Source organism: Niveibacterium sp. (assembly GCF_041909475.1).
Lineage (GTDB): Bacteria > Pseudomonadota > Gammaproteobacteria > Burkholderiales > Rhodocyclaceae > Niveibacterium.
In genome coordinates this window covers 43,466-100,869 of record NZ_JAYRDJ010000012.1, presented here as the reverse complement: position 1 = coordinate 100,869, position 57,404 = coordinate 43,466, and the positions used below count along the sequence as shown (strand labels likewise).

General features: G+C 62.8%; 53 protein-coding genes (1 of these 53 cut by a window edge). 33 read left to right on the top strand and 20 right to left on the bottom strand.

The window, feature by feature from the left end:
• The 15 genes from tssE to ACE3P0_RS10190 form a co-directional block, all read left to right on the top strand.
• On the top strand, positions 1-474 hold the 3' portion of the coding sequence (tssE, locus tag ACE3P0_RS10260; protein WP_374402492.1) for a type VI secretion system baseplate subunit TssE. Its footprint begins 33 nt before the window's first position; only the last 474 of its 507 coding nucleotides appear in the window; its start codon lies off the left edge, out of view; its stop codon occupies positions 472-474.
• Positions 475-482: 8 nt separating this feature from the next.
• Positions 483-2,357 carry a type VI secretion system baseplate subunit TssF gene (tssF, locus tag ACE3P0_RS10255; RefSeq protein WP_374402489.1) on the top strand — a complete coding sequence of 625 codons (1,875 nt, stop codon included), beginning with the start codon at positions 483-485 and terminating at the stop codon, positions 2,355-2,357.
• Positions 2,333-3,394, top strand: coding sequence for a type VI secretion system baseplate subunit TssG (gene tssG / locus ACE3P0_RS10250; RefSeq protein ID WP_374402487.1), 1,062 nt, complete (start codon positions 2,333-2,335; stop codon positions 3,392-3,394). Before tssF ends, tssG begins: the two co-directional genes overlap by 25 nt.
• A 34-nt stretch (positions 3,395-3,428) precedes the next feature.
• Positions 3,429-6,164 carry a type VI secretion system ATPase TssH gene (gene tssH / locus ACE3P0_RS10245; protein ID WP_374402485.1) on the top strand — a complete coding sequence of 912 codons (2,736 nt, stop codon included), beginning with the start codon at positions 3,429-3,431 and terminating at the stop codon, positions 6,162-6,164.
• Between the two features lie 121 nt (positions 6,165-6,285).
• Complete coding sequence (locus ACE3P0_RS10240) at positions 6,286-6,807, top strand: putative adhesin (RefSeq protein WP_374402483.1); 522 nt, start codon at positions 6,286-6,288, stop codon at positions 6,805-6,807.
• Between the two features lie 145 nt (positions 6,808-6,952).
• Positions 6,953-8,317, top strand: coding sequence for a tetratricopeptide repeat protein (locus ACE3P0_RS10235; RefSeq protein WP_374402481.1), 1,365 nt, complete (start codon positions 6,953-6,955; stop codon positions 8,315-8,317).
• A gap of 75 nt (positions 8,318-8,392) precedes the next feature.
• Positions 8,393-10,516: a type VI secretion system Vgr family protein gene (locus ACE3P0_RS10230; protein ID WP_374402479.1), complete on the top strand. Its 2,124-nt coding sequence runs from the start codon at positions 8,393-8,395 to the stop codon at positions 10,514-10,516.
• Positions 10,517-10,638: 122 nt separating this feature from the next.
• Entirely contained in the window at positions 10,639-11,652 is a 1,014-nt protein-coding gene (locus ACE3P0_RS10225; RefSeq protein WP_374402477.1) for a DUF2169 domain-containing protein, read from the top strand.
• The gene (locus ACE3P0_RS10220) at positions 11,649-12,704 is read left to right on the top strand and encodes a beta-ketoacyl synthase N-terminal-like domain-containing protein (RefSeq protein ID WP_374402475.1); all 1,056 of its coding nucleotides are present in this window, start codon (positions 11,649-11,651) and stop codon (positions 12,702-12,704) included. Before ACE3P0_RS10225 ends, ACE3P0_RS10220 begins: the two co-directional genes overlap by 4 nt.
• 73 nt (positions 12,705-12,777) lie before the next feature.
• Positions 12,778-13,104, top strand: a complete 327-nt coding sequence (locus tag ACE3P0_RS10215; RefSeq protein WP_374402473.1) for a DUF4150 domain-containing protein — start codon at positions 12,778-12,780, stop codon at positions 13,102-13,104.
• Between the two features lie 88 nt (positions 13,105-13,192).
• Entirely contained in the window at positions 13,193-13,633 is a 441-nt protein-coding gene (locus ACE3P0_RS10210) for a hypothetical protein (protein ID WP_374402470.1), read from the top strand.
• A gap of 3 nt (positions 13,634-13,636) precedes the next feature.
• Positions 13,637-14,848, top strand: a complete 1,212-nt coding sequence (locus ACE3P0_RS10205) for a hypothetical protein (RefSeq protein ID WP_374402469.1) — start codon at positions 13,637-13,639, stop codon at positions 14,846-14,848.
• Positions 14,849-14,888: 40 nt separating this feature from the next.
• Positions 14,889-16,613 carry a type VI secretion system-associated FHA domain protein TagH gene (gene tagH / locus ACE3P0_RS10200; protein ID WP_374402467.1) on the top strand — a complete coding sequence of 575 codons (1,725 nt, stop codon included), beginning with the start codon at positions 14,889-14,891 and terminating at the stop codon, positions 16,611-16,613.
• Positions 16,614-16,632: 19 nt separating this feature from the next.
• Positions 16,633-17,421, top strand: a complete 789-nt coding sequence (locus ACE3P0_RS10195) for a PP2C family serine/threonine-protein phosphatase (protein ID WP_374402465.1) — start codon at positions 16,633-16,635, stop codon at positions 17,419-17,421.
• Between the two features lie 102 nt (positions 17,422-17,523).
• Positions 17,524-18,108 carry a glycine zipper domain-containing protein gene (locus tag ACE3P0_RS10190; RefSeq protein ID WP_374402463.1) on the top strand — a complete coding sequence of 195 codons (585 nt, stop codon included), beginning with the start codon at positions 17,524-17,526 and terminating at the stop codon, positions 18,106-18,108.
• Positions 18,109-18,215: 107 nt separating this feature from the next.
• On the opposite strand, the gene ACE3P0_RS10185 is transcribed toward ACE3P0_RS10190, so the two are convergent.
• The 6 genes from ACE3P0_RS10185 to tssJ form a co-directional block, all read right to left on the bottom strand.
• A complete protein-coding gene (locus tag ACE3P0_RS10185) occupies positions 18,216-20,132 on the bottom strand; it encodes a protein kinase (protein WP_374402461.1) in 1,917 nt (638 codons plus the stop codon).
• Between the two features lie 131 nt (positions 20,133-20,263).
• Positions 20,264-20,920: a type VI secretion system-associated protein TagF gene (tagF, locus tag ACE3P0_RS10180; protein ID WP_374402459.1), complete on the bottom strand. Its 657-nt coding sequence runs from the start codon at positions 20,918-20,920 to the stop codon at positions 20,264-20,266.
• A gap of 2 nt (positions 20,921-20,922) precedes the next feature.
• Complete coding sequence (tssM, locus tag ACE3P0_RS10175) at positions 20,923-24,474, bottom strand: type VI secretion system membrane subunit TssM (protein ID WP_374402457.1); 3,552 nt, start codon at positions 24,472-24,474, stop codon at positions 20,923-20,925.
• Between the two features lie 19 nt (positions 24,475-24,493).
• The gene (locus ACE3P0_RS10170; RefSeq protein WP_374402455.1) at positions 24,494-25,786 is read right to left on the bottom strand and encodes a DotU family type VI secretion system protein; all 1,293 of its coding nucleotides are present in this window, start codon (positions 25,784-25,786) and stop codon (positions 24,494-24,496) included.
• Between the two features lie 134 nt (positions 25,787-25,920).
• Complete coding sequence (gene tssK, locus ACE3P0_RS10165) at positions 25,921-27,258, bottom strand: type VI secretion system baseplate subunit TssK (RefSeq protein ID WP_374402452.1); 1,338 nt, start codon at positions 27,256-27,258, stop codon at positions 25,921-25,923.
• 21 nt (positions 27,259-27,279) lie between these two features.
• Positions 27,280-27,750 (bottom strand): type VI secretion system lipoprotein TssJ, encoded by a 471-nt coding sequence (gene tssJ, locus ACE3P0_RS10160; protein ID WP_374402450.1) that lies wholly within the window; start codon positions 27,748-27,750, stop codon positions 27,280-27,282.
• 233 nt (positions 27,751-27,983) lie between these two features.
• On the opposite strand from tssJ, the gene ACE3P0_RS10155 reads away from it, so the two are divergent.
• The 12 genes from ACE3P0_RS10155 (at position 27,984) to ACE3P0_RS10100 (ending at position 37,880) form a co-directional block, all read left to right on the top strand.
• Positions 27,984-29,264, top strand: a complete 1,281-nt coding sequence (locus ACE3P0_RS10155) for an OmpA family protein (RefSeq protein ID WP_374402448.1) — start codon at positions 27,984-27,986, stop codon at positions 29,262-29,264.
• A gap of 165 nt (positions 29,265-29,429) precedes the next feature.
• A complete protein-coding gene (locus tag ACE3P0_RS10150) occupies positions 29,430-29,735 on the top strand; it encodes a DUF2282 domain-containing protein (RefSeq protein ID WP_374402446.1) in 306 nt (101 codons plus the stop codon).
• 7 nt (positions 29,736-29,742) lie between these two features.
• Positions 29,743-30,627, top strand: coding sequence for a DUF692 domain-containing protein (locus tag ACE3P0_RS10145; RefSeq protein WP_374402444.1), 885 nt, complete (start codon positions 29,743-29,745; stop codon positions 30,625-30,627).
• Positions 30,624-31,400 (top strand): putative DNA-binding domain-containing protein, encoded by a 777-nt coding sequence (locus ACE3P0_RS10140; RefSeq protein ID WP_374402442.1) that lies wholly within the window; start codon positions 30,624-30,626, stop codon positions 31,398-31,400. The genes ACE3P0_RS10145 and ACE3P0_RS10140 overlap by 4 nt, the downstream gene beginning before the upstream one ends.
• Positions 31,397-31,954, top strand: a complete 558-nt coding sequence (locus ACE3P0_RS10135) for a DoxX family protein (protein WP_374402440.1) — start codon at positions 31,397-31,399, stop codon at positions 31,952-31,954. Before ACE3P0_RS10140 ends, ACE3P0_RS10135 begins: the two co-directional genes overlap by 4 nt.
• 80 nt (positions 31,955-32,034) lie before the next feature.
• Positions 32,035-32,295 (top strand): hypothetical protein, encoded by a 261-nt coding sequence (locus ACE3P0_RS10130; protein ID WP_374402438.1) that lies wholly within the window; start codon positions 32,035-32,037, stop codon positions 32,293-32,295.
• A gap of 72 nt (positions 32,296-32,367) precedes the next feature.
• Complete coding sequence (locus ACE3P0_RS10125) at positions 32,368-33,204, top strand: DUF692 domain-containing protein (RefSeq protein ID WP_374402436.1); 837 nt, start codon at positions 32,368-32,370, stop codon at positions 33,202-33,204.
• A complete protein-coding gene (locus ACE3P0_RS10120) occupies positions 33,201-33,983 on the top strand; it encodes a putative DNA-binding domain-containing protein (RefSeq protein WP_374402435.1) in 783 nt (260 codons plus the stop codon). Before ACE3P0_RS10125 ends, ACE3P0_RS10120 begins: the two co-directional genes overlap by 4 nt.
• A 66-nt stretch (positions 33,984-34,049) precedes the next feature.
• Positions 34,050-34,637, top strand: coding sequence for a TIGR00730 family Rossman fold protein (locus ACE3P0_RS10115; RefSeq protein ID WP_374402433.1), 588 nt, complete (start codon positions 34,050-34,052; stop codon positions 34,635-34,637).
• Positions 34,638-34,711: 74 nt separating this feature from the next.
• Positions 34,712-35,407, top strand: coding sequence for an HAD family hydrolase (locus tag ACE3P0_RS10110; protein WP_374402431.1), 696 nt, complete (start codon positions 34,712-34,714; stop codon positions 35,405-35,407).
• A 79-nt stretch (positions 35,408-35,486) separates the two neighbouring features.
• Positions 35,487-36,299, top strand: coding sequence for an esterase/lipase family protein (locus ACE3P0_RS10105; protein ID WP_374402429.1), 813 nt, complete (start codon positions 35,487-35,489; stop codon positions 36,297-36,299).
• Positions 36,300-36,314: 15 nt separating this feature from the next.
• Entirely contained in the window at positions 36,315-37,880 is a 1,566-nt protein-coding gene (locus ACE3P0_RS10100; protein ID WP_374402427.1) for a wax ester/triacylglycerol synthase family O-acyltransferase, read from the top strand.
• Here ACE3P0_RS10100 and ACE3P0_RS10095 read toward each other — a convergent pair whose 3' ends face one another.
• The 5 genes from ACE3P0_RS10095 to ACE3P0_RS10075 all read right to left on the bottom strand — a co-directional run bounded on the left by ACE3P0_RS10095 (position 37,881) and on the right by ACE3P0_RS10075 (position 41,854).
• Complete coding sequence (locus ACE3P0_RS10095) at positions 37,881-39,086, bottom strand: sodium ion-translocating decarboxylase subunit beta (protein WP_374402425.1); 1,206 nt, start codon at positions 39,084-39,086, stop codon at positions 37,881-37,883.
• A gap of 10 nt (positions 39,087-39,096) precedes the next feature.
• Positions 39,097-39,480 (bottom strand): biotin/lipoyl-containing protein, encoded by a 384-nt coding sequence (locus ACE3P0_RS10090; RefSeq protein WP_374402422.1) that lies wholly within the window; start codon positions 39,478-39,480, stop codon positions 39,097-39,099.
• 8 nt (positions 39,481-39,488) lie between these two features.
• Positions 39,489-39,830, bottom strand: coding sequence for a hypothetical protein (locus tag ACE3P0_RS10085; RefSeq protein WP_374402420.1), 342 nt, complete (start codon positions 39,828-39,830; stop codon positions 39,489-39,491).
• 7 nt (positions 39,831-39,837) lie between these two features.
• Entirely contained in the window at positions 39,838-41,391 is a 1,554-nt protein-coding gene (locus tag ACE3P0_RS10080; RefSeq protein ID WP_374402417.1) for an acyl-CoA carboxylase subunit beta, read from the bottom strand.
• Between the two features lie 115 nt (positions 41,392-41,506).
• Entirely contained in the window at positions 41,507-41,854 is a 348-nt protein-coding gene (locus tag ACE3P0_RS10075) for a hypothetical protein (RefSeq protein ID WP_374402415.1), read from the bottom strand.
• Between the two features lie 186 nt (positions 41,855-42,040).
• Here ACE3P0_RS10075 and ompR point away from each other — a divergent pair, with 186 nt between their 5' ends.
• Genes ompR through ACE3P0_RS10045 form a run of 6 tightly spaced genes read left to right on the top strand, consistent with a single transcriptional unit; the run spans position 42,041 to position 46,130 of the window.
• Positions 42,041-42,769 carry a two-component system response regulator OmpR gene (ompR, locus tag ACE3P0_RS10070; RefSeq protein ID WP_172199667.1) on the top strand — a complete coding sequence of 243 codons (729 nt, stop codon included), beginning with the start codon at positions 42,041-42,043 and terminating at the stop codon, positions 42,767-42,769.
• 13 nt (positions 42,770-42,782) lie between these two features.
• The gene (locus ACE3P0_RS10065; protein WP_374402412.1) at positions 42,783-44,135 is read left to right on the top strand and encodes an ATP-binding protein; all 1,353 of its coding nucleotides are present in this window, start codon (positions 42,783-42,785) and stop codon (positions 44,133-44,135) included.
• 29 nt (positions 44,136-44,164) lie between these two features.
• Positions 44,165-44,701: a septation protein A gene (locus ACE3P0_RS10060; protein ID WP_374402410.1), complete on the top strand. Its 537-nt coding sequence runs from the start codon at positions 44,165-44,167 to the stop codon at positions 44,699-44,701.
• Positions 44,701-45,000 (top strand): YciI family protein, encoded by a 300-nt coding sequence (locus ACE3P0_RS10055; RefSeq protein ID WP_374402409.1) that lies wholly within the window; start codon positions 44,701-44,703, stop codon positions 44,998-45,000. The genes ACE3P0_RS10060 and ACE3P0_RS10055 overlap by 1 nt, the downstream gene beginning before the upstream one ends.
• Complete coding sequence (locus ACE3P0_RS10050; protein WP_374402406.1) at positions 45,000-45,281, top strand: BolA family protein; 282 nt, start codon at positions 45,000-45,002, stop codon at positions 45,279-45,281. Before ACE3P0_RS10055 ends, ACE3P0_RS10050 begins: the two co-directional genes overlap by 1 nt.
• Before the next feature lie 18 nt (positions 45,282-45,299).
• On the top strand, positions 45,300-46,130 hold the full coding sequence (locus tag ACE3P0_RS10045) for a peptidylprolyl isomerase (protein WP_172199636.1): 831 nt from the start codon (positions 45,300-45,302) through the stop codon (positions 46,128-46,130).
• Positions 46,131-46,186: 56 nt separating this feature from the next.
• Here the strand turns inward: ACE3P0_RS10045 and ACE3P0_RS10040 are convergent, their stop codons facing one another.
• From ACE3P0_RS10040 to ACE3P0_RS10000, 9 genes are all read right to left on the bottom strand, one after another.
• Positions 46,187-48,145 (bottom strand): ATP-dependent DNA helicase, encoded by a 1,959-nt coding sequence (locus ACE3P0_RS10040; RefSeq protein WP_374402404.1) that lies wholly within the window; start codon positions 48,143-48,145, stop codon positions 46,187-46,189.
• Positions 48,146-48,211: 66 nt separating this feature from the next.
• Positions 48,212-49,324 (bottom strand): cell division protein ZapE, encoded by a 1,113-nt coding sequence (zapE, locus tag ACE3P0_RS10035; RefSeq protein ID WP_374402402.1) that lies wholly within the window; start codon positions 49,322-49,324, stop codon positions 48,212-48,214.
• Positions 49,325-49,399: 75 nt separating this feature from the next.
• The gene (lpdA, locus tag ACE3P0_RS10030; RefSeq protein ID WP_172199627.1) at positions 49,400-50,824 is read right to left on the bottom strand and encodes a dihydrolipoyl dehydrogenase; all 1,425 of its coding nucleotides are present in this window, start codon (positions 50,822-50,824) and stop codon (positions 49,400-49,402) included.
• Positions 50,825-50,842: 18 nt separating this feature from the next.
• Positions 50,843-51,169, bottom strand: coding sequence for a PspC domain-containing protein (locus ACE3P0_RS10025; protein WP_374402398.1), 327 nt, complete (start codon positions 51,167-51,169; stop codon positions 50,843-50,845).
• Between the two features lie 13 nt (positions 51,170-51,182).
• Positions 51,183-52,436: a 2-oxoglutarate dehydrogenase complex dihydrolipoyllysine-residue succinyltransferase gene (gene odhB, locus ACE3P0_RS10020; protein WP_374402397.1), complete on the bottom strand. Its 1,254-nt coding sequence runs from the start codon at positions 52,434-52,436 to the stop codon at positions 51,183-51,185.
• 36 nt (positions 52,437-52,472) lie between these two features.
• Positions 52,473-55,319 carry a 2-oxoglutarate dehydrogenase E1 component gene (locus ACE3P0_RS10015; protein ID WP_374402395.1) on the bottom strand — a complete coding sequence of 949 codons (2,847 nt, stop codon included), beginning with the start codon at positions 55,317-55,319 and terminating at the stop codon, positions 52,473-52,475.
• Between the two features lie 155 nt (positions 55,320-55,474).
• Positions 55,475-56,767 carry a citrate synthase gene (gltA, locus tag ACE3P0_RS10010; RefSeq protein WP_172199615.1) on the bottom strand — a complete coding sequence of 431 codons (1,293 nt, stop codon included), beginning with the start codon at positions 56,765-56,767 and terminating at the stop codon, positions 55,475-55,477.
• 53 nt (positions 56,768-56,820) lie between these two features.
• Positions 56,821-57,057 (bottom strand): succinate dehydrogenase assembly factor 2, encoded by a 237-nt coding sequence (locus ACE3P0_RS10005; RefSeq protein WP_172199612.1) that lies wholly within the window; start codon positions 57,055-57,057, stop codon positions 56,821-56,823.
• 7 nt (positions 57,058-57,064) lie between these two features.
• A partial coding sequence (locus tag ACE3P0_RS10000; protein WP_374402392.1) for a 4Fe-4S dicluster domain-containing protein occupies positions 57,065-57,404 on the bottom strand: 340 nt, incomplete at its 5' end.

Genomic DNA, 57,404 nt, shown 5'->3' with positions numbered 1-57,404 from the left:
CCTGCGCTGCTGGACCGGCTTACCGACGACGAACCGGGGCAGCAGACAGAAGCGCGGGAGCGGCGCGTTTTAACGAAGAACCAGCTCCGCGCGGCGGTTTTGCGTGACCTCGCTTGGCTGATGAATGCAACCCGCCTGTCAGCCACTGAAGATTTGTCGCTCTATCCGGAAGTCGACGCATCGGTGGTCAATTTCGGGTTACCCGCCTTTTCTGGCGAAACAGCGTCAACGCTGGAGGTCGGTGATCTGGAGCGCGCGATTCGCGAAGCAATTGTGCGCTTCGAGCCCCGTATTCTCCCGGAAACACTTCAAGTGGAAGCCGTTACGCAAGACAGCGTACTCAACTGGCACAACATCGTCAGCGTGCGTATTTCCGCGCAACTGTGGGCACAACCTGTGCCGCTTGAATTGTTGTTGCGCACCGAAGTGGATCTTGAAACGGGCCAAGTCGAGTTGGCCGATACGAACGCCTAAATAGCCTAATGGATCCCCGCCTGCTCCGGTATTACAACGACGAGTTGCGCCACCTGCGCGAGATGGGGGCGGAGTTCGCCAAGCAATTCCCTAAGATCGCCGGGCGGCTTGGCATCGACGGCATTGAGGTCACCGACCCGTATGTAGAACGAATGATGGAAGGTTTCGCCTTTCTCACGTCCCGGATCCAGCTTAAGCTCGACGCCGAATTCCCGCGATTTACGCAACGCCTGCTCGAGATGTTGTACCCACACTATCTCGCGCCAACTCCGGCGATGCTGGTTGCTCAGCTACAGCCTGAGCTCGGCGACCCGAACCTCGCGACGGGGATCGTGATCCCACGGGGTACAGCCTTGCAGGGCGTGATCCCAAAGAACGAGATCACGCCGTGTGAATTCACCACTGCGCAGAACGTGACGCTCTGGCCGCTTGAGGTCGTCAACGCACGGTATTTCTCATTCGCGCCGGACATCCCGCTTCCACGACTGCCTGCAGGAACGCGCGTGAAAGGCGGCGTTCGGCTGCACCTGCGCGCCACCGCCGGCCTGAATATTTCGGATATTCAGGCGAGCCAACTCCGATTCTTCCTTGCTGGCGCTGACGAGGTCGCCTACCGGCTTCATGAGTTCATTGGCGCCAGCTGCCTCGGCGCCGTTGTTGCGCCCCCTTCCGGCGCACAGGCATGGAGCGAATATCTCGAAGCAGACAAGGTTCAACTCGCGGGCTTTGACGATACCGACGCCCTGCTGCCGATATCGACACGTTCTTTTGGCGGATACCGCTTGCTGCAGGAGTACTTCTCGTTTCCGCAGCGCTACCTGTTCTTCGATGTGAGTGGCCTCGCGCGAGCATTCTCGCGATGTGTAGCAAACGAGATCGAGATCGTCTTGCTGTTCGGTCGTGGTGACGCAGCACTGGAGGGTGTGGTTGAGGCGAATAACTTCGCCTTGAACTGCACGCCGGCGATCAATCTGTTTTCGCGTCGCACCGACCGCATTCATCTTGATGACAGCAACCACGAATTCCAGGTGGTGGTTGATCGAACGCGGCCGATGGACTTTGAAGTCTATGACCTGGAAGAAGTCACGGGTCATGGCTCGGGGCCGGATAGCGAGCAACGATTCGAGCCCTTCTACGCGGACATCAGCGCCACCGATACGGCGTCACATGGTTTCTACACGCTGCGCCGGGAGCCTCGGCTTTACTCCGAAAAGCAGAAACGGGTTGGCGCGCGCTCAAGTTATATCGGCAGTGAAGTCTTCATCTCGCTCGTAGATCCGAACGAGGCACCCTATCGACCCGATCTGCGGCAGTTGTCGCTGAGGGCCTTTTGTACTAACCGCGATCTACCGATCCTGATGCCCTTCGGGCTGACTCGCAGCGACTTCACGCTCGACATCTCGGCACCGGTATCGGCGATCCGGGTTATCAAAGGGCCGTCGAAACCCTATGCCGCCATAGCCGACGGCGTGACTGCATGGAAGCTCATCAGCCATCTTTCGCTCAACTACCTGTCGCTACTCGACACCGATAAGCAGTCTGGCGCCGCGGCCTTGCGCGAACTTCTAGAGCTTTACGCCAGCACCAACGACGCCGGCATGCGGCGGCAGATCGAGGGCGTGCGTTCGGTTGAAAGCGCCCCGGTCGTCACCCGCCTGCCGATGGCTGGCCCGCTCTGCTTTGGCCGTGGCATTCAGATAGCGCTCACCGTCGATGAGTTGGCCTTCGAAGGTGGAAGTGCGTTCCTGCTTGGCGCCGTTCTGGAAAGGTTCTTCTCCCGCCACGTCAGCCTGAATAGCTTTACCGAGACCGTGTTGCATTCCATGACACGCGGCCAACTGATGCACTGGAGGGCGCGATGCGGCTTGCGACCGACGCTCTGACCCACGCTGGCCGCGAAGCGCTGCTGGGCTCCATTGCGGAGGCCCCGTGGAAACACGACTTCTTTCAGTCCCTACGCCGACTGGAGTGCCTTTACTCGGAACGGCCACGTTGGGGCACCGCGCTCAAGCCGGGCGACGAGCCGATTCGGCTTGGCCAAGAGCCGGCCATGTCGTTTGCGCCGGCCAGCCTGTCGTCCTTAGTGCGCCCGGCCAATTCGCCGACCCCGCGGTTGGAGGTACGGTTTTTCGGGCTCTTCGGTCCGAACGGCCCCCTGCCCCTGCACCTCACGGAGTACGCGCGCGGACGCCTGATGAATGCGGGCGACCCCACCTTCGCGCGTTTCGCCGACATTTTTCATCACCGTTTGCTCACGCTGTTCTATCGGGCGTGGGCGCAGGCTCAGCCAACCGTGAGCCTGGATCGGCCCAGCGAGGATCGCTTCGGTTACCAGCTCGGGGCGCTTTTGGGTATCGGTTTACCAAGCCTGCGCAATCGCGATGCACTGCCCGACTTTGCCAAGCTCCACCATGCAGGGCTTTTGAGCCGGCAGGTGCGAAACGCGGAAGGGCTGGCCCAACTGGTTTCCGGCACTTTTCGGATACCCGCGCAGGTTGAGCAGTTCGTCGGCCACTGGATGCAGATGGAAATGCGCGACCGCAGCCGCTTGGGCGGCCGTGCAGCCAGCCTCGGGCGTAACGCGCTGGCCGGGCAACGGATCTGGGATCGTCAGCACAAATTCCGCCTGCATCTCGGCCCGCTGTCTTTCGCCGATTACGCCGCCCTGTTGCCTGGAACGGCCGGCATCGAGCGACTTTCGGCTTGCGTACGCAACTGCGCCGGTGACGAATATGCGTGGGATGCGAGGCTTACGCTCAAACGACAGGATGTTCCCGATCTGTCGCTAGGCCGCACCGGGCGGCTTGGCCTCAGCGGTTGGCTTGGATGCCGAAGAAGAACGCGCGACGCAAATGACTTGATTCTGGACGTAGAACGACTCATGCGGCGAAAACCATCGCCGAGCAGCGCCCCGACCTGACCCCTAAAACCCTACAGCCAACAGCGAGACAGTCATGAGTGAAATCAGCCGAGTCGCACTCTTTGGAAAACTCAACAGCCTGGGTTACAAAGCCATTGAAGGTGCTACGGTTTTCTGCAAGCTGCGTGGTAATCCGTATGTAGAGCTGGTCCACTGGATTGCACAGATCCTGCAGAACCCGGATTCAGACGTGCATCGCATCGTGCGCCACTTCGAACTCGATAGCGGCAAGCTCGCCGGCGACATCACCGCCGCGCTGGATCGCCTGCCACGTGGCTCAACGGCGATATCCGATCTATCCGAGCATGTCGAGAATGCGGTTGAGCGTGGATGGGTCTATGGCTCGCTGATGTTCAAGGATAACCAGGTGCGGACCGGCCACCTGATCCTCGGCGCAATCAAGACGCCCAGCCTTCGCAACGCACTATCGAGCATTTCAAAGCAGTTCGACCGCATCAAGCCAGACACGCTAAGCGACGATTTTGGCCGCATCGTGGCCGGATCACCTGAAGACGGTGGCGTGCCCAGCGATGGCAGTGGCGCCCCGGGTGAGGCGAGCGGCGCGATCGCCCCAGCCGCACTCGGAAAACAGGAGGCACTGAAGAAGTTCACGGTCGACCTGACCGAACAGGCGCGGGGCGGTAAGATGGACCCGATCGTTGGCCGCGACGACGAGATCCGCCAGGTCGTCGACATCCTGATGCGCCGCCGACAGAACAACCCGATCCTTGTTGGCGAAGCCGGTGTTGGCAAGACCGCTGTGGTCGAAGGCTTTGCACAACGCATCGCGCGTGGTGACGTACCGCCCAGCCTCAAGGACGTTGAACTGCGTTCGCTCGATGTGGGCCTGCTGCAAGCGGGCGCCAGCATGAAAGGCGAGTTTGAACAGCGCCTCCGCTCCGTCATTGAAGAGGTGCAATCGAGCCCCAAACCCATCATCCTGTTCATTGATGAGACGCACACCCTTGTCGGCGCGGGCGGCGCAGCCGGAACCGGGGACGCGGCGAATCTGCTCAAACCTGCACTTGCTCGCGGCACCCTGCGCACGATCGGCGCAACGACTTTTGCGGAGTACAAGAAACACATAGAGAAAGACCCAGCGCTGACACGGCGCTTCCAGACCGTGCAAGTCGATGAACCCGATGAACCGAAAGCCATCTTGATGATGCGCGGCGTCGCTTCGACGATGGAGCAGCATCACAAAGTCCAGATTCTCGATGAGGCGCTTGAAGCCGCCGTCAAACTCTCGCATCGCTACATTCCCGCGCGCCAGTTGCCCGACAAGTCCGTGAGTCTGCTCGACACCGCAAGTGCCCGCGTGGCGGTCAGCCTGCATGCAGTCCCTGCCGAGGTCGATGACAGCCGAAAGCGTATCGAAGGCCTCGAGACCGAACTCGCAATCATCGGGCGTGAGAAGGCGATCGGGATCGACATCGGAAAGCGCGAAGTCGAAGCGAGCGAGTTGCTCGCCCATGAGCGCGAGCGGCTCGCCTCACTTGAAGCGCGCTGGAGTGCTGAACGCGAACTGGTGACGCAACTGCTGGACCTGCGGGCAAAGCTGCGCGCCGGCATCAAACCGGTCGAAGGCACCGGCAGCAAACTTGAAGCAGCGGCAGAGGCCGTTGCCGCCGAAACCGATGCAGGCACCCCACCTGCCGACGAGGCGGCCGCCGAAACCGAACGGCTCGCCCAGCTTGAGACGCTCAAATCCGTCCAGCAAAAACTCGCCGAGCTGCAGGGCGAAAACCCATTGATTCTGCCTACTGTCGACTATCAGGCCGTTGCCAGCGTCGTGGGGGACTGGACCGGCATTCCGGTCGGCCGCATGGCGCGCAACGAAGTGGAGACGATTCTCAACCTCGCAAAGACGCTCGGCGAGCGGGTCATCGGGCAGGATCACGCGATGGAGATGATCGCCAAGCGCATCCAGACGTCGCGCGCCGGTCTGGACAACCCGCAAAAGCCGATCGGCGTATTCATGCTCGCAGGCACCTCGGGTGTCGGCAAGACAGAGACCGCTCTGGCATTGGCCGAGGCGCTCTACGGCGGAGAGCAGAACCTCATCATCATCAACATGAGCGAATACCAGGAGGCGCACACGGTCTCCACGCTCAAAGGCGCGCCACCCGGATATGTCGGCTACGGCGAGGGTGGCGTGCTGACCGAAGCTGTCCGCCGCAAGCCCTACTCCGTCGTGCTGCTCGATGAAGTGGAAAAGGCCCACCCCGACGTACACGAGATCTTCTTCCAGGTGTTCGACAAGGGCTTCATGGAGGACGGCGAAGGCCGTTTCATCGACTTCAAGAACACGCTGATCCTGCTGACCACCAATGCCGGCACCGAAATGATTGCAGGCATGTGCCGCGATCCGGAATTGCTGCCCGATCCGGAAGGGCTCGCCAAGGCGTTGCGAGAACCGCTCCTGAAGATCTTCCCGCCAGCCCTGCTCGGCCGCCTGGTGACGATTCCGTATTACCCGCTTTCGGACGAAATGCTCGGCAAGATCGTCAAACTGCAACTCAACCGGATCAAGAAGCGGGTCGAGGCACGCTACAAGATCCCGTTCGAGTACTCGGACGACGTCATCAAGCTCGTCGTATCGCGCTGCACCGAGAGCGAATCGGGTGGCCGGATGATCGATGCAATTCTGACCAACACGATGCTGCCGGACATTTCGCGCGAGTTCCTGACGCGAATGATGGAGGGGCATCCGATCGAGCGCGTCGCTGTAAACGTCGATGCAGGAGATTTCCGATACACGTTCCAGTGAGTGGTTGGCGCCGGCACACAAAGAAGCTGGCTACCGCACTGAAACACTTGTATTCCTTCGGGCGTCGGGGTCTTCGACGGGTACGCCCACCTTATTGCGATCGCACAGGAGGAGCACAGCCATGGCAAGAACCTTGTATCTCTGCGGACACGGCGGCTGGAAGATGTCGGATGGATTCGTGTCAGTACCTCAAGGCTGCGAATTCACCTTCTACAGTCATGCGCACAAAACGATCTATCAAAGCGCCGTGGAAAAGATCGTCGCTGGCGAATACTCCGGCTGGTCGGACGGCTTCTCGGCAGGGCAGTCGATCCAGAACATGACGCTGTACGCAGACGATCCCGAGAACATCAAGCCGACTGAAGTCGCAGCCAAGAAGAACCCGGACCCCAACGCCTTGGTCTTCTTCCTCAACTACTTTGGACTGAAGGAAATCACGCTCAAGGATTTCTTCGACCTTTACAACGTCAAGGCGTGCGCACCAGTGCATTTCATCTGGACCTGCTGCCGGTACACCAACTTCAAGAGCACTCAGGCAGTTGGCGGCGCAAAGATCGGCATGAACGCCTCGGAAGACCTGATCAACCGGGAATACGACCTGCGCGACTTCAATCGCAACCTAATCCAGACAATCAAGATCTGATTCGATCGCGGGATTGGCTGTGCTGTCGTGGGGTTGGCAAGCAAGGCCTGCCCCACCAGACCCGTGTAGCACGCCGCACGGCCCTTGATCTGGCGAACGTAGTCCGCACGTTGCGGTACCAAACATGGCTGGGTGCCCTCAGTAAATGATGCGTGAAACCGAAAACGGTCAAACAGTGGCTGAAGCCGAAGCGCCATCCGAGCTTACGCTCGACGACGCTGTCGCATTGGCGGTCAAGCTTCATCGGAACCGCAAGCTGGATGCTGCCGAAGCGCTTTACCAAAGAATTCTGGAGGTGGCTCCCGGCCACCCGGACGTCCTGCACTTTCTCGGCGTGCTCGCCAACCAGAAGGGCCGGCCGGATGATGCAATTGCATTGATTGAACAGGCGATATCGACGGTTCCCGACTTCCCCGATTTTCACAACAATCTGGGCAACATCCTGGCGCTGGCCGGGCGGCTCGACGAAGCAGAACGTCACTACCGGCGCGTGCTCGCGTTGCGGCCCGAAAGCCCCGACACACTGTCCAACCTCGGCACGTTGTGCCGCGCACAGAACCGCTTTGAAGAAGCGGAAGCGCTTCTGAATAATGCGCTCGGCATCCAACCCGATCATCTGAAGTCGCTCAACAACTTTGGCCTGCTGTGTGACCAACTTGAGCGACACGACGAGGCAATCGACTACTACTCGCGAGCCATCTCGCTGATGCCTCAGAACGCCGACGGCTACCACCTGCTTGGCGCGCTGTATTTCACGCAAGGCCGTCTCAAAGAAGCGTCGGATGTCTATCGCCGGTGGATGGACGTCATGCCGGATCACCCCACGCCACGCCACATGTATGCCGCGTGCAGCGGGGTCGATGTACCTCAACGTGCGGCGGATGATTACGTCGAGCGGACCTTTGATCTGTTTGCCGAGAGCTTCGAGCAACAACTGCAGCAGAAGCTTTCGTATCGTGCCCCAGAACTCGTTACGGACGCCGTTGCACGCGCCCTGCCGACGCCTGCCGAGGCGCTGGACGTTCTGGATGCGGGATGCGGCACGGGGCTCTGCGGCCCGCTCGTCAGGCCTTGGGCTCGCCGTCTGGTTGGCGTGGATCTGTCGTCTGGAATGCTTCAGAAGGCAAGCGGCAAAGCATGCTACGACCAGTTGATAAAGGCCGAACTCACCTCGTGGATCGATGCCCACCCGGGTCAGTTTGACCTGATCATCTCCGCGGATACGCTGTGCTATTTCGGTTCGCTGGCGGCCCCAATTCACGCAGCCGCAAGCGCGCTGCGCAATGGTGGCGTACTGGCCTTCAGCGTCGAGGCGGCGGACGAGTCAAGCGCAGGCGAAGGGCATAGAATCAATCCGCATGGCCGATACAGCCACACCATAAGCCATGTCGACGCGTGCCTTGCCGTGGCTGGGCTAGAGCGGCGTTCGATTGACACCGCCGTGCTGCGTACCGAGAACGGCAAGCCGGTTGATGGATTGGTCGTCGTGGCCAGCAAACCTCAGGTGTGACCATTCGATGCGTGAACGCCAGATAATCGACTCCGCAAAAAGACCGATGTGCGCGACGCACGCCGGGAGGAATCAATGCAGCTAGACAGCTTTGTCGAAATCACCTCACCACTCAGAGGGGATCTGCTCTTCCGGTCGATGCAGGGGCATGAAGAGCTCAGTCGGCTTTTCCAGTACCAGGTCGTTGCGCTCTCGCAGAAAGACCAGATTGAACTCAACGATCTGATCGGCAAGACCGTCACCATCAAAGTCCAGGTCGCCGAGCGCAGATTCCGGGAGTTCAGCGGTTTTGTCACCGCCATGGCGCAAACCGGCATTGAAGGCCGTTTTCATCGCTATCAGCTGACGGTGCGCCCCTGGGCCTGGCTGTTGTCACGCACGGCTGACTGCAGGATCTTTCAGCAGAAAAGCGTACCCGACATCATCAAAGCGGTATTTGCCGACCACGCCGTAGCGGATGTCGAGTATTCGCTCTCGGAGTCGTATCCAACACGCGAATACTGCGTGCAGTACCGCGAGACGGACCTCGGATTCGTATGCAGGCTGATGGAACAGGAAGGGATCTACTTCTACTTCAAGCATGCGAACGGCCGGCACACGATGGTGGTGACTGACTCGTACGCCGGTCACCGTGCGCAACCCGGTTTCGAAACGGTCGAGTTCGTTCCGCACTCCGATCGCGGCGTGGAGGCGCGCGCCGGCTTGCGTGGCTGGCGTCTGCAACGCGAGATTCAGCCGTCAAAATACGCTGTTACGGATTTCGATTTCACAAAACCCGGAGCGAATCTGCTGGCGAGCAAGGCCGGTTCGATTCCGGGCAAACACGCACAGGCAGATCACGAGGTTTTCGACTACCCGGGCGAATACGTCGCCCGCTCCGAGGGCGAGCGACTGGCTCGCGTGCGGATCGAAGAACTACGTCACCAATACGAAGTCTGCAGCGGAAACGGCAATGTCCGTGGGCTCACCACTGGCGCGCTGTTCAAATTCGCGGAGTATCCGCGCGAAGATCAGAACCGTGAGTACCTGATCATCGGCGCGAGCTACGCAATCGAGCATGCAGGCCACGAGTCGACGGAAGACGAAGGCGATCGTTTCGAAGTATCGATCACCGCGATTCCGAGTCGCCAGCCTTACCATCCGCCGCGCACAACGCCAAAGCCGTTCGTACAAGGCCCGCAAACCGCAATTGTGGTTGGTCCATCCGGCGACGAGATCTATACCGACCAGTACGGCCGCGTCAAAGTGAAGTTCCACTGGGATCGCTACGCAGCCGGAGACGAAAACAGCTCATGCTGGATTCGCGTATCACACCCCTGGGCCGGCAAAAACTGGGGCATGGTTGCGATACCGCGAATTGGCCAGGAAGTGATCGTCGAATTTCTCGAAGGTGACCCGGATCGCCCGATCATCACCGGGCGGGTCTATAACGCCGAACAGATGCCCCCCTACGAGCTGCCCGCCAACATGACGCAGACGGGCATCAAGACGCGGTCCACTAAACAAGGCGGCCCCGCGAACTTCAACGAGATCCGGTTCGAAGACAAGAAGGGCGAAGAACAGGTCTACATCCACGCGGAGAAGAACCAGGATATCGTTGTCGAGAACGACGAGACCCATCAGGTTGGCCACGATCGTTCGAAGACGATCGGGAACGACGAGACCACACACGTCAAACACGATCGCACTGAAACGGTCGATAACAATGAGACCATCACGATTGGCGTGAATCGCAGCGAATCGGTCGGCAAGAACGAATCCATCACCATCGCCGCCGAACGTAGCCTCGACGTGGGCGCCAACGCCACCACCACCATCGCCAAGAACCGCAGCATCACTGTCGGCGCAGACGAGTCTCACGACGTAGGTGCTAATCGTCAGCGTAATGTCGGCAAGAATGAAACCGTCAACATTGGTGCCGACCTCAGCGAAACGGTCAGCAAAAACGTCACCGTCAGCATTGGCGAAAACCAGTCTGTTTCGATCGGCAAGGATTCCCAGACGCAGGTCGGCAAGAAGTACTACCTTGAGGCGGGTGACGAGATCACGCTGAAAACGGGCGATGCCAGCATCACGCTGAAGAAGGATGGCACGATCACGATCAAGGGCAAGGACATCACGATTCAGGGTAGCGGCAAGATCGGCGTCAAGGCGTCGGGCGACCTTGTGATGAAGGGCTCCAAGATTGCGAACAATTAGCCGTATGACGTGCGGCGATGGGGCACGGCGATCGGTCGGCATCGAGCGAGGTCGCAGCATTGCACTGTTCTGGCTGAACTCCTGTAACAAGCCTGCGCTTCCGCAAGAGCACACGGATCGTCATGCTTCAGGTCGATAATCGCACCCCGTTTGCTGCGCTGCTGTCGGTGTTCCCCGCCCCGTCCGGGGTGGAGACGGCGTATGGCGCGGTGAAGATCACCTACGACTTGTCGAGCGGACGGCCGATCCCCTCGCCGCGTCAGGCCGGTTTCCTCGCCGCTGACGTGTATTGGGCCGATCCCGCAGTCAGTTCGTTGCGCGCCGCAGGCGACGTCACCCTGCTCAAACCATCGACTGATGTGATGCTGATCGGGCGCGCCATTTCTTCCTCTGGTCCCGTTCAAAGCATGGAAGTGAGCATGCGGGTCGGCAGTGTCCAGCAGACCTTGCGTGTGACCGGCGACCGCGTCTGGACCCGCGACGGAAAAACGTGGCGCGCAACCGCCCCGGGTGCCTTCGATCGCATGCCTCTGCGCTGGGAGCTCGCCTTTGGCGGCAGCAGTCCGTCCGATGACGCGCACCCTGTTGAAAACGAGCCGCGCAATCCGGTGGGCCGTGGCTTTGTCGCAAGCTGGGAAACGGACCTCGAAGGTCGCCCGCTGCCGAATATCGAAGACTCGGGCTGCCTGATGACGGCACCGTACGATCGACCAACTCCCGCGGGCTTCGCGCCGCTGGCGCCTGCATGGCTCGGACGTCGCCAGTATGCGGGCACCTACGATGCCGCCTGGCAAAAAGGACGCGCCCCACATCTGCCACTGGATTTTGATCCCAGATTCCTACACGCGGCGCCATCGAGCCTGGTACCGGCCCAGCGATTCATCGGCGGTGAGCCCGTATGTCTGAGAGGCGTTGCAGCAGGCGCACTGCAATTTGATCTGCCCTCGCCTGATGTCGAACTGGCATTCGACTTTGCTGGCGCCGAGATTGCCGCCGAAGCGCAGCTCGACACGATCTTGTTTGAACCAGACCTCGCCCGCATGCAGATGGTGTGGCGGGCGCCGCTGGCAGTCGACAAGCGGCTGCTCAAGCTCAAGCGCTTCCAGGTCAGCACCGCCCGCGGAGGCCGCCAATGAGTTGCGCAGTCCTCGCTGCGGGTTGCATCACCCCTGGCGGCCTGACGCTGGCTGAGACTGCAGCCAGCGCGCGCGCGCGTTTGGCTCGCCTGCAAGCAATCGAATGGCTGGATCGGCGCTTCGAACCCTTCGTGGTGGGCCGCGTTCCAAATGACGGTCTGCCCGACGTCAACCCGGCGCTGGGCGCTCAGCTTCGCCCCAGTCGCGAATCAAGGATGCTACAACTGGCCCATGCGGCGCTCGCCGATGTATTGGGCGGACTACCTCCGCAAGTCGAGCCCCCGCCGCTTCTACTGGCACTACCCGAACATCACACAACAATCGCGATAGAACCCGCGCGTTTTCTGCAACGGCTCGCGCTTCAAGCCGGCCCCTGCTTTGACCTAGGCAGCAGTATCGCTGCACCGCGCGGCCGGGCAGCCGGTCTGATGGCGTTCAAACAAGCACTGCAGCGCATCGAGGCGGGTCAATCGCGGTTCGTACTGGTCGGTGGTGTCGATAGCCTTGTCGACCTCCACCTTCTCGGCAGTTTTGATCGCGAGGATCGGATTCGCGGAGAAACCATCAGCGATGGTTTCTCGCCATCCGAAGGAGCTGCCTTCGTGCTGCTGGGTGATGCCGAAACTGCACGGACCTACGGGATGCCACCTCTCGCAACCGTGATCTCCGCTGCGATCGGGCAGGAACCCGGTCATTTGTATTCCGACGAGCCCTACCTCGGCAATGGGCTCGCGAGCGCGGTGACGGGTGCCATCGAGAGCGCCCAATTGCCGACGCCAATCACCAGCGTTTTTTGTTCGTTTAATGGTGAGCGCTACTGGGCCCGTGAGTTCGGCGTTGCACGCATCCGCAATTCGGCGGCCTTTGCTGACGATGCCGCGATGGAGCACCCGGCGGAGTGCTTCGGTGACCTCGGCGCAGCTCATGGTGTGGCACTTGCGGCACTTGCCGCACACGACATCTCGCGGGGCTACCGACGTGCACCGGCGCTGGTCTATGCTTCATCCGACTACGCGGACCGCGCAGCCGCCATCCTCGATCGCGCGGCGTAACAAGTCGGAGACTTCCTCTATGCCATGCACTGTTCATAACATTCAGGGGTTTGCGCACAAGGGGAGCGGCGGCATGAGCATGGTGTTCCCGGACGTCTGCCAGACGCCCGCGCCGCCTGCGCCGCCGATCCCGATCCCCTACCCCAACATCGGCAAATCGTCCGACACCACGTCAGGCACCTCCACCGTAAAAGCCGACGGCAATATGGTGATGGTGAAGGGCGCCAAGTACATGATGAGCGCCGGTGACGAACCCGGCACCGTCGGCGGCGTCATGAGCGGCACGTTCAAGCAGGAATGCGAATTTCTCATGTACTCGTTCAATGTCATGCTGGACGGCAAGAACGTATGCCGAATGGGCGATCCGCTATGGCACAACAAGAAGAACATTTGCGGATGACGCCATCCCGAGCCAACGCAGTGCGCGCGACACCTTGCGCGGGAACAGTTTCACTAATTCAATGCCTGATGAGCGAAGTGGAGCAACCATGACAAAACAGCGCAGCAGCGTGGTCGCCCTGCCCCGCAACGTGCAGCGGCCTGCGCCAGGGGTACGGCGCTGCAGCCTGAGCCAGATTGCCGACGACGGCACCCTGTGGGTCAGCGATGCAGGAAGGGCGGACTACCCTTGCGATTGGCTCGAGACGCAATCGTTGAGGGTTGATACCCTGAAGGTTGGCGATATCGTACTGGTTCAGTTTCTCGATGACGACGCGCGTGGCGTCGTGCTCGGTCGGGTTGGTCCGTATCGAGCCCCTACGCCCTCGGCAAAGTTCACGCTCGAAGCCACCGAGGTGCTCACCCTGCGTTGCGGCAATGCCACGCTCGATCTGCGCGCGGACGGCAAAGCTGTGCTGAGGGGCGACGATGTGCTGATCCGCGCGCGAGGTTTACAACGCATCAAGGCTGGCAGCGTTTCAATCAACTGAACCATGCGCACAACGCCGCTACAGCGTCGACGAGATTTCATTCCTGAGCTTGCGCAGGCACACGCAGAGGAGCTTGCGTATCTGTGGCATCGGCGGCGTGCCGCCATTCGCTCACCGGCGCTGACGATCCGCGATTTTGGTGATCTGAACGAGCGCATAGAAGCGCACCTCGAAGGGCTGCTGGTGTGCGGTCGGTCGCTCCACAGTATTGTGGGCGAACGACTCACGCTCGACGATCGCGACGAAGTTTTTGCTGGCGCGCTGCCCCTGCTCCGAAGCGGCAATATCGATGCAGCACGAAGCGTGCTGTCTTCCTTCGCGGCAGCAACTGGCGGACGGTTGGAAGGGCTGCGCGATGCTCTCGGCGTGGCCCCCTTGGCGCACACCGAAGCCACACTGCGGGCAGCCTTGTCACACGGCAGCCCTGCCCATGCGGCCGCTGCGGCGCTTGCTCTCGCGTCGCATCGCCGACTCGATCCCGCTGACCCGCGACTGGCACGCTTGCTTGACGATCCGATCCCTGCCGTTGCGACGCAAGCATGGCGTGCCGCGCTCCACGTCGACGCTGCGGTCAACCCGATTCCCCGCCCATACGCCGCAGCCATCAGCCATGATGACCCTGCGCTGCGAGCCGCGGCGCTGGAAGCAGGCGTGTGGCGTAGCGAACCTTGGGCCCCGAACGTCATTCGAAAACTTGCTGAACGCGGCGAGTTGCTCGGCCTTACCTGGATGAGTGCGGTCGGCGAGGCCGCTGCAATGCAGGGCATGCTGCCAATGATGCAGGCCTTGCCAGGGCCAACACGCTGCGCAATAGCGGCACGCAGCGGCCAGCCTGCAGCGATGCAGGCCTTGCTGGACTGGATGTCGGACGCTGATCCGGCAACCGCCGCAGGTGCAGGCGAAGCTTGGACCCGGCTTACGGGGCTCGACGTAGAGGGTGAGCGCGCCAGCCTGCCGGTAGATGCGGAAGCGGACGAAATCGAGCGCGAATTCGCGCCAGAGGTTCGTTTGCCCGACGCACCGAAAGCACATCAGCAATGGGCGGCGAATGGCTCACGATGGCTTGCGGGGACGCGTTGGTCCCGCGGCCACGACATCGGCGTCAGTCTTACCTCAGTGGCGCAGCGGACAATCGATCTTGAAGCGCGTTGGGATTTCGGCGCACGCGCCGCACTCGCCGGCGCACCAGTGTTCCCTCCGCCACCCGCGATCTAATCCATCACCCAATTTACCCAGCGGATAACACGTTCACGCCATGCGTCTCACGGTACTGACTTTCAAAGGCGCGCCGCCACCAAGCCCGATTCAGGTGGAGTTCGGCCCTCAAGGCGGATCGATTGGCAGAGAGCCCGGCAATCATCTCGTACTGCCCGACCCCGAGCGGCATATCTCGCGCCTGCACGCGCAGGTGCTATTCGACGGCAGTGCTTTTGTCATCGAAGATCACGGCGGCAATCCAACGCTGATCAATGGGCGTCCGGTCGGACGTGGTAACCGCCAAGCCATCAACGACGGCGACGCACTCTCGATTGGCGGCTATGAGTTACGCGCGGAGGTGAGCCGTTCACCGGCGCCTTTCGTTACGCCCGTGAACACGCCTACCGTTGCAAGTGATCCGTTGGGCCTGTTTGGCGGTGCGCCAAGCTCGGACCCGTTCGCAACGCCGACGCCCGCAGTACCGCAAGCCCAAGCGGCGGCGCCAGCAGCTCCGGCGGATGACCCGTTTGCAGTGTTCATGGCGGCCGCCCCGGCGCCACCGCCAGCGGCACGACCGGAATCATCGCTGCCCGATCCGTTCGCTGCGCCCCCTCCACCGCCGAAGCCGGCAGCACCGCTCGGCATGGATCTCAGTCTCGCACCAGCTGCCAGCGTTGATGATCTGTTCGGACTCGGCCCTCAAGGCAGCGCGTCGGACCCGTTTGCCGGCACCGCCTTGTCGGCGCACAGTGCGCCCGCCGCTCCAACCGCGAACGCGAACGATCCCCTCGCGCTGTTTGGCGCAGCCCCCGCCCCTGGCCCGACGCCGGCACCGCTACGCGATGACGCCCCCATGCTGGCTGAGAACTTCGCGCCGCCGCGTCCGCTTCCAGAGGCTGCCGATACGATTGCGACGGCACCGACTCCAGCGGCACCTCCAAAGCCCAGCAACGCTGATGGGCCAGCGGGGCCGGGCATTGTCGTATCATGGACGGAGTCGCCGCTGCCACCCACGCCGCCAATTCAGCCCCCGCCTGCCGACAGCAGCGAACGTGTGGTGCCCAACGTTGCAGCCTCGCCGGGTGTGTCGGTCCGTATCGAACCGGCTCTTGAAGCGCCGGCTCCGGCGGCCGCTAAACCGGCTCCGTCGGCGGCGCCAGCGCCAGCCAGCGTCCACACAGCGCCAGACGAATTGCTCGCCGCCTTCCAGCGTGGTTTGGGTTTTCCGCTGCAGTTGCCCCAAGGCATGACGCCGGATCGGATGGAACAGATCGGCCGCGTGTTACGTGAATCCGTATCGGGCACGATGGCACTGCTGACCGCAAGGGCACTAACCAAGCGCGAGATCCGGGCCGAGGTGACGATGATCGTGAGCAAGGAGAACAACCCGCTCAAGTTCGCTCCGGATGTCGAGTTCGCCTTGGTTCAGCTCCTTGCACCGCAGGGGCACGGCTTCATGGAACCGGTGAAGGCGATGCGCGACGCGTATGACGATTTGCGCTCGCATCAGTTCGGCTTCATGGCAGGTATGCGCGCGGCGCTCAGCGGCGTACTCGAGCGCTTCAAGCCTGAGCAACTGGAGGGCCGCATCAGCGACCGCGGCTTCCTCGACAACGTGTTGCCGGGCTCACGAAAGGCGCGTCTGTGGGATCTCTACGAGCAACACTACGCAGACATTTCTCGCGAAGCCGAGGATGATTTCCAGAACCTCTTCGGCCGCGCCTTCCTGCGCGCCTACGAGGAGCAGATCGATCGGCTCGCATCCGAACCCGGACGCGACTGACGCAACGGCGGAGCCCCTGATGCTCAAGCTCGAAACAGCGTACCTGACCGACCCGGGAGGCCGCTCCCGGAATGAGGACGCGTGCGGCTACTGGAGTTCCGAAGCCTGCGGTTGCTGGGTGGTTTCGGACGGTGCGGGCGGTCACGGAAGTGGCGACATGGCTTCGCGCCTCGTCGTTAGCCGGATACTCGAAGCTTTCTCGGCGAATCCTGCGATCAGCTCCGATCGCGCGGTAGAGCTGCTGCGTGGCGCGAATGAGGCCGTGATCCATGCCAAGCGCAGTGGCGCCACCAAGGACGACATGCACGCTACGGCAGCGATGCTGTTGATTGACCGGGAGCGTGATGAGGCAATCTGGGGCCATGCAGGCGACACCCGCATCTATCTGTTTCGCGACGGCCGCGTCGCCTACTGCACACGTGACCACAGCCTGGTGCAGAACCTGATCGATGCGGGCTATGGCACCACCGAGATGATCCGTAGTCATCCGCAACGAAGTCTACTGACGTCCGCGATCGGCTCGGCGGAGGCGATTGAGCTTTCAGTGGCGGGCACGCCACTCAAGATTCAATCCGGCGACACTTTTCTGATGTGTACCGACGGTTGGTGGGAATACGTCGAAGAAGCAGACATGCTCCGCCTGCTCGACCTGGCAAGCACCCCAGCTCATTGGCTAAGCTTGATGAGCGAGGCTTTGCGCGCGAAAGTGAGCACCGGCAACGACAATTTCACTGCGGTATGTGTCCTTGTGGGTTCGGGGGAACCAACCACGACGATCATCATGCCGGACAGTACGCCTGCTGAGTGACACGCCCGAGCAACACCTATTTCCCGGAGCGAAAACATGACAACACGAATCCGAATACTCAGTGCTGCAATGGTCCCGATGGTCCTCGGCAGTTGCGCGAGCATGGACGAAAAAACCCAGGGTGCGATGATTGGCGCGGCAATTGGCTGTGCCGCAGGCGCCGTACTGGCACAGGTCACCTCGAACGACCCGGGCACTGCGTGTGCCGCGGGCGCCGTAGTCGGCGGCCTGATCGGCTATCAGCGAGCCCGCAGCAATGAGATTGAAGAAGCGCAGAAAGCGGCTCAGGCCACCGTCGCAGTTGAAGGCGCCAAAGCGGCACCGGTGCAAACCGATGTCGTTCAGGTAACCGACAAGGAAACCGGCAAGACGGAACCGGTGAAGGCGTTCAAGTCAGTCTCGGTCGACATCCCGCTCAGCCAGGTCAATACAACTGACGGTCGCGAGGCCATGCGCAAGCTGAACGACTATGCGCGAAAGGTCGCAACCGATCGCGGTGAGACCGTCGAGATGACGATCGCGGTTCCGCCTGACAAGGCTGGCCGCAGCAAAGTCGCCGCGCAGCAAACGCGGGAAACCGCCGGCAAGGGCGCGGTGGTGCGTAGCGTGGTGACCGACCCACGGACGCCCAGCAATGTCCAAAGGGTCACGATCGAGGTCAAGAACCCGGCGCGAATCGAAGTCTGAAAACCCGCATCGATGCGGCGGTCAATCGCCGCCGCATCATCGAGCCGCCTCGTGACATGCCTATCGGGTATCGCACGCCAACACCAGGCGGCGCAGTCCTCGACTACCTACTTCTTCCCGCCCAATAGCTGATCGAGATCTTTGTTGAGCTTCTTCATGTACTCAGCCTCTGACTCCGAGCCTTGCTGCGGCTGAGCTTGAGATTTGGGCTTCGGCGATTGCGCTGCCGGTTTGTCGCTCCGTGGCGCAGCCTCAGTCGGCTTGCGCGCCGCTGGCTCCGGGGCGACATCAGTCTCGCTCACCAAAAACGTGCTCACGCCGTAGGCGGCACTGCAAGACGTCGTCCCATCCGTGCAATGAACGGTCCCTGCGAGTGCCGCTGCGCCGCCGCGCTGCAAGGCCGACTCCACCGTCGATACGGTCGCTACGCCAATGCCGTCGCGGGTCTCCAGTGCCAACTGGTCAAACTCGCGCGGCGACTCGGCGACCATGGCGATGACATCCCAATCGCCTTTGGGTTGATCGGCGTCGAAGGTCCAGTTTTCCCGCGGGAAGCGCATCGTCTTGCCAGCCGCAATGCGGTTATCCGGATCGAGCGCGTTGGGATAGATCCGCGACAAGGTACCCGCCCCCTTGTCGTGAAGAAGAACATAGACATAGCCGCCCTTGTTGGAGCGCAGGCTGAACGTCAGCGCATCCTTCCCGATGACGACTGGCGTTTTGATCTTATCGATCATCACCCCAATGTCTGCGCTCGCCGCGGCCTGCAGCGCCTGCTCCGCCTCACCCAGGCTGACCGCCTTGGGTGGCGTCACCGGCACGGCTGGCACTGACTGGGCCGGCGACGCTTCGCGCGCCACGGGCGCCGATTGAGGCGCAGGAGCCGGTGCCGACGCGGTCACCTCAGGTTTCGGAGGCTGGGTCTCACTACTACGACCAAGCAGCAAATAAGCGCCGACGCCCGCTACTGCGAGCCCACCCACCGCAGCCCCAATCCAGATTCCGGTGCGGCTGGCCGGCTTTGGTGCCACCTCCGCAGTCACTGGCGTGGTCGAGACCGGTTGCCGTGCGGGCTGCGCGACCGTGGCAGCGCCATCGCGCCGGATCGGTGCGGGTTCGAACGATGCAGGCGCCGGCGTGCTTGTGGGCGCGAACAGGGGTGAAGCGCTGCTGAAACCAACCAGCGTTCGCATGTCGGCGATCGATTGCGGCCGATCTTCCGCCTTGACGGCCAAACAGTGGTCGATGCCGCGCAGGAAGGCATCCTCGTAGCGGCCCGCGGCGATCTGCGCAAGCGGCTCGAAGTTGTCCTGCATCATGCGGCCGACCGATGGCGGCGGCGTACGGCCGGTTATCATGAAATAGACGACCGCACCGAGCGCGTAGATGTCGGTCCAGGGGCCCTGTTTCATGCCGGGCATCTCGGCATACTGTTCGATTGGCGCGTAGCCCGGCTTGAGGATCACCGTAAGCGCCTGCGTCATATCGCCAATCACGCGGCGGGCGGCGCCGAAATCCAGCAGCACCGGTCGATCGTCTCGCAACAACATGATGTTGTCCGGCGCGATGTCGCGGTGGAAACAGTTGTCGTGATGGATGATCTCCAGCGCATCCATCACCGGTGACAGGATCTTGCGGATCCAGCTTTCATCCGGCGCACCACTTCGCGCCTTCAGCGCGTCACGCAAGGTAATGCCGTCGTAGTACGGCATTGCCATATAGGCCGTGCCGTTCGCCTCCCAGAAGCGGTACACCTTGACCAGCGCAGGATGGTCAAACTGGGCCAGAAGTCGCGCCTCGTTCACGAAGCTGCGGCGGCCCACTTCAAAGGTTTCGCGATGCCGCTCAGAGCGCACCGCGACTGACGCATCGGTAGCGCGCGAGGCGAGCGACGAGGGCATGTACTCCTTGAGCGCGACCTTGCGCTCCAGAGAGTGGTCGTGCGCAAGATAGACGATGCCAAAGCCGCCCTCGCCCACCAGACCAACGATCTCAAACTCTCCCAGGCGCGTGCCGACTGGCAACGCGTTCTGCGACGTCGATTCGCGCTGTTGAGGTGGCGGCGCAGGTGTTGCCGCAGCGCCACCGAGTACTACCGTCTTGTCATCGTTCGTATCTGGCACAGGATTCATCCACGAGTCCGCCTGGCAGTCAGCTACTGAGGGCTGATCATGCTGCCGAAGCGCGACGTTGAGGGCAACTGAAGATGCAGCGTGGCGTTGCCTGCATTTCGCCACCACAGGCTGTAGCCCGAGAGGACGCGCGCGAGAACGCCATCAGCAAGGGTAGCAAGATCGGGCCCGCTGACATCGCGTGGAATGTCGATGGTGTGGGCACGATTCAGCACGGCCGACGCACTTTCGGTAGAAGGTTTCGGGAAAAAGGCTGGCAGCCCCACGGCAGCAAGGTCTGCCTCGAACCCATCGACCGTGGCATCGTGCGACAGACAACGCCGGGCAGCCACTTCAATACGGTCAAGCCAGGGCGCAAGCGACGCGACCGCAGCGCGATCCAACTCGACACCATCAAGTGGCGCACACACAGTGAGCGGAAAGTAGCGGCCCACGCGATCTACCGAGGGCACGATCAACCCAGCCCAGCCGCGCGGCCCAATCACGCCGGCCGTCAGCACGAAGCGCCAGACCGGCGCCGTGAGGTAGCTATCAAGCCATGTGGCATCCAACACGCGTTGGCTCTCCAGCATGGCTTGCTGCAACCAGTGATCCCACGACGCAACGAACGCGGGGTCAAGGCGCCTTTGAGCGAAGTCCCCAAGCGCGGGTAGCTTGCCGAACCATCCAGCTGCTTCCATGCTCACAGGCCGGCCGGACAGCGGAATTCGTTCAGATCCCGCAGCCGGAAGGGGTTCTGCACGCTGCTCGCGGTCACCTCGAAGGTCGCCGTGCGGCCATCGACATCGAACACCACGCGAAATTTCTCCGGCGCACCGAGCCCATCAACCTTGGCCTTGTCGAAGAGCCTGAACAAGGCCCACGGCCCTTCGGTGTTGAATCCCGATGCGCCGCTCGGGCCGGCAGGCGCAATCTGCACTCGCGCCGCAAGCCCGCCTTTGGCGCCTGGCCACTGGATCGACTGCAGCACCTGCGGGCCGTGTGCATAGCGCACAAGCTGACCGTCCACATCCAGCGTGAACTGGGTAATCGCCGGATCCATTTCGATCGGTTTGAAATCAAGCCGGATCGAGCCGCCACTGCGGAAGAACACATCCCGTATCGTCGCCGCGCGCTGGAACTGGATCAGGCTGCCCGATCCGCCGAGTGACTGTTCTTGAACCTTCTTGAAGCTCCAAGGCCGTGTCGACATGTCGACATACTGAGCAAGGTTCTTCTGGAAGAAATCGTCCATCAGCCCACCCGGCGAGAAGAGACGCGCAAAGTCCTCGCGCGTCACGTCGCGGTTGCTGCCCTTCACGAACGGATAACGGCCCTCGATCGCTTGCTGGCAGAACTGTCCGACTTGTGCGCCAACGCTGGCCGAGAGGTTCTCGCGCGTGGCACTCAGCGCCTGCGTAGTACCGGCTGCCGACAGTTGCTGCAGCATCGAGCGAAGCGGTTCGGGCATCCGCGCGCTTTCAGCCTTGACCCGCACCCCGGTATCGCCCGGCGGCGGAGCAACCTTGTCGCGCAGCGCGGTTTCAGTCGCAGTGAGCATCACGTAAACATCGTTCAGCAACGCGGTAACGGCGTCGATCGGTGCAGCCTTGCCATCGCCGGTGACCAAGGCGCGGATCTGTGCGAAGCGATCATCGACAATGCTCTCGAGCGAGGCGCCGGAAGGCGCCGTTGGTGCGGCTTCGCCCATGCCAAGCATCTTGCCGAGTTCCTGTTTGGCACCGCTGAGTTTCTCGCCGGCCTTGTCCACCACCGTTTTGTCTTCCGCGCGACGCGTCAGCGTGGTTTCGCGAGACGCTGCCCGCAGGAACTTCGGCAGCGGGGAGTCCGGCGCAGACAACACACGGGCAACCTGGATGCTCTGCTGCAGAGAACTGGAGCGGATCAGCGTTACATCAGCCAGGAACTCTTCCCACACCTTGCCGTAGTCCGCGAGGTACAGGCGGCGCACGTCCTCGGAGACCTTGGCGGCATCGCCGCCCTGCTGCGCATCGCTGCCGAGCACCCAAGCCTGCTCCTCGGCAAGCTGTTTCGAGACCCGGCCGACCTCTCGGTCAAAACCCTTGTAATAGCCATCGTAGGTATAGAGGCCCGGTACGCCGCTGGACAGCGGCTGTCCGCTCTTGCGCACGAAAACCAGGGCAGCCGACGGGCCTGCGGCCCGTTCCACCGTGAAGGCCGGAATGTCGCCACCAACGCCTTGACGCTTCAAGCGGCTATAGATGCGCGCAGCAAGTGAGAGGCGCAGCAACTGGTTGCGGGCCTGAGCGACCAGCGCAGCATCGGCCTCGACCGGCGATGCTACCGGCCCTTCCGCGAACAGGGCATCGAGATGGGATGCAAGCGCCGCACGCTGATCGGTGGTCGTCTTCTGCGGCAGATTCCGTTCCCAATCCAGCGCAATCCATGCCTTCAATGCCTCTGCATCAAAATGCGCGGTCTGGTGCAACATCAGATAAGTCTTGAGCGCCTCGTAGCTGAATTCAAGGTTGTTGCCGTCCAGGCTGCCGCGCAGCTGCGCTTCAACACGGTTGGAGATCCGCGGCAGCAGCACGTCGCGCAGCAGACTGCGATAGGACTGCTCGGCAGCAGCATCGAGCTTGTCACCCTGCCCGAGACCGAAGCCGAGTGACAAAGGCGTGCGCCCCTCCGGTCGCGACGCAGTCTGCGACAGCGTCTGAACCGATCCCAACAGCGGAATCATGCCGACGATGTCGTCGATCGGCGCGCTGCCTGCCGCCGCTACCACCGGCGCAATCTCGGAAACTCGCGCATCGACCTCGCCAACGTAGCCGCGATTGCCGATAAAGCTCAAGGTCCAAGCGAGCAGAAGCCCGATTGTAAGCACCGCAATGACGGCAAAACCTGCCAGACGCAACCAGCCACGCTGGCGCTCCCACTTGAGGTTGGTGCCGCCCAAGCGCTGCTCCGCAAACACGACTTCGCGCAACAGTCGCGTCAGGAAGAAGCTCTTGCCGGAACCGGCCTGCGGCGGAAGCACGCGTCGCTCCAAGCCGAACGCGCCACCAAGACTCGCGAGCACCCGATCGATCGGGTTGCCTTCCTGGGTACCGCTGGTGAAGTAAACGCCGCGCACCATCAGCGGATGATCGAAACCCGACGGTGCGAGCACCTTGTCGAGGAATTCGCGCAACAGCCGCGACGCAGCGGCGAACTGCTGCGGGAAAGCGGCAATCGCGCCGCGCCGGACGAGGTCACGTTCGGTTTGCAGGCGCTCCAGCAACAGGCCGTCCACGCGCGCCTGCATGCCTTGCAGGCGGGTCGCAAGGTCCTGCGCATCGACGCCCTGCGCGTCTGGCGCGAACGTCGTGCCCCAGACCTGATCGCGCGCCTCCTTGCTCAAATCACCGAAGTAATCGGTAAAGCCTGCGATCAAGTCGGCCTTGGTCACCAGCACGTACACCGGCAGCCGTACCCCCAGCTCGGAATACAGTTCCTGGATCCGGGTACGCAGCGCTTGCGCGTGGGACATCGCAGCCGCTTCGCCCTGCGTCAGCAGATCGCCGAGCGAGATCGTCAGCAGCACGCCATTCAGCGGCTGCCGCGGGCGATGCTTCTTCAGCAGCGCCAGGAAACCCTGCCACGCAGTACGGTCAGCCGTCTGGTCGGAATCGTGTGTGGTGTAGCGGCCCGCGGTATCGATCAGCACCGCCTCATCGGTGAACCACCAGTCGCAATTGCGCGTACCGCCAACACCCTTGATCTGGTGCGAACCAAGTTTGTCGGCCAGCGGGAAACGCAAGCCAGAATTGATCAGGGCCGTGGTCTTGCCTGAGCCGGGCGCTCCGATGAATACGTACCAGGGTAGTTCGTAGAGATAGCGGTTGGACCCCAGCGATGCGAGTTTCGCGAAGGCGCCGTCCTTCTTCGCTGCGCCGATCTGGCTGTGCTTGAGTACTGCCACGCCCTCGGCAAAACGCTGGCGCAACACCTGTACTTCGGGCGAATCGCCCTCGGCGCCGCCGTGGCTCGCCAAACCGTCGAGCAGCTGCGCATTGTTCTTTCGCGCCCGCCATTTCACGTAAGCGAAGCGCCCGACGACGATCAGCACCGCAAGGGCGATCAGCGTCCAGCGAACCCATGCCGGTTCGAGCGGCGCATGGCCGGCGATCGCAATCAGCGGGCCGACGAACCAGATCACCAGCACCAGGGCCAACAACCCGAGCAGGCCCAATACCACCGGATGCAACAGCGCCTTGAAGAAGCGTTTCATCGGAAGACCTGTACCCGTTTCAGATGCCGCCTGCGGCGGGGAAAACGATGATTTCGACGCGGCGGTTTTGCGCACGTCCCTCGTTGGATTCATTGGAGGCGACTGGCTCGCTCTCCGCCCGACCCTCGGTCTGCACGCGCTGCCCGCCTTTGAGTTTCGGCGCCAGCGCTTCGCCTACCGCATCGGCACGCGCTTTCGATAAGTGCCAGTTGGATGGGAACCGTGCCGAACGGATCGGACGATTGTCGGTATGTCCGCGCACCAGCACCGACCCACCAACCTTGGCGACCGCCGCGCCGACGCGGTCCAGGATCGCGACGAAGCTCGGTGACAGCGTAGCGCTGGCCGGTTCGAACAGACCATCGCCCTGCGCAGTAACGATGCTGCGGTCCGAAAGATCGCGCACCACAACACGCCCGGCGTTGATGTCCTCTTGCAGAAGTTTGGCCAGACGATCCGGCGCGGCAACCTGTACCGGCTTGGCGACAACGGGTGCCGGCGGTTTTACGCGGAGCGCAAGGATGTTCGAGAAAGTTGGGTCGGATTGCCGGTTCAGCGCGAACGAGAGCGCGACAAATACGAGCCCGAGGATCAGCGCACTGATCGCCGCCACAGCCCATAGCGGCACGCTGTCGCGCAGCGGTGTGCGGCTCGTCGCGCTTGTTCGCCAGCTTGGCGACAACTCACGATCCGGTTCCCCACGTGCCTTGGCGAGCATCTGCGCAAGCCGCTCGCGGACTTGATCCAGTTGCGCGCGCCCGTTCTGCAACACGCGGTAACGCCCCTCAAACCCAAGCGAGAGCACAAGGTAGAAAAGTTCAAGCAAGGGCCGATGTTGATCTGGCTGCTCGGCAACCTTGCCCAGCAGCTGGAAGAATTTTTCACCACCCCAGGCTTCGTTGTGGAACTGAACCAACAGGCTGCGCTGCGCCCACAGTTTCTCGCCCCAAGGGGTATTGGCTGCCGTCTCATCGAGGAAGGTGCATAGCGCATAGCGCGCTGCGACGACATGCTCGTTCTGGGCCCCCTGCGCACGCGCGCGGTTCTCGAATTCCTGCATCGCTCGACCAAGCATTTCCCTCAGCCCAGCGGGATCTGAGTGCGTTGCCTGCCGTAGCTGCGGCACCAAGTTGAGCAACGGCGTCGCTGCCGCAACCAGCGGGTTAAGGCCGGTATCCCAATCCAGAGCGCCGAGTTCGACCCTGTCGAAGCGGCCACCCGACGGTGCAGGTGGAACGTATGCCGGCTGTGCCGCCGCTGCCGCTGCACGCGCCCCCGGCGAGGGAATGATCAGCGTGCGGTCAGAGGGCATTTGCCCAAAGGGATCGTCTTGCGCCATCGCGTCTCGTCCGTTCCAGTGGCCGGCCCGCGCCTGCGGGCACAGCGTCGTTCAAGAATGCTTCGTTTGCGCGCCAGACATCACGGCGCTGGCTCGAGCCAACCGCCTCAGGCGCGGATCGCCCACAGCGAGAGCTCCAGACCGGGAAAATCCCCGGCCACATAGATACCCAAACCGCCGGAGGTGTCGAGCTGTTTCCAGAGCTCGCCGCTGTTGTCGAGTTCGAAGTACGAAAAACCTGCGTGGTACGGCAATTGCCGCGGCGCCACCGGAAGCGGCCGCAAAGCGATGCCGGGCAGCTGCAGGTTGACCAGCTCGCGGATCCGCTCGACCGGCCCAAGCTTGGCTTGCGTCGGAAAACGCGCCCGCAGCGCTTCGCCCGGCACCTGCGCATTCACCGCGAGCACAAAGCCCGCCTGCCGCAGCAAACCGCGGTCAGCGATCATGCCGACGTAGCGCCCCTGCTTGTGATCCTGCAACTCGATCGGCACCGCCGTCTGCTCAAGCACTGTTGCCAGGCTGCGGCGTATTTCGCGCATCAAGGGCAAGAAGCACTGATCGAGCGCGTCGTGCGCATAGGCGGGGAAACCGTCGGGCCGCCGCTCGGTGCGTGTCAACGTGGCCAACTCACCCGCCAGTTCCAGCATCCGCTCATGCAGCCGTTCGGGATGCAACAAGCTGAGTTGGGCGAATTGATCCAGCACCGGCTGATGGCGGTTCGCGATCATCAGGAACATGAAATCAGCGAACTCCGACACGCCGCCAGCCCCCGGCTGCGCAAGCCGTGAGGCCAGCGCGTCACCGCGCTGACGCAACAACGCACAGACTTCCTTGATGTAGGCAGCAAGCACGCTGGAGACCTTACAACCCAGCACCGGCGGCACGTACCCGCGGTCGAGCAGCAGGCTGTTGTCCGCACGACGCTCCGCAACCCGCACGACGCCGAGGCTGATGAAAGCTTCGGTCAGAGGGCCCGCAAGTTCAAGGCGCAGACGCGGATGCCCAACCTCGATCGGCACCGTGCCCGCATCTGCGGTATGTGCATCCAGTACCGTCGTTTCCGTCGGCTCGTAACGCGCCAATCGCGTGGCGGCATCGGCCTCACCGGATACTTCCACCGCCTGCGGACGGCGCAGCGGCAAAGCCAAGCAGACCAGTGCGTCCTTTCCGTCCGCCGGGAAATCCAGCGGCGGTGGCGCGAGATCGACGGCCGGGCAATCAAACGGTGTGCCGTCGGGCAGTATTCCGCGTGCCTCGAGGATTGCGACCTTACCGGCCGCCAACGCCGCGTCGTCGATGATCAGGTGGCTGAATCCCCAGAAGTGGGCTGATACCGGGCGCGTCCGCGCCTCGACCCACCACTCGGTGTGGCGATCCTGCTGCTGGAAATGCTGTGGCTGGAGGAAAAGCCCCTCAGACCAGACAACCTTGCTGAACCAGGACATGGGCGTATCCGCGCGACGAGCTCAAGGGGTGGGTGTGATCGTTACACGGTCGCGTTGCACTGAAACCGTATAGGCCGTCGTCTTGTTCGCCGGCACTGGCGCGACGGCGCGCCACTGCGTTTTGTTCGGATCGCGATAGGCGACGAACACGCCCAGCATTTTTGCTTCGGACTGCGGTGTGAGGCGGCTCTGGATCCGCTCGCCCGGTCGCAAGGTCACTTCCTCGCGCGATACCGCGGTGGCGCCAAGCGTCTTGTCGTCAGCGTCGAAGAGCGAGAAGAAATCGGCAGCCTCGAACGGCCCGGAGTTGCCAAGCAGGTAGTAACGCACCACGACGGGCGTCGCACGCCCTTTTGAATCTGGGTTGGCACCGCTGTCAGCAGCCACGGTCAGTTGCACGATTGTCGGTGGCGGGGGCGGCGCGAGGCCTTTACCGCCGCAGGCTGCAAGCGTCGCGCAGAGTGTTGCGACGAGCAGGGATTTCCGTGACACGAAGTACATGCAGTTCTACCCTCGGAGAGTTGCGTTCGTCATCAGTGCCAAGTGGATTATCACGAGGCCGGGCGCTGGCTGCAACGACAGTGTGCACAGCGAACGTTATTGTTTACGCAATTTGCGATGGCGCTGGCGCCGCGCGTCATCTGCTGCTACCAATGATGAATCGACATTGGCAGCCGCATGCGCGGCCGGCATCTCGTGCTACCTGCATGTTCTGGAGGATGATCATGTCCCCGCGAAAACGGCAAGTTGGGCGCTACGATGCGCGGCGCTTGTTGCAAGCATTCTTGCTGTGCTGCAGCGTGGCAGCCTGCTCCAACGTCGGCCCGACGCCGACTGCTGCACCAAGCGAACCACCGCCTGCGCAGGCCGCCACAGCAACGCCGCCGGCACCGCCGCCGCCCCCCACGCCTGTTCCATTCGACCAAGCCCTCGAACGGGCTGCCGATGCGCTCTTCGGCAGCGTTGCTGCGGCGGATGGCAGCGCAAAGCATATGGTCGTCATCGACCCGCTTATCGACGGCGTCACCGGCGAGCAGACCCAGGCAACCCGCCTGATGCAGGCACGGCTGACCAAGATCGCCCGTGAGCGTTTCGCCCAGTTCGATGTACAGCCCTTCACGGTCGACAACCTCAAGCGCAAGCCGCTCGTGCTGATCGGCACCTTCACCGGTATCGACGGCCAAGGGAAGCCGCAGGGTGCCCGCGAGGCCTACCGGATCTGCCTTGCGCTTGCCGATCTTGATACACGTACTCTGGTCGGCAAGGGTGTCGCTCGCGCCAAGCCCGAGGGCGTGGACATCACACCGCTGGCCTATTTCCGCGACAGCCCCGCATGGGCGCTGGACAGCGTCACCGAGGGCTACATCAAGACCTGCCAGGGCAGCAAGATCGGTGATCCGATGGATGGCTTCTACGTGGCGCGAATCGTGTCGGCAGCAAGCGTGCAGCGTGCGATCGACGCCTACAACGCGGGGCGCTATCGCGAGGCCTTGGACAACTACAGCGTGGCGATGCAGGCCGCTGCCGGTGACGAGTTGCGCATCCTCAACGGGGTGTACCTCGCCAACTGGAGGCTCGGCCGCAAGGATGCGTCTCGCGTGGTATTCCAGCGGATTGTGGACTTCGGTCTGGAGCGCAAACGCATGGCGATCCGCTTCCTCTTCAAGCCCGGATCAACCTCCTTTGCGGCCGATCCGACCTTCGGCAGTGCTTACCCCTTCTGGCTCTCTGAAGTTGCGCAGCGCACCGCACAACGCTCGGCTTGCCTCGAAATCGTTGGCCACACCAGCCGAAGCGGGCCTGAGGCCTTGAATGAACGTATCTCGGTGCTGCGCGCCGAAGCGATCAAGCAAAAGCTGGAGGCCAATGCGCCCGCGCTGCGGCACCGTACGATCGCCAACGGTGTCGGGTCGCGCGAGAACCTGATCGGCAATGGCCGCGACGACGCCAGCGACGCGCTGGACCGGCGCGTCGTCTTCAAGGTGATCGACTGCGCGGCGAGCTGAAATGAAATGCGTGCGCTCGCGTGATGTGAACGCAGCCAGGCTGGCACGAGGAAACGTGCGGTTCCTTTCTGGGGGAATGTAAGGAAGCGGGGCTTGGGTCGATCCACTGAGATACGAGCAGCCCGACGATTCGGGCGCTCCTCAACAATCGCCAAGGAGCCCCAGATGCCATTCAAGACCGCAGCAAGCCCCATTTCCGCACTCGTCATTGCAGCCGCGCTGGGTGCAGCGCTGTCGCAATCCGCTGCTGCCGCCGACAGCGGTGAGAAGGAGAAGTGCTTTGGCGTTGCGCTGAAGGGCAAGAACGACTGCGCCGCCGGTGCTGGAACGAGCTGTGCCGGCACTTCGCGAGTCGACTTTCAGGGCGACGCGTGGCGCTATGTGCCCAAAGGCACTTGCGAAAAGACGCCCTCGCCAACGTCGCCAACCGGATTCGGGCAGTTCAAGGCCTTCAAAGCCAAGAAAGCCTGACGCCGCAATGTCAGCCCTTCCCGATGCCCGGCCCGAAAGGGCCGGCGGTTTGCCCGCCGGCGCCGGACTCAGCCTCAAACCAGCGCACTTTGCCGACGCGCAGCGCGCACGTGGGCGTTGCGCGTTCTATGAAGTACATGCCGAGAACCATCTCGGCGCCGGCGGACCTGCGCACCGGATGCTCGAATGGATCCGTGCGGACCATGCCTTGTCGATCCACGGCGTTGGCCTCTCCATCGCCGGTATGGCCTTGAACGCCCCACACCTCGATCGCATTGCGGCGCTCATTGAGCGTTATGAGCCGGCCGTGTTCTCCGAGCATCTCGCGTGGTCCAGCAGTGCCGGTGAGTTCCTCAACGACCTGTTGCCAGTGCCTTACAACGCCGCAACGCTTTCACGCGTCTGTCGGCATGTCGATCAGGTTCAGACACGACTCAAGCGCCGGATCCTGATCGAGAACCCAGCCACGTACATCCAGTTCGAAACCAGCACGATGAGCGAAGGCGACTTCCTCGAAGCACTGGTTGCGAGAACGGGATGCGGGCTGCTGCTCGACGTGAGCAACGCGTTCGTGTCGGCATGCAACCATGGTCGCGATGCCTGGGCTGACATCCTCGCGCTTCCGCTGCACGCGGCCGAAGAGATTCACCTTGCTGGCTACGCGGCCGAGTCGGGCGGCTCCGGCGCTACCCTGCTCGTCGATGCACACAACGGCCCTGTCGAGGACGCCGTTTGGCCCCTCTACGTGCGCGTATTGGGATGCATCGGCCCGCGCCCGACGCTGATCGAATGGGATAACGACTTACCCACGTTCGATCGCTTGCTGCGCGAAGCCGCGCGTATTGAGGTCGCCATCGACTCCGCATCACGCCCACAGCGGGGCGCCGCATGAAGACGTTGGCGAACTTTGCCAAAGCGCTGCGCAACGCCGATCAGCCGGCGCCCCGCGGTCTGCGTGTTATCGGCCCGCAGCCGCCGGAACAACGTTTTGCCGTGCACCGCAACAACCGCGCCCTCGGTTTGATCATGGCGCTTGAGGATAGCTTTCCGGTCACCCGTCAGCTCCTGGGTGAAACTTGCTTCCGGGCGATCGCCCTCGATTTCGTCCATGCACAGCCCCCCACGTCGCCTGTCCTTTTCGAATACGGTGAGACGCTGCCCAACTACCTCGAGGGACTCGCCGCCCTCGCCGACTATCCCTACATCGCGGACGTCGCGCGGCTCGAATACCACCGGATCGAGGCATGGCACGCCGCCGACGCCACATCGCTGCCGCCGACGGCATTTTTGCAATGGCTTGCTGACCCGCAGCGCCTGTCCGCGTTACGACTCGGCCTGTTGCCGTCGGCACGACTGATCCGCTCGAACTGGGCAGCCGGCAGCATCTGGCTGTCGCATCAAGACCTGATACCGATGCAGGGCGTGTCGATCGATCAAGCCGAATCCGTGCTTGTGCTGCGGCGCGACGACCTTGTGACCGTGCACATCGTCAGCGAATCCTGCGCAGCCCTGCTCGAACAACTGCTGTCGGGGGAATGCCTTGCAGTGGTGCTCTCCGCCGCCGCTCACGTCACCCCGGAATTCGATCTCGACGAGGCGTTTGCAAGCCTGATCTCGCTTCGCTGCATCTGCACGATTACCCCTCCCGCCGAGGCACACCCATGACGCCGATCTCCCCCGCCCGCAGCACCCTTTCCGCCACGATGTCCGCGATGGTGTCGGCCGCGATCAACACGGCACAACGAATCCCTGACTCGCTGATTGCCGCACTCGGGCGATTTGCGATTGCGGCCATCTTCTGGAAGTCCGGACAGACCAAGGTGGAGGGCCTCGCCATCGATCTGATCGACCGCAGCGTCACGCTCGGCTGGCCACATCTGTCCGATTCCGCAGTCGCGTTGTTCCGTGACGAATACCGCCTGCCGCTGCTGGATCCCGTGCTCGCAGCGACAGCCGCTGCGTTTGCCGAGCACATCTTCCCGGTTCTGCTTCTGGCAGGTCTCGCCACACGTTTCGCCGCGGCCGCCCTACTGGGCATGACGATGGTGATCCAGCTCTTCGTGTATCCGGATGCCTACCCCACGCACGGCGTGTGGGCAACCGTGCTGCTGGTGCTGATCGCACGCGGCGGCGGCGTGCTGTCACTCGACCATCTGATTGCCCGCCGCTGTCAGCGAGCACGGCCGATACCAGACACGTATTCAAAAGCTGCGATGTAAGGAATCGCCCCCTCACTCGATCTACTCCCATGCACACCCCGTGCAAGCCTTCATAACACCAGCCACAGAGAGGAAACATCATGATCAATGCAAAGTCCGGAATCGCCATCGCCACTGCCGCCGCAGCCCTGTTCGCCCTCGGCGCCGCACCGCTTAGCGCGTCAGCCGCCGACGACATGGGCGTCAAGTGCGTCGGCGCAAACAGCTGCAAAGGCCATTCCGAGTGCAAGACCGCAAAGAACGAGTGCAAGGGACAGAACAGCTGCAAGGGCCAGGGCTGGACGAAGACCAAAACCGCTGCCGAATGCATGCAGGCAGGCGGAAAAGTCGACAAGTCCTGACCGTCCTCGACCGACACCCGCCCTGGTGCGGGTGTCGGAAAGCCCCGTCTCCAACAGCGGAAATCAGAGCACATGAACCACGCCCTGCAGGGTTTCGGTCTCGGCCTGCGCGTTGAGCACTATCGCGACTTTGTCGAGAGCAATCCGGCTGTCGATTGGCTGGAAATCATCAGCGAGAACTACATGGTGCCGGGCGGCAAGCCGCTCCATTATCTCGATTTAATCCGCCGCGACTACCCAATGGTGATGCACGGCGTTTCGCTGTCGATCGGCTCCTGTGATCCGCTCGACTTGAACTACCTCGCCACCCTCAAAGCGCTTGCGCAGCGCGTGGAGCCCGCGTGGATATCCGATCACCTGTGCTGGACGGGCGCCGACCACCACAACCTGCACGACCTCTTACCGATGCCGTACACCGAAGAGGCGCTGCGGCACCTTACCGCCCGCATCACTCAAGTGCAGGACTACCTCGGCCGCCGCATCCTGCTGGAAAACGTGTCGAGCTACATCGGCTTTGCGCAGGACGAAATGCAGGAATGGGAGTTCATTACCGAGCTCGCGCGGCGCGCTGATTGCCTGCTCTTGCTTGATGTGAACAACGTCCATGTCTCCAGCGTGAATCACGGCTTCAGTTCCCGCCGTTTCATCGATGCACTACCGGCCGACCGTGTTTACCAGATCCACCTAGCCGGCCACGAAGACCACGGCGACTATCTGATCGATACGCACGACCAGCCGGTCAGCGATGCGGTCTGGGATCTTTACGCATACACGGTGAGGCGATTGGGTCGAGTGCCAACGATGATCGAGCGCGACGACAACATCCCGACATTGCCCGAACTCATCTCGGAGCTGGATCGGGCTCGCGCCATTGCCGCCAGAGAAACCGTCGACAAGGTGGCGGCGTGATTAAGCTGATCGATCAGCAACGTGCACTGCGCAACGCACTGCTGTCGGCGATTTGCCCGCCGAATCTGCTGGCGGCCAGCCATACACCGGTTGAACCACGTTTCGCCATCTACGCCGATGCCTACCGCGGTCGTTTGATCGCCGCGCTGCGCGACAACTACCCTGTGCTTGCGGCGGTACTTGGCGACGACGACTTCGGGGAGCTGGGCGCCGCCTACCTGCAAGCGCACCCGTCCAGCCAGCCATCGATCCGTTGGTTTGGCGACGCCTTGCATAGCTATGTCTCCCGGCAACCGGAGCACCTTCCGCATCCCGCCCTGGCTGACCTGATTCGCCTCGAATGGGCTTTGGGACACGCGTTTGACGCTGCCGATGTTCCACCCGCAGCGCTGCAAGCGCTGGCGGCATGTGCGCCCGAGCATTGGCCTGCACTGCAGTTCTCATTGCATCCGAGCGTTACGGTACTGGCGCTTGAGTGGGCCGTCGAACCGCTGTGGCACCAGCTGCAGGCTGATCCGTATGCAGAATGTGAGCCGCCCGAGCTGGCACCGCACGAACTGCTGGTTTGGCGCCACCAACTTGCCACGCAGTTTCGCTGCCTGGCGCCAAATGAAGCCGCACTACTCCAGGCGCTTCAATCCGGCGAAACGCTAGGCGGGGCCAGCGAGCGAGTCTTTGCAGGCGAACCGCCCGAGGTCGCGGCGCAGCAACTGCTCGCCGCGCTCGCGCAGTTCGTCGATCACGGCGCGCTGGTCATGCGGGCCGACGGGTCGCATTGAGATTCATCGTCGCTTCAGGCCGGGCGAGGCATACTTCGCCTCCCTGAAGTCATACGGCTGTTCCCGATGAAATCAATCTGCGTTTTCTGCGGCGCACGCTCCGGCACCCGCCCGGTCTATCGCCAGTCCGCCATGGCACTTGGCAAACTGCTCGCCGAGCAAAATATCGAACTGGTGTGGGGCGGTGGCGACATCGGCCTGATGGGCATCGTTGCCGACGCAACGCTGGATGCCGGTGGGCGGACGTTCGGCGTAATCCCCGATTTCATGGTCGAGCGCGAGTTGCAGCACCGCGGCGCGACCGAAATGCGGGTCGTCGATTCGATGCACACCCGCAAGGCCGCGATGGCGGAGCGTGCCGAGGGTTTCGTCGCGCTACCCGGGGGCTATGGCACGCTGGATGAACTGTTCGAGATCCTGACCTGGGGGCAGTTGCACATCCATCGCAAGCCGATCGGCCTGCTCAACGTGGAAGGTTTCTATGAGCCGCTGATCGCGATGGTGCGGCACATGGTCAAGGAAGGTTTCGTGAAGCCGGAGAACCTCGATCTGTTCTGCGTTGGCGAAACGCCGGCAGCGCTGCTCGCTGCAATGCGCGCCTGGCGCGCGCCGGCTGGCGACTGGGTGCCACCGCTGAGCGCCAGCCAAGGCTGATCGCAGCCTGCCGCATCGTAACAATGCCGTGATACACGGCAGCGAGAATCGGGGCATTGTCGGAGACGATGCCCATGTACAGCAGCGAACGACTGATTCTGTTTGACGCGGATGGCACGACGGTCGACGCCTTCGCGGCCATTGACCTCGCTTTCGCGCGTCACGGCATGGAAATCGGTGATCTCGAGCGCTTCCAGAAGCGCCGCAAGCTGTTCAAGTATCTCGGCGGGATCAAGGAATTCCCCGGCAACCTCAAGAAGCAGTTCGGCAAGCACACACGCAAGCAATTGCTCGGCACGCTGACCGACATCTATCGCGACGAGGCCAGCCTGTACCCCGGCATGGCGGCCCTGCTGCAGGAGCTGATCGCCACGCCCGGCTTGCGCGTCGGGCTCGTGACACGGAACGTCACGCATGAACCAACGCAGACGCTGCGGCGGCTGTTCGCTCGGCACGATGTGGATCTCACGGCACTGGATTTTGTCGCGTGCCTCGCACTCGGCGATGACAAGCGTCACCCTTTCCGCATGGCACGCGAACGCTTCGGCATCAACCCGGCGCGCAGTTACGCGTGTGGTGACGAGTTCAGCGATTTCAGCGCCGCGGTAGCGGCCGGCATGCACCCTTTCATCGCCGCCTACGGATTCGAGGATCACAAGCGGCTGACGAAGAAGTTCGACGTGCCCGAGGAGCTGATTTCCCGCACGCCGGCCGATATCTGCGCACGCGTGCGGAACGCACTGGATCTGGCATCAGCCGGCCCCGACTAAGCCACTACGCGACGGAAAATGTCCGCCGCACGACCGCTGCCTTTGCAATCAGTCCGCTTGTGAAACAAACTGTCAGGTCATGACGACCCGATACAGTCACGCAGGTACCCCCAACCCGCTCCATTCGCTGATCGAGCCGCGCGCGCTGCTCGAAATCGCAGCCTTGCCCGCCGGCCTGCCGCTGCTCGCGAGCGCGGAACGCGGTGACGGGCATCCGGTGCTGCTGCTGCCCGGGTTCCTTGGTGACGAGGGCTCCCTGCTGGCGCTGAAGTACTTTCTGCGTAACCGCGGCTACGACGTCCAGACTTGGGGGCTGGGGCGCAACCTCGGCTTCCAGACGCGTCACGCCAACGCGCTGCAGCAGAAGATCCGTTTCATGCATTTCAAGAGCGGGCGCAAGGTCAGCCTTGTCGGCTGGAGCCTGGGCGGCATGTTCGCGCTTTACGGCGCCAAGGCGGCGCCAGAATGCGTGCGCAACATCATCACGCTCGGCAGCCCGGTCAGCATGGGCCCGGAAGGCAGCCAATCACCGCCGCTGGTGAAAGCGATCTACCGCCTCATAGCCCACCCGCTCGGTACCCACGGCCATCTCGCGCAGCCCAAGGCGCGCGACTTGCGCGAGCAGAAGCGGATGCCGATTCCGATGAGTTGCCTGTATTCGCTCAGCGACGGCGTGGTGCCGCCGCAGGAAGCGACCATCGACGGCGACCCCGCGCTGCACGAGAATATCCGCGTACCCGGCAGCCACCTTGGGCTCGCATTCAACGCGGTGGTGCTGAACATCGTGGCCGACCGGCTCGCACAGGCCGAAGGCGACTGGCACCCCTACGAGCCGACCGGACTGACAGGCCGCCTCTACCGCTTGTTGACCCACAAGTCCCTGCCGCTCTGACGCCATACCCAGACCATGCGACAACTCAGCGAACACGATGCCGCCTTCCTGTACTCGGACTCGGCGCACGCCAACTCGAACGTCACGCTGATCCACATCTACGATCAGTCCACGGCCCCCGGCGGGCGGGTTCGCTTCAAGGACATCCTCGCGCATATCGAAGGCCGGCTGCATCGCTCGCCGATCTTCCGGCAGAAGCTCAAGCGCCTGCCTTTCGATTTCGACTTCCCGTACTGGGTCGAAGACGACAACTTCGATCTGGAATTCCATGTGCGCCACATCGCGCTGCCCAAACCGGGCGACTGGCGCCAGTTCTGCATCCAGGTGTCGCGCATCCACGCCCGCCCGCTGGACCTCAACCGACCACTGTGGGAGATGTACGTGATCGAGGGGCTGGACAGTTTCTTCGACCTGCCGCCCGGCAGCTTCGCCCTTGTCACGAAACTGCACCACGCCGCGCTGGACGTTGAGGAAGGCAGCGAGATCACTTCGCTGCTGCACGACACCACGCCGAAGCCGCATCCGCCGGAGCCGCCGGAGCCCTGGTTCCCCGAAACGCCCCCGGGCGAGATATCGATGATGGCGCGCGGCCTGATTGGCAGCGTGTGGCCGCCGAGCCGGCTCGTACGCCCGGGCCTGAACCTGATGCGCACGCTGGCGCCGATGGTCACTACCTTCGTCAACGACGTACTCAATCGCCCCGCGCGGATCGCGCTGACCCGCTTCAATGCCCCGGTGTCGCCCTACCGCGCCTTTGAGACGCGCCGCTTCCCGCTCGATGATTTCAAACGCATCCGCGATCTCGTGCCCGGCGCGCGCATCAACGACGCGGTGCTCGCGGTATGTGGCGGTGCGCTTCGGCACTTCCTCGACATGCAGGGCGAGCTGCCCTCGGTGAGCTTGTGGGCGATGGCGCCGGTGTATATGCGCGACGCCGAAAACGAGCCAGGTACCCGGCGCGAGGTGGCGTGGATTCGCGTTCAGCTCGGTACCGACATCGCCGATCCGGTGCAGCGGCTGCACGCGATCCACGAACAGACGGCCAGCGAACTGATGGAACGTGGTGTTGGCGCGCGCGAGCTGACCGACAGCCGCCTGCATGCCTCGGCGGCAACGCTTGCCTTCACGAGCAAATTCCTGACACGCGCTGCGATGGAAGTCGACAAGCGCGCGCCGCGTGCCAACTGCACGATCACCAATGTGCCGGGGCCGGACGAAGCGCTCTACCTGATCGGCGCGCGGATGACGTATTTCTCCGCGCTGATGCCGATCACCGACGGGCAAGGCCTTGTATTCGCCGTCACCAGCTACGACGGCAAGATCATCGTGTCGCCGACCTTCTGCCGCGAGCAGATGCCTGAGCCCGAGGTCTTTGCGCAGAGTATCCGCGACAGCTTCCAGGAATATCTGGCGATTGCTGACACCCGCCGCGAGGTAAAAAAAACCGCGCCGGCACGCAAGAAGACAACACGGACCACGCTGATTCGCAGCGGCCGGCCCGAGGCGACGATTTCGTCACGCCCCGCTACACCACGTAAGCGCGGCGCCGCCAAGGCCGACGACCACGCAGCGAAGGATTGATCAGCGCAGCAGCGCGACGTAGATGCCGGCCAGCACAGCAGTGGTGATCACGCCGCTGATGTTGGCGCCCAAGGCCTGCGGCAGAATCATCGCCGTCGGCGATGCGTCCGCGGCAATCTTCTGCACCAGCTTGGCCGTTGTCGGCACGCAGCTCACGCCTGCAACGCCCACCATCGGATTGAAGCGGCCGCGCGTGAAGAAGTACATCGCATAGCCACCGGCAAGCCCGCCCAGCGCCGAAAGCAGTAAAGCCAGCATGCCTAGCAGCAGGAGCTTCAGCACAACCGGGTCTAGCAAGGTGCCGGCTTCGCACAGCACACCCAGTGTGAGCCCTAGGAAGAAGGTCGCGCCGTAGAGGATCTGTTCACCCAGCAGCACCGTGTAGTGCTTGAGGCCCGCCTCCCGCACCGCCACGCCGATGAACAGCGACAGGAACAGCGGCGCAGCAACCGGGAACAGCAGGCACAGCAGCACGCACGCGGCCACCGCGAAGATCAGCTTATGTCCGGCGCTGATCTGCTTCACCGGCGCATCATCCATCGAAATGCCACGCAGCCGTTCGGGCACCAGCGCCTTGATGATCCACGGATACGCACCATAGGTGAGGCCCAGATACAGGTAGCCCACCACCGTGATCGGCACGAACAGCTCGCGCGCCAGCACCAAGGATGCAAACAGCACCATCGGCCCATCGGCGCCGCCGATCAGCGCCACCGAGGCGGATTGGCCCGGCGTCATGCCCATCGCCAATGCGATCGGAAAGACCACCACCGTGCCCAACTCTGCGCACAGCGCCAGGAACATGCTCTGGAACGGGCGTGCCATTACGTAGCCGACATCGAGCAACACCCCGATGCCCATGAACACCAGGCACGCGATCAGGCCATTGCTGAACATCAGCGTGTAGATCGGCTGCAACCAGTCGATCTGCAACTGGTTCATCACCGCATCGGTGCCATTCGCGAGCGGGTCCACGAACAAGGTGCCGAAGGTGCCCGGCTTGATGAACAGCACGCCGGCGTTGACCGCCGCCATGCCGAGGCCCATCGGCACCATCAACAACTCTTCGAGTATCCCGCGCTTGCCCAGCCACACCAGCACGCAGCCCAGCACGATCAGCGTGATCCGGCCCAGCGCGATCTTCGGTTCAGCCGCCAGCAGGGTCGCCACGCCCTGGAACAACTGCATGCTCAGGATGTCGTGCATCGCGCTTCTTTCAACCGAGCCGCAACAAGACTTGCCCCGCGGAAACCGTATCGCCGGCAACCACTTCGATTGATTTCACCGTCCCCGCGCTGTTGGCGAAGATTGCGTTCTTCATCTTCATCGCTTCAATCGTCGCAAGTCGGTCACCGGCCGCAACAGACTGCCCGACCGTCACGCTGACTTCGTCGACCGTGCCACCCAGGTGACTGACCACCGCGCCCTGTGCTGGCGGAGCGGCGCTCTGAGCAGCCGCGGCGCTGACGACGGCGGACACCGGTTGCACAAAGGCCGGGGCGGGCTGGGATACGGCCGATGTCGACGGCGCGCCGTCAAGTTCCTCGACGGTCACCATGAAAACCTGGCCATCTACCGTTATGCGGAAGCTGCGCTCCATGCTCTGCCTCACTGACTGGGAGATCGGCCCGGCGAACGGGCCAGATGATGAGAATCATGCTGCGCCGCGCGCGCCCCGGATACCCAGGTGTGGCCGCGCTCGGCGGTTTCGATGCGGACGATCCGGTAACTGCCCAGCACCTCGTTGAGTGCGGCGCTGATCGCGGCAACCTGTGCTGGCGTGGGCGTTGCCGGTCGCGCTGTCGAGGGCTGTGCTGCCACGAAAGGCGGCGACACCTCGCGCCGCCGCGTCGCGTCCAGCGTGACCACGAGCAGGTGAATCAAACCTGCCACCGCAAAGCTCACGACAGCAGCGAGCAGGTAGATCTGAACGGTGATCGGTAGTGTCATGGCCGATTCACAGCGGAATGTTGCCGTGCTTCTTGGCCGGCCGGCGTTCGCGCTTGGCAAGCGTCTTGCGCAACGCAAGCCGCAGCGCAGCGCGCGTTTCGGCGGGCTGGATCACGTCAGTGATGTAGCCGCGGGCGGCCGATGCGTAAGGCGACGCGAACTCGGCACGATAAGCCGCGGCATATTCCGCCGCCTTCTCGGCACGATCCTCGGCCTGCTCGATTTCGCGGCGATAGAGCAGCTTCACCGCCGCGTCCGCGCCCATCACGGCGATCTCGGCAGTCGGCCATGCGAACACCATGTCGGCGCCCATCTCCTGGCTGCACATCGCGAGGTAGGAGCCGCCATAGGCCTTGCGCAGCACCAGCGTAATCTTCGGCACCGTGCAGGACGCGTACGCAAACAGGAGCTTTGCACCATGCCGGATGATCGCCCCCCGCTCCTGCTCCACGCCCGGCAGGAAGCCCGGTACGTCCACCAGCGTTACCAGCGGAATGTTGAAGGCGTTGCAGAAGCGGATGAAGCGTGAGGCCTTGTCCGACGCGTTGATGTCCAGCGCGCCGGCCATCACCTGCGGTTGATTCGCCACGATCCCGACCACAACGCCGCCGATCCGCGCCAGCCCCACGATGATGTTGCGCGCAAAGCTCGCATGCACTTCGAGCAACTCGCCGTCGTCGACGATGCGGCGGATCACGGCCGGCATGTCCAGCGGCTCGTTCGCCTGGTCCGGGATCAGCGCATCGATCGCGTCGTCATGCGAGAGATCCAGCCCCGGATCGAGCCGGTGTGGCGGATCTTCGGTGTTGTTGGCCGGCAGATAGGAGAGCAGCGAGCGGACAATCGCAATCGCGTGCGCATCGTCTTCCGCGAGGAAGTGAACATTGCCGCTCACCGCCGCATGCATTTCGGCGCCGCCGACCTCGTCCATCGTCGTTTCGTGCCCCGTCACCGCCTTGATGACTTCCGGCCCGGTGATGAACATCTGCGCGTTGCGCCGCGTCATCACGATGAAATCCATCAGCGCAGGCGAATAGGCCGCACCACCGGCACACGGCCCCAGCACCGCCGCGATCTGAGGCACCACGCCGGAAAGCAGCACGTTGGCGTAGAAAACTTCGCCGTAGCCCGAGAGCGCATCGACCCCTTCCTGGATTCGCGCGCCCCCCGAGTCCTTGAACGCCACCAGAGGAATGCCCTGCGCCAGCGCGAAATTCATCAGGCGCACGATCTTGTTGGCATGTGCCTTGCCGAGCGTGCCGGCACAGACGGTGAAGTCCTGGCTGAACGCAGCGACATGCTGACCATCGACGAAACCGGTGCCGGTCACCACACCGTCGGACGGCAAGGACTTGCCCTCCATACCGAACGCATGGGCGTCGTGCGTTACATGCGCGCCGAATTCCTGATAGGTGCCTTGCTGGAACAGTGTTTCGAGTCGCTCACGGGCACCCAGCTGCCCCTTCTTGTGGCGCTGCTCGAGTTTGTCGGCGCCACCGGCAAGCAGAATGGCTGCGCGTCGCTCCTCAAGGAGCCGAGCCAGTTTCGGGGGAAGAGTCATGACGGCCTCGCGTTCCCGGAGCCGCCTTGATTGGGCAACTCACGCAGGACACGCTACGCCGCAGCGAGTGTCGTCCGCTTGACAGTCATCAATCCCGGAAGGACAAATGCACCAATCAGCGGCCGTAAAGGTCGCGCGCCGCGCCTTGCAGGTCGCGGCGCAGTTGTCGACGCTCCTCGGCGCTGAGTCGCCGAACCGCAGGAGTGGGCTCGCTGTCGTATCGCGCGTCGAGGCGGCCAGTGCGCCGCCCCTCGTCAAGGCGATCGGTCTGGTGTTCGCGCCAGTCGTCGCGGCGCTGTTCTTTCTGCTCGGCGCGCAACTCTTCGCGCAATCCGGACTGCGTCGCGCGCTTTTCAAAGCCGTGGCCAAAACGCAAACCTTCCGCCACGGCAGGATGTGCGAACGCCACCAGCAGGGCTGCGACCGCCCCGCCTCCTACGCTACGCCACATCGCCTTCACCATTTGATTCCCCTGCGAATGCGGGACGAGATCCACGCTTCAGTGAAGCCATCTTCGCCGCTCGGCGCGAATGATATGTTTGACGCTGGCCGTTCCTTGTTACGAGGTGTTTCATGTCGCCGATTCCGCAACGAACCTTTACCTGCCTTGCGCTGGCGACAGCGCGTGCGAGCCGTTAGCATGTGCGCCATGGAAACCAAAGAACGCCACCGTATCCTGATCGTCGACGACGATGCCCGCCTGCGCAACCTGCTGGAGCGCTATCTTGAGGAGCAAGGCTTTGGCGTAAAGGCCGTTGCCGACGCACCGGCGATGGATCGCGCCCTGACCCGCGAGCACGCTGATCTGCTGGTGCTGGATCTGATGCTGCCCGGCGAGGACGGCCTTTCGATCTGCCGCCGCCTGCGCGGAAACGGCAGCGAGCTGCCGATCATCATGCTGACGGCGAAGGGCGATGAAGTCGATCGCATCGTCGGTCTCGAAATGGGTGCCGACGACTACCTGCCCAAACCTTTCAACCCGCGCGAGCTGGTGGCCCGCATTCACGCTGTACTGCGCCGCAAGCCGCGCACGCCGCCCGGCGCGCCAGCCGAGGATGAGGAAGTGGTCAGCTTCGGCCGTGTCACGGTCAACCTTGGCACGCGATCCCTGACCCGCGACGGCGAAGAAATGCCGCTCACCACGGGCGAATTTGCGCTGCTGAAAGTGCTTTTGCAGCATCCGCGCCAACCGCTGTCGCGCGACAAGCTGATGGAACTGGCTCGCGGCCGTGAATACGACGCCTTCGATCGATCGATCGACGTGCAGATCTCGCGCCTGAGAAAGCTGGTCGAAGAAGAGGCCTCCCGCCCCCGCTACCTGCAAACGGTTTGGGGCTTTGGCTATGTCTTCGTGCCGGACGGCCAGCGCAGCAGCTGACACCCTGTACTAAGTGCGTATTCGCTTTGCGCCCAGCAGCCTGCTGTGGCGCACCTTCTTCCTGATCGCGCTGCTGATCGGCCTTGCGCTGGCCGCGTGGTTCCAGCTGTTCGTTCGCTTCGAATCGGAGCCGCGCGCGCGCCAGCTCGGCCAGATGTTGGTCAGCGTGGTGAACCTCACCCGCGCTGCACTGGTGAACGCCGACCCGCTGTTGCGACTCGCGCTGCTGCGTGATCTTTCAGTGCAGGAAGGCATCCGCATCTATCCTGCGGAGCCTGGCGATGAGCTGGGGCCTCTGCCCGATTCACCGACGATCCGCGTCATTGCCGCCGAGGTCAGCCGGCAGCTCGGTAGCGAAACCCGTTTCGCCGGCAGCCGTGAGGGCATCGAGGGCATCTGGGTCAGTTTCCGGATCGATCCTGATGATCCGAACGATTTGTTCTGGGTGATGTTGCCGCGCGAGCGCTTCGAGCGTGTCCGCACTGCGGAGTGGCTTGGCTGGGGCATAGCGGCCGGCATTCTCGCCATGCTGGGCGCCTACCTGATCGTGCGTCGCGTCGCAGTACCGATGGCGCAGATCGCTGCAGCGGCGCGGATGGTGGGCCGTGGTGAGCCTCCGCCGCGCCTGCCGGAAGAAGGCCCGAGCGAGATCAACGAGGTGAGCCGCGCGTTCAATCAGATGTCGGACAACCTCGCGCAACTCGAGTCCGATCGCGCACTGATCCTCGCTGGCGTATCGCATGACCTGCGCACACCACTGGCCCGCCTGCGTCTCGGCATCGAGATGACGGGCGCGCATCCCGACGATATCGAAGCGATGTCGGCCGACGTCGAGGAAATGGACAAGATCATCGGCCAGTTCCTCGACTTCGCCCGCGGTAGTGCGGACGAGGCGTTCGCCGATATGGATGGCACCGCGCTCGCGAACGATCTCATCCAGAGTTATCAGCGACGCGGTCTGGCGAACGTTGTCGCAGGCGATATCGCGGGCGCTGCGCTGCCCTTCAAGGGAAAGCCGAAGGCTTTACGCCGCGCCATCTCAAACCTGATCGACAATGCGCTGCGCTATGCCGGCAGCGAAGCGCCGATCGAAGTAGGCTGCGAACGCCGCGGTGCCCACCTTGTCTTCTCGATCAAGGACAGAGGGCCCGGCATCCCTGCCGACCAGGTGGAACGACTCAAACGCCCATTCACCCGGCTTGAGGCGGCGCGTACCGATGCGATGGGCTCCGGCCTCGGGCTCGCGATCGTAGATCGCGTTGCGCGCGCACACGGCGGCCGTCTCGATCTTCTGCAGCGCGAAGGCGGCGGTCTGCTCGCGCAGATCCTGGTTCAGCAGGCTTCACGCGCAACGAGCAACGCATAACGACGACATCGCTATAATGGCCGGCTGATATGAAGATACTTTTTGACCTTTTCCCCGTTCTGCTGTTCTTCATTGCCTACAAGTTCGCCGACATCTACGTCGCGACGGGTGTGGCAGTGGCAGCTACGGTGCTACAGCTGGCTTGGGCCTACTTCATCCATCGCAAGGTCGAGCCGATGATGTGGTTCTCGGCCGTGGTCGTGGTGATTTTCGGCACGCTGACGCTGGTGCTGCACGATCCGACCTTCATCAAGTGGAAGCCGACGATCATCTATTGGGGCATGGCGATCGCGATGGCGGTCACGCAGTGGGGATTCCGTCGCAACCCGATGCAGGCCGTGTTCGGCTCGCAGCTTGAGCTCCCGGAAGAAGCCTGGCGCAAGCTCAACTTCTCGTGGATGGCCTTCTTCGCGGTGATGGGCGTGATCAACATCGCAGTGGCCTATCGCTTCTCCGAACAGGCCTGGGTCAACTTCAAGCTGTTCGGCGGTACCGGTTTGATGCTGGTGTTCGTGGTGGTGCAGAGCCTGATGCTCTCCCGCTACCTTGACGAGGAAAAGAAGTAATGCTGTACGCCTTGACGGGTGAAGACACCCCGAACAGCCTCGACAAACGTCTCGCTGCGCGGCCGGTCCATCTGGCCCGCCTGCAGGCGCTTGCAGACGCCGGCCGCTTGCTGCTCGCGGGGCCGATGCCTGCGATCGACAGCCCCGATCCTGGCCCGGCCGGCTTCGTCGGTAGCCTGATCGTCGCCGAATTCGCGAGCCAGACCGAAGCGGAAGCCTGGATGGCCGCGGACCCCTACGTCACCGAGGGCGTTTTTGCCCGCACCACGGTTCGCCCCTTCAAACGCGTACTGCCCTGATGAGCGCCTTGATCGACGAAATCCGGTCACGCCTGACGGAACTTGACCCGCTTGCGCTCACGCTCGAAGACGAGAGTGCGCGCCATGCCGGCCACGCCGGCGCTGCGGGCGGCGGCGGGCATTTCCGCCTGCATATCGTTTCACCCCTGTTTTCCGGCAAATCGCGGATCGCTCGCCATCGCGCGGTGTATGCACGACTCGCCGACATGATTCCGGCCAGGATTCACGCGCTCGCCATCGACGCGCGAACCCCGGATGAATCTGCCTCACCCCACGCTTGACCAAACCAGAGGAACTCCATGAAACGTGAAATCAGCCGACTGCTCGTCGGTATCGTTGCCGCCGCGATCTCGGTTGCGGCCTCCGCCGATGACAAGGCTGCCGCAAAACCGGCTGCCGCTCCGGCTGCCAAGTCTTCTGGCCCCGTTGCTACGGTGAATGGCGTTGCCATCCCGCAGGCACAGGCCGACCTGTTCATGCAAGAGCAAATGCAGCGCGGTGCGCCCGACAATGCTGAAGTGCGCAACGCGATCCGCGAAGAGCTGGTCCGTCGTGAAGTGATCGCCCAGGAAGCGAAGAAGAAGGGTGTCGACAAGAACCCGCGCTTCCAGACCGCAATGCAGCTGATGCAGCGCTCGGCCCTTGTCGGCGCCTACCTCGAAGACTACGTCAAGACGCATCCGATTCCGGAAGCCGACGTAAAGAAGGCCTACGACGAGCTCGTCGCCAAGAGCGCCAAGAAGGAATACAAGGCCCGCCACATCCTCGTCGAGAAGGAAGACGACGCCAAGGCGATCATCACCAAGCTCAAGGGCGGCGCCAAGTTCGCCGACCTGGCGAAGGACAGCAAGGATACTGGCTCCAAGGACAACGGTGGCGACCTCGGCTGGAATTCGCCCGATGCCTACGTGAAGCCGTTTGGCGAAGCGCTCGGCAAGCTGCAGAAGGGCAAGTACACGACCGAGCCGGTCAAGACCGATTTCGGCTACCACGTGATCCTGCTGGACGACTCGCGTGACGCGACGCCGCCGGCCTATGACCAGGTCAAGGCCAACATCCAGCAGCGTCTGCAACAGCAAGCCGTCGAGAAGCACATCGGCGAGCTGAAGAAGGCCGCCAAGATCCAGTAAGCGGATTTCTACGCATCAACAAAACGGCCCTTGCGGGCCGTTTTGCTTTTGTGTGCTCAGTCCGTTATGGCTGGCGGCGGTAGCGTCTCGAGGAAGGCAACCGCGTCGGACGAGCGACGCGTGCGAGCCATTGGCGGCAGGCTTTGCCAGACACGTCGGCCATAGGGTTTGTCGATCATGCGCGGGTCGCAGATCATCAAGACGCCGCGGTCGCGCTCGGTGCGGATCAGGCGCCCTGCCCCCTGCTTGACGTTGATCACCGATCGCGGCAGCTGGTAATCCATGAAGGGGTTTCGCCCCTCAGAACGCATCCATTCGATACGCGCGGCCAGCACCGGATCATCCGGTGGTGCGAAGGGCAGCTTGTCGATCACGACGAGCGAGAGCGCGTCGCCCGGCACATCGACGCCCTCCCAGAAACTCTGGCTGGCGACCAGCACCGCGTTACCCAACTTGCGGAAACGCTCAAGCAATTCGCTGCGCGAACCCTGCCCTTGCATCAGCAGCGGGAAATCCAGCGCCTCGCGCTCAAAACGGCTCGCAAGCTGCTCATGGATGCGCTGCATCGCGCGTAAGGCCGTGCAGAGGACGAACGTACGCCCCTGTGCAGCACGTATCGCGGGCAGCGCAGCCTCGACCACCGCGTCCACATAGCCGGGGCTGTTCGGGTCGGGCATGCCTTCGGGTGCGTACAGCAAGGCCTGTGTGGCGTAATCGAACGGGCTGCCCCACACCGCGGTGTCGGGTGGCGGTTCCAGCGCGTCGAGGCCGAGTTCCTCGCAGTAGTGCCGGAAATCGCGCCCAACCGCGAGCGTGGCCGAGGTAAAGATCCACGAACGCGCGGTGCCTTCCAGCTGTTTGCGGAAGAGTCCGGCCACATGCAGCGGTGTGGCGTTGAGCGACGCAGACTGGCTGTACACCTCGGCCCAGCGAACGATTTCCGGCCCCGGCGGCATGCGCCAGCGCGTAATGCGTTCCGAGATTTCGGAGGTGCGCTGCCAGCAACGTTCAAGGCCCTCGGAGCGTTCGGCCTGCGTTTCGAGCAGGGCGGCAAACGCGTCCATCTCCCGAACCAGCGAATCGAGCGCCGGCTCGAGGCCTTTCAAACTGCCGAGTTGATTCCAGCCGAGCCGTTGGTTGTCACCCGGGAAGGCCAGCCGCAGATCGCGGGCCGCCTTTTCCAGCGAACGGGTCGCATCCTGCAAGGGCATGAAATCCTTGGCGCCGGCAATTGCCTCGTTGCGAGTGTCCCGCGCGAGATCCAACAGTTGCCCGGTCGAGATACTCTCGCCGAAGAACAGGCTGGCCGTCTCGGGCAGTTGGTGCGCTTCGTCGAAGATCACTGTGTTGCAGGCCGGCAGCAACTCAGCGAGACCGGTGTCGCGCAGCATCACATCAGCAAAGAAGAGGTGGTGATTGACCACCACGACCTCGGCTTCTTGCGCAGCGCGGCGCGCGGCGAGGACGAAGCATTCCTTGACGCTCGGACAGTCCTGCCCGAGGCAGTTGTCGCGTGTCGAGGTGACTTGTTGCCACACCCCAGCATCTTCGGAAACGTCCGGGCACTCGGCCTTATCGCCGGTTGAGGTGTGCTTGGCCCAGCGTACGATTTTGGGCAAATGCAGCGCATCTTCGCGGGTGGCGAATCGGCCATCGCTCTGTGCCCGCTCCAGGTGATAGTGGCACAGGTAGTTCGCACGCCCTTTGAGCAACGCGACGCTGACCGGCACGCGTAGCGCGTCGCGCACCGCAGGCAGATCGCGATGGAATAGTTGGTCCTGCAGCGTCTTGGTGCCGGTGGAGACGATCACCTTGCCGCCGGAGAGCAGCGCGGGCACAAGGTAGGCAAAGGTCTTCCCGGTGCCGGTGCCGGCTTCGGCGACGAGCACCCGATTGCCCTTGATGGCGTCGGCGATCGCCTGCGCCATCTCGAACTGCTGAGGACGCGGCCGGTAACCGGCAATGCGTTGGGCGAGCGCGCCGTCTTCGGCGAAGTAGCTGGAGAGTTCTTTCATGGCGGCGGGCGCGTGGGTCGGCGATGTTAGCACGGCCGATGGATGACCCTGGCCGCCGCGGGCCGATCACACTGGGCGATGGCGCTCCGCCAGATACTCGCGCGAGCGCATCTCGATCAGGCGCGATACGGTGCGGGGGAATTCCTGCGCATTCGGCCCCTCGCGATAAAGATCAGGCGCTTCGGCTGCCGCGCTGATAATCAGCTTCACGCGGCAGTCGTAGAGCACATCGACAAGCCAGGTAAAACGCCGTGCCTCGTTGCCGTTGTCGCGCGTCATGACCGGAATGTCGGACAGGAATATCGTGTGGTAGCGCCGGGCAAGGTCAAGGTAGTCATTTTGCGAGCGAGGGCCGCCGCAAAGCGTCGCAAAATCGAACCACACCGTACCTTCATGCAGGCGCCGTACCGGAATCTGGCGATCGAGCAATTCGATCTGGCCCGGCATGCCCTTGCCACCGGCCACCTGCCTGAATTCATTGGCCAACTGCTCGTCCGCATTGGCACCTGCTGGCACGATGTAGATGTTCATGCGCTCAAGCGCGCGCAAGCGGTAGTCCGTGCCCTGATCAACTTCGAGCACATCGAAACGCCGCTTGATCAGGTCGATGGTTGGCAGGAAATTCTGCCGTTGCAGCCCATTCGGATAGAGGCCGTCCGGCGGGTAATTCGAGGTCATCACGAACACCACACCGCGTGCGAACAGGGCGTCCAGCAGACGGCCGAGGATCATCGCGTCGGCGATGTCAGAAACGTGGAACTCGTCGAAGCACATCAGCCGGGTTTGGCGGGCAATCGTCTCGGCCACGCGGATCAGCGGGTCTTCGTTGTCCTTGAAGCTGCGCAGCAGCTCATGCACTTCCCGCATGAACGCATGGAAGTGAACCCGACGCTTGCGCTGGTAAGGCACCGCGTCGAAGAAGCAATCCATGATGAAGCTCTTGCCGCGCCCAACCCCCCCCCAGAGATAAACGCTGCGTGGCGGGTGCGGGTTGAACACCAGCTTGCGCAAGCGCGTTCGGCGAACTGCCTTGAAGGCCAGCAGATCGGTGTAGAGATCCTGCAAACGCGCGATGGCGCCGCGTTGTGCCGCGTCGGCCTTGTACCCACGGGCCTTCAGCAGGGATTCATAGGCGTCGCGGACGCCAAATTCGGGAACGTTGAGGATGCGGTGCGGCATGGCTGCTGCGTATCGAAATAGAAAACGGCCGTTCTCGGTCGATAGACCGATGAACGGCCGTCCGGTTGCAATGCTTTAGAAGTGCAGCGAACGCTTGTCGACTGCCAGCGCGGCTTCGTGCATCACTTCCGACAGGGTCGGGTGGGCATGGGCGGTGCGGGCCAGGTCTTCAGACGACGCGCCGAACTCCATCGCGACGACCGCCTCGGCGATCAGCTCCGACGCGTTGGTGCCGATGATGTGAGCACCGAGGATCTGATCAGTCTCGGCATGCGCCAGAACCTTCACGAAACCCGTGGTGTCGCCCTGCCCCAAGGCACGGCCGTTCGCCATGAACGGGATTTGACCCGCCTTGAACGGAATACCCGCAGCCTTCAGATCCTGCTCGGTCTTGCCGACCCAGGCGATCTCCGGCTGGGTGTAGATGACCCACGGAATCGTGTCGTAGTTGCAGTGCCCCGCCTGACCGGCGATGCATTCGGCCACCATGACGCCCTCTTCCATGCCCTTGTGCGCCAGCATCGGCCCCCGCACCACATCACCGACCGCCCATACGTTGCGTAGATTGGTCGAACAGTGATCGTCCACTTCGATTCGGCCACGGGCATCAAGCTTGAGCCCGACGGCTGCTGCGTTGAGCCCTTCGGTATTCGGCGTACGGCCCACCGCCACGACCAGCTTGTCGAACTCGAGGACCTGGTCGCCTTCGTCGTTCTCGTACTTCACGGAGACCGTGTTGGGGCCGGTCGTCACTTCCTTGATCTGCACGCCAAGCTGGATGTTCAAACCCTGCTTCTTCGTGAAGACTTTCCAGGCTTCCTTCGCCACCGCCTGATCGGCTGCCGCCAGGAAGTCCGGCAGCGCCTCAAGAATGGTGACCTCGGAGCCAAGGCGCTTCCAGACGCTGCCCATTTCAAGGCCGATCACGCCAGCACCGATCACGCCCAGGCGCTTCGGTACGGACTCCGTCTTGAGCGCACCTTCGTTGTCGACGATGTTGACGTTGTCGACCGGGATCCCCGGCAGATGCCGCGCACGCGAACCGGTGGCAACGATCACATGCTTGGCGACGACATCTTCGTTGCCAACCTTCATCTTCCAGAGGCCGTCGGCCTCCGCGACGAAGCTTCCGTGACCGGCAAGGAAGGTGACCTTGTACTTCTTGAACAGCCCTTTGATGCCGCTGGTGAGCTGCGTGACGATGTTGTCCTTGCGGCGGATCATCGAGGGCACATCGATCGACACACCTTCGACCTTGATGCCATGCATCACGAAGGCGTGCGTCGCGTGGTCGTAGAGTTCCGACGAATACAACAGCGCCTTCGACGGGATGCAGCCGACGTTAAGGCAGGTGCCACCCAGACGCGGCTCGCCTTTCGGATCGGCATACGCCGCAGATTCGCAACAGGCTGCTTTCAGCCCCAGCTGCGCCGCACGGATGGCGGCGACGTAACCAGCGGGCCCGCCGCCGATCACCAGTACATCGAATTCCTGAGCCATTGAACGCTCCGATCGTGATTACCCGGCGTTCTCGTCGGGTACAAAAATCCAGCAGAGGACGTAGGCGAACACACCTACACCGGCGAAGCAGGCCATCAGCACCCACAGAAGGCGCCAGACCCACGACTCTATCCCGGTCATCCGGCCGATGCCGCCGCAGACGCCACCGATCCAGCGGTCGTCGCGTGAGCGGCGCAATCCGTTGATCGCCGCCGACCCCGCGGTGCTGCCGCGGGGGGCTTCATCACCCAGGAGGCGGGCTTTCGCAGTAGCGAATTCCGCTTCCGTCAGTGCCCCGCTTTCTTTCAGCTGGTGCAGCTTGGCGATTTCATCGGCGACGGACATTGATTGCCTCCGGTCAGACTTCCAGCAGCAGACGCGCCGGATCCTCCAGTGCTTCCTTCATGGTGACCAAGCCGAGCACTGCCTCGCGGCCGTCGATGATCCGGTGGTCATACGACATCGCAAGGTAGTTGATCGGACGGATCACGACCTGACCGTTCTCAACCACCGGACGATCCTTGGTGGCGTGAATGCCGAGGATCGCCGATTGCGGCGGGTTGATGATCGGCGTCGACAGCATCGAACCGAAGATGCCGCCGTTCGAGATCGAGAACGTGCCGCCAGTCAGATCTTCGATCGACAGCTTGCCATCGCGCGCCTTGGCGCCGAACTCGGCAATCTTCTTCTCGATTTCGGCCAGCGTCATCTGGTCGGCATTGCGCAGGATCGGCACCACCAAGCCGCGCGGCGAACCCACCGCGATACCGATGTCAAAGTAGCCGTGGTAGACGATGTCGTTGCCATCGACCGAGGCATTGAGCACCGGGTACTTCTTCAGCGCGGCGACTGCGGCCTTCACGAAGAAGGACATGAAGCCCAGCTTCACGCCGTGCTCCTTCTCGAACTTCTCCTGGTACTTCTTGCGCATCTCCATCACCGGCGCCATGTTGACCTCGTTGAACGTGGTCAGGATGGCGTTGGTGGCTTGCGACTGCAGCAGGCGCTCGGCGACGCGGGCGCGCAGGCGGCTCATCGGCACGCGCTGCTCTGGGCGATCTGCCAGCACGGACTCCACCGCCACTGGTGCCGGCGGCTGCGGCAGAGCCGATGCGGTCGAGCCCACTGCCGGCAGCGTCGACGGCACCACGGCGGCCTTGGTCACCGTATGGGTCGTGGTGCCGAGCGCATCGGCCTTGGTCACGCGACCGCCAGGGCCGGTGCCCTGCACGCTGGAAGCATCAACGCCCTTTTCGGCGAGGATCTTGCGCGCGGCCGGGCCCATGCCAGACGGCGCTGCTGCGGCCGCAGCGGCTGGTGCCGGCGCCGCGGCTGGCGCTGCACTCGCTGCGGGTGCCGAGGCACCGGCAGTGGCTTCGGTATCGATCTGGGCGATCAGATCACCGCTGGTAACGCTCGAGCCGTTGCCCTTGATGATCTTGACCAGCACGCCGGCGGCGGGTGCCGGCGTCTCGAGCACCACCTTGTCGGTCTCGATGTCGATCAGGTTTTCGTCACGAGCGACAGCATCGCCCTCCTTCTTGTGCCAGCTCACCAGCGTCGCTTCGGACACCGATTCGGAAAGCTGCGGGACTTTCACTTCGATCAGCATTTTTTCTTCCCTCTATGTGCTTTCTGACGCGCGAGCTCAGCGGCTCGGAGCGACGTCCTGATTCAGTTCACCGAACGCGCCCTCGATCACCGCCTTCTGCTGCACCTGGTGCTTAGCGTAGTAGCCGACCGCGGGCGAGGCCGAGGCCGGACGGCTGACGAGGTAGAGGTGGTGGCTCTTGCCTAGCGAACGGGCGAGATGCTGGCGGGAGACGATCCAGTACCAGGCACCCTGGTTACGCGGCTCTTCCTGACACCACACCACTTCCTGCGCGTTGGGGTATTTGCCCAGCTCTTTGGCAAACGCCTCATTCGGGAAGGGATAGAGTTGTTCGATACGCACGACGGCCGTGTTCTGGATGCCCTTGGCACGGCGTTCGGCGACCAGTTCGTAGTAGATCTTGCCGGAGCACAGCACGACGCGCGTGACGGCCTTGGGATCAAGCGGATCCACTTCGCCGATCACGGTGCGGAAACGGCCATCCGAGAGTTCGTCAAGCGTCGAAACCGCGTCCTTGTGGCGCAGCAGCGACTTCGGCGTCATCACGATCAGCGGCTTGCGAAGCTTGCGCACCATCTGACGGCGCAACAGGTGGAAGATCTGCGACGGCGTCGAAGGCACACAGACCTGCCAGTTATTCTCGGCACACAACTGCATGTAGCGCTCAAGGCGCGCCGAAGAGTGCTCCGGGCCCTGACCTTCGTAACCATGCGGCAGCAGCATCGTGATGCCCGACAAGCGGCCCCACTTCGCTTCGCCGGAACTGATGAACTGATCGATCACGACCTGCGCACCGTTGGCGAAGTCGCCGAACTGGCCTTCCCACACCACGAGATGATTCGGTTCTGCGGTCGCGAACCCGTACTCGAACGCGAGCACGGCGTTCTCGGACAGCACCGAGTCGATCACCGTGAAGGGTGCCTGATTCTCCTGGATGTGCTGGGCCGGCACGTAGATGCCTGCATCCCACACCTCGCGGTTCTGGTCGTGCAGCACGGCGTGGCGATGGAAGAAGGTGCCACGCCCTGCGTCTTGACCGGACAGACGCACGCCGAAGCCTTCGGCCACGAGCGATGCGTAAGCGAGGTTCTCGCCCATACCCCAGTCAAGCGGCAGCTTGCCCTCGCCCATCGCGCGACGATCTTCAATGATCTTCGCGACGCGCGAATGCAGCGTGATGCCCGACGGCACATCGGTCAGGCGTTGGGCAAGGCGACGCAGCTCAGCCTGCGGCACCGAGGTGTCGCACTCGTCGGTGTATTCCTTCTTGAGGAACGGGGTCCAGTCCTGCGCAAACTTGCGTGTGTAGCCCGAGAGCACCGGGTTGTAGAGCAGCTCCCCGCGGTCGAGTGCGGCGCGGTACTCGGTGATCATCTGATCCGGTTCGTCGGCGCGGCACACACCCAGCCCAACCAGGCGATCCGCGTACAGCTTGCGCGAACCCGGGTGAGCATTCACCTTCTTGTACATCAGCGGCTGCGTGACCATCGGCTCGTCCTGCTCGTTGTGACCGAGCTTGCGGTAGCAGATGATGTCGACGACCACGTCCTTCTTGAAGGTCTGGCGGAATTCGACGGCGATCTGGCATACCAACGCGACCGCTTCCGGGTCATCGCCATTGACGTGGAAGATCGGCGCTTCGACCATCTTGAACACGTCGGTACAGTAGATCGACGAGCGCAGGTCGCGCGGATCGGAGGTGGTGAAACCGATCTGGTTGTTGATCACGATGTGGATCGTGCCACCGGTGCCGAAACCCCGCGTCTGCGAGAAGTTCAGCATTTCCTGATTCACGCCCTGCCCCGCCACCGCCGCATCGCCGTGGATCAGCACCGGCAGCGCGCAGAGCTTTTCCGCTTCGGAACGGCGCTGCTGACGTGCATACACCGAACCTTCGACCACCGGGTTCACGATTTCAAGGTGCGAGGGGTTGAAGGCCAGCGTCAGGTGCACCGGGCCACCGGGGGTGCTGACATCCGACGAGAAGCCCATGTGGTACTTCACGTCGCCGGCGGACAGATCCGCCGCGTGCTTGCCCTCGAACTCCGAGAACAGCATCGCCGGCTGCTTGCCCAGCGTGTTGACCAGCACGTTAAGGCGGCCACGGTGGGCCATGCCGATCACGATTTCCTGCACGCCGGCGGTACCGGCATGGTTGATGATCGTGTCCATCGCAACGATGGCCGACTCGCCGCCTTCGAGCGAGAAGCGCTTCTGGCCAACGTAGCGGGTGTGGAGGTACTTCTCCAGCGTTTCCGCCGCAGTCATCCGCTCAAGGATGCGCTTGCGCTGTTCGACGCTGAAATTCGGCCGGCTGCGGTTCGGCTCCAGCTTGCTCTGGATCCAGCGCTTCTGGCCGATGTCGGAGAGGTACATGTACTCCGTAGCGACCGTGCCGCAGTAGGTTTCGCGCGCAGATTCCAGGATCTCGCGCAGCGTAGCCTGCTGGCCATTCGGAAAGTGGAAGGAGCCGGTGTTGAACTGCTGGCTCAGGTCGGCCTCGGTGAAACCGTAGAAGGACGGCTCCAATTCGGCGATCTGCGGACGCTCCTGACGCTTGAGCGGATCGATCTGTGCCCAACGGTTACCGAGGAAGCGGTAAGCGTTGATCATTTGAAGCACGCCGATCTGACGCTTGTCGGCAATACCGACCGCGGACGTCGCGAGCTTGTTCTGCTTCGCCATCTGGGCGAAGGATGCGATGACCGGTGCGTGGGCGACGTCGCGCGTCACGGCACCAGGCATGTTCTGCAGGGCGTCGAAATAATCTCGCCACTGTTCCGGAACGCTGGCCGGGTTATCGAGGTAGGACTCGTAGAGTTCCTCGATGAACGGCGCATTGCTCCCGAACAGATAGGAGTTGCCCATAAACTGTCTCATCATTGGAGCCACCTGTCTTTCTGCGGGTGAATGAAGCACGCCGCACAGCGTTCCGGTGGAAGCCACTCACACCGGAAAAAACGGGACGGGGAGACTCTCCCCCCAGATCGTCAGCCCGCCCCGCGGTCAAACACTGTTGCGACTTGCCATCTGCTGTGTCAGCGCAAGCCGATCGGGGTAACGTCGCGTTTTGCGGCGCCCACGTAAAGCTGACGCGGACGGCCGATCTTGTAGTCGGCGTCGGTAAGCATTTCCTCCCACTGGCTCATCCAGCCAACGGTGCGCGCAAGGGCGAAAATGCAGGTGAACATCGAAGTCGGAATCCCCAGCGCGCTTTGCACGATGCCGGAGTAGAAGTCGACGTTCGGGTAGAGCTTCTTCTCGACGAAGTACGGATCTTCCAGCGCGATGCGCTCAAGTTCCATCGCGAGCTTGAACAGTTTGCTGTCGTGCAGACCGAGCTCGTGCAGCACTTCGTGGCAGGTCTCCCGCATCAGCTTGGCGCGCGGGTCGTAGTTCTTGTACACACGGTGGCCAAAGCCCATCAGCTTGAAGGAATCGTTCTTGTCCTTCGCGCGCTTGATGTACTCGCCCACGCGCGACACATCGCCGATCTCTTCCAGCATGTTGAGGCAGGCTTCGTTCGCGCCACCGTGGGCGGGGCCCCACAGGCAGGCGATACCGGCCGAGATGCACGCAAACGGATTGGCACCCGACGAACCCGCCAGACGCACGGTGGAGGTCGATGCGTTCTGTTCGTGGTCGGCGTGCAGGATCAGGATGCGGTCGAGCGCCTTCGCCAGCACCGGGTTCGGCACGTACTTCTCGCACGGCGTACCGAACATCATGTGCATGAAGTTCTCGGTGTAGTCGAGGTCGTTGCGCGGGTACATGAACGGCTCGCCGACCGAGTACTTGTACGCCATCGCGACGATGGTGGGCATCTTCGCCAGGATGCGGTGGAAGGACACCGTGCGGTGTTCCTGATCCGAGAAGTCGGCTGCATCGTGGTAGAAGGCCGACAGCGCGCCGACCACGCCCACGCACACCGCCATCGGGTGCGCGTCACGGCGGAAGCCCTGGTAGAAGCGGGTCAGCTGTTCGTGCACCATCGTGTGGCGCTGGATCGATTTCACGAAGGCTTCCTTCTGCTTCACGGTGGGCAGTTCGCCCTCCCGCAGCAGGTAGGCCGTTTCTAGGAAGTCGCACTTCTCGGCGAGTTGCTCGATCGGGTAGCCGCGATACATCAGCTCACCCTTGTCGCCGTCGATGTAGGTGATCTTCGACTGGCAGCTGGCCGTGGACAGGAAGCCCGGGTCAAAGGTGAAGTTACCGGTCGAGCCGTAGAGCTTGCGAATGTCGATGACGTCCGGCCCGTGTACGCCAGACATCACCGGGAATTCGACGCTATTGCCATCGATGGTCAGCGTAGCGGTGCGTTGAGTCGTCATGATTCGTCCCTTCTGTGCCAGTGATTGCAGTAATCCATCGGATACCGCGCCCGTCATGCCTGACGGATGGCGGCGATCAAGCTTTTCCATTCTTCGACCGGGCATTCTTCCCGGCCGCCTACCCATTTCCACAGCTCAATGTCGTCCGTGGTGAGCATGTCGAGCAGCGTTTCGAGCTCGGCGTCGCTCAGGGCATCGAGATGCTTCGCGTAGTAACGCGTGAAGAAGATGTCGAGTTCCAGCAGGCCCCGGCGGCTACGCCACTTCACGCGTTCCTTGAGTGCGCTCATCGTGTGCTCAGACGGCCCGGCGGACCATCATGTCCTTGATCTTGCCGATCGCGCGCGTCGGGTTGAGGCCCTTCGGGCACACGTCCACGCAGTTCATGATGGTGTGGCAGCGGAACAGGCGATACGGGTCTTCGAGGTTGTCGAGGCGCTCGCTGGTCGCTTGGTCACGCGTGTCGGCGATGAAGCGGTAGGCCGCCAGCAGACCGGCGGGGCCGACGAATTTGTCCGGGTTCCACCAGAAAGACGGGCACGAGGTGGAGCAACTCGCGCACAGGATGCATTCGTACAGCCCGTTGAGCTCTTCGCGGTCTTCCGGCGATTGCAGGCGCTCACGCTCGGGCGCCGGG

Excerpts from the sequence above, each read along its gene's own strand:
- tssF (WP_374402489.1), top strand. The coding sequence starts at position 483 with ATGGATCCCCGCCTGCTCCGGTATTACAACGACGAGTTGCGCCACCTG.
- tssG (WP_374402487.1), top strand. The coding sequence starts at position 2,333 with ATGCGGCTTGCGACCGACGCTCTGACCCACGCTGGCCGCGAAGCGCTG.
- tssH (WP_374402485.1), top strand. The coding sequence starts at position 3,429 with ATGAGTGAAATCAGCCGAGTCGCACTCTTTGGAAAACTCAACAGCCTG.
- ACE3P0_RS10240 (WP_374402483.1), top strand. The coding sequence starts at position 6,286 with ATGGCAAGAACCTTGTATCTCTGCGGACACGGCGGCTGGAAGATGTCG.
- ACE3P0_RS10235 (WP_374402481.1), top strand. The coding sequence starts at position 6,953 with ATGATGCGTGAAACCGAAAACGGTCAAACAGTGGCTGAAGCCGAAGCG.
- ACE3P0_RS10230 (WP_374402479.1), top strand. The coding sequence starts at position 8,393 with ATGCAGCTAGACAGCTTTGTCGAAATCACCTCACCACTCAGAGGGGAT.
- ACE3P0_RS10225 (WP_374402477.1), top strand. The coding sequence starts at position 10,639 with ATGCTTCAGGTCGATAATCGCACCCCGTTTGCTGCGCTGCTGTCGGTG.
- ACE3P0_RS10220 (WP_374402475.1), top strand. The coding sequence starts at position 11,649 with ATGAGTTGCGCAGTCCTCGCTGCGGGTTGCATCACCCCTGGCGGCCTG.
- ACE3P0_RS10215 (WP_374402473.1), top strand. The coding sequence starts at position 12,778 with ATGAGCATGGTGTTCCCGGACGTCTGCCAGACGCCCGCGCCGCCTGCG.
- ACE3P0_RS10210 (WP_374402470.1), top strand. The coding sequence starts at position 13,193 with ATGACAAAACAGCGCAGCAGCGTGGTCGCCCTGCCCCGCAACGTGCAG.
- ACE3P0_RS10205 (WP_374402469.1), top strand. The coding sequence starts at position 13,637 with ATGCGCACAACGCCGCTACAGCGTCGACGAGATTTCATTCCTGAGCTT.
- tagH (WP_374402467.1), top strand. The coding sequence starts at position 14,889 with ATGCGTCTCACGGTACTGACTTTCAAAGGCGCGCCGCCACCAAGCCCG.
- ACE3P0_RS10195 (WP_374402465.1), top strand. The coding sequence starts at position 16,633 with ATGCTCAAGCTCGAAACAGCGTACCTGACCGACCCGGGAGGCCGCTCC.
- ACE3P0_RS10190 (WP_374402463.1), top strand. The coding sequence starts at position 17,524 with ATGGACGAAAAAACCCAGGGTGCGATGATTGGCGCGGCAATTGGCTGT.
- tagF (WP_374402459.1), bottom strand. The coding sequence starts at position 20,920 with ATGGAAGCAGCTGGATGGTTCGGCAAGCTACCCGCGCTTGGGGACTTC.
- tssM (WP_374402457.1), bottom strand. The coding sequence starts at position 24,474 with ATGAAACGCTTCTTCAAGGCGCTGTTGCATCCGGTGGTATTGGGCCTG.
- ACE3P0_RS10170 (WP_374402455.1), bottom strand. The coding sequence starts at position 25,786 with ATGCCCTCTGACCGCACGCTGATCATTCCCTCGCCGGGGGCGCGTGCA.
- tssK (WP_374402452.1), bottom strand. The coding sequence starts at position 27,258 with ATGTCCTGGTTCAGCAAGGTTGTCTGGTCTGAGGGGCTTTTCCTCCAG.
- ACE3P0_RS10155 (WP_374402448.1), top strand. The coding sequence starts at position 27,984 with ATGTCCCCGCGAAAACGGCAAGTTGGGCGCTACGATGCGCGGCGCTTG.
- ACE3P0_RS10150 (WP_374402446.1), top strand. The coding sequence starts at position 29,430 with ATGCCATTCAAGACCGCAGCAAGCCCCATTTCCGCACTCGTCATTGCA.
- ACE3P0_RS10145 (WP_374402444.1), top strand. The coding sequence starts at position 29,743 with ATGTCAGCCCTTCCCGATGCCCGGCCCGAAAGGGCCGGCGGTTTGCCC.
- ACE3P0_RS10140 (WP_374402442.1), top strand. The coding sequence starts at position 30,624 with ATGAAGACGTTGGCGAACTTTGCCAAAGCGCTGCGCAACGCCGATCAG.
- ACE3P0_RS10135 (WP_374402440.1), top strand. The coding sequence starts at position 31,397 with ATGACGCCGATCTCCCCCGCCCGCAGCACCCTTTCCGCCACGATGTCC.
- ACE3P0_RS10130 (WP_374402438.1), top strand. The coding sequence starts at position 32,035 with ATGATCAATGCAAAGTCCGGAATCGCCATCGCCACTGCCGCCGCAGCC.
- ACE3P0_RS10125 (WP_374402436.1), top strand. The coding sequence starts at position 32,368 with ATGAACCACGCCCTGCAGGGTTTCGGTCTCGGCCTGCGCGTTGAGCAC.
- ACE3P0_RS10115 (WP_374402433.1), top strand. The coding sequence starts at position 34,050 with ATGAAATCAATCTGCGTTTTCTGCGGCGCACGCTCCGGCACCCGCCCG.
- ACE3P0_RS10110 (WP_374402431.1), top strand. The coding sequence starts at position 34,712 with ATGTACAGCAGCGAACGACTGATTCTGTTTGACGCGGATGGCACGACG.
- ACE3P0_RS10105 (WP_374402429.1), top strand. The coding sequence starts at position 35,487 with ATGACGACCCGATACAGTCACGCAGGTACCCCCAACCCGCTCCATTCG.
- ACE3P0_RS10100 (WP_374402427.1), top strand. The coding sequence starts at position 36,315 with ATGCGACAACTCAGCGAACACGATGCCGCCTTCCTGTACTCGGACTCG.
- ACE3P0_RS10095 (WP_374402425.1), bottom strand. The coding sequence starts at position 39,086 with ATGCACGACATCCTGAGCATGCAGTTGTTCCAGGGCGTGGCGACCCTG.
- ACE3P0_RS10090 (WP_374402422.1), bottom strand. The coding sequence starts at position 39,480 with ATGGAGCGCAGCTTCCGCATAACGGTAGATGGCCAGGTTTTCATGGTG.
- ACE3P0_RS10085 (WP_374402420.1), bottom strand. The coding sequence starts at position 39,830 with ATGACACTACCGATCACCGTTCAGATCTACCTGCTCGCTGCTGTCGTG.
- ACE3P0_RS10080 (WP_374402417.1), bottom strand. The coding sequence starts at position 41,391 with ATGACTCTTCCCCCGAAACTGGCTCGGCTCCTTGAGGAGCGACGCGCA.
- ACE3P0_RS10075 (WP_374402415.1), bottom strand. The coding sequence starts at position 41,854 with ATGGTGAAGGCGATGTGGCGTAGCGTAGGAGGCGGGGCGGTCGCAGCC.
- ompR (WP_172199667.1), top strand. The coding sequence starts at position 42,041 with ATGGAAACCAAAGAACGCCACCGTATCCTGATCGTCGACGACGATGCC.
- ACE3P0_RS10060 (WP_374402410.1), top strand. The coding sequence starts at position 44,165 with ATGAAGATACTTTTTGACCTTTTCCCCGTTCTGCTGTTCTTCATTGCC.
- ACE3P0_RS10055 (WP_374402409.1), top strand. The coding sequence starts at position 44,701 with ATGCTGTACGCCTTGACGGGTGAAGACACCCCGAACAGCCTCGACAAA.
- ACE3P0_RS10050 (WP_374402406.1), top strand. The coding sequence starts at position 45,000 with ATGAGCGCCTTGATCGACGAAATCCGGTCACGCCTGACGGAACTTGAC.
- ACE3P0_RS10045 (WP_172199636.1), top strand. The coding sequence starts at position 45,300 with ATGAAACGTGAAATCAGCCGACTGCTCGTCGGTATCGTTGCCGCCGCG.
- ACE3P0_RS10040 (WP_374402404.1), bottom strand. The coding sequence starts at position 48,145 with ATGAAAGAACTCTCCAGCTACTTCGCCGAAGACGGCGCGCTCGCCCAA.
- zapE (WP_374402402.1), bottom strand. The coding sequence starts at position 49,324 with ATGCCGCACCGCATCCTCAACGTTCCCGAATTTGGCGTCCGCGACGCC.
- lpdA (WP_172199627.1), bottom strand. The coding sequence starts at position 50,824 with ATGGCTCAGGAATTCGATGTACTGGTGATCGGCGGCGGGCCCGCTGGT.
- ACE3P0_RS10025 (WP_374402398.1), bottom strand. The coding sequence starts at position 51,169 with ATGTCCGTCGCCGATGAAATCGCCAAGCTGCACCAGCTGAAAGAAAGC.
- odhB (WP_374402397.1), bottom strand. The coding sequence starts at position 52,436 with ATGCTGATCGAAGTGAAAGTCCCGCAGCTTTCCGAATCGGTGTCCGAA.
- ACE3P0_RS10015 (WP_374402395.1), bottom strand. The coding sequence starts at position 55,319 with ATGATGAGACAGTTTATGGGCAACTCCTATCTGTTCGGGAGCAATGCG.
- gltA (WP_172199615.1), bottom strand. The coding sequence starts at position 56,767 with ATGACGACTCAACGCACCGCTACGCTGACCATCGATGGCAATAGCGTC.
- ACE3P0_RS10005 (WP_172199612.1), bottom strand. The coding sequence starts at position 57,057 with ATGAGCGCACTCAAGGAACGCGTGAAGTGGCGTAGCCGCCGGGGCCTG.